Source organism: Allobosea minatitlanensis, from assembly GCF_964020775.1.
This window is the reverse complement of the sequence record NZ_OZ224509.1, coordinates 1,403,536-1,458,469: the sequence shown is the minus strand read 5'-3', so window position 1 is coordinate 1,458,469 and position 54,934 is coordinate 1,403,536. Positions and strand designations below refer to the sequence as shown.

Here is a 54,934-nt window from a genome sequence, read left to right as displayed (position 1 = left end):
GATCGCGGTCAGGATCGCGCCGCCGACGCCGCCGCCGATCAGATTGGTGAGGATGCTGCCCACGCTCAGATTGCCGCCCTGCGCCGCGGCGCTGATCGCCGGAATCACGAGGGGAATCAACTGGCCGAGCACGCCGCCCCCGACCAGGCCGGAAATCGTGTTGCCCAGCGTCCCGAGATCGAAGCTGGGACTGGCCTTGCCGGCCGCATTGCCGCCGATCGCACCGGCGACGAGATTCATCAGGATCTGTTCCAAGGCTGCCCCCGCATCTCACAAGCATCGCCCAGGCTGGCGCGCCGGAGGAAGCGATGCGTTCCGGCCGGCGCGTCGCGAGGATGCGCCCTCTGCCGCGCCACGGCAAGCGGTTGGACCGGCAAGAGCGCGCGTGACCGGCGCGGGGCCGGCCCGATCCGCCTCAGCCGAGCGCGATCGCGGCGATCTGGCGGCCGTAATCCGGCTCGCCGCGATGCGTGGTGCGGCGATAGCTGAAGAAGCGCCTCTCGTCGCCATAGGTGCACAGGCACAGGTCGACGAAGCGGCCGATTCCGGCCTCGCGCGCCTTCAGCGCGATGAAGGCCGGCAGGTCGAACATGGCATGGGCCGGACGCCCGGACGCCGTGAAGAAGCGGGAATAGGTCGCGTTCTCCGCCTTGAAGCGCTCGACGAATTCCGGCCCGACCTCGTAGGCGGCGGCGCTGATGGTCGGCCCCAGCACCGCCAGGATGCGCTCGCGCCTGGCGCCGAGCTTCTCCATCTCCGTCACGGTGGCGCCGAGAACGCCGCCGAAGGCCCCCTTCCAGCCCGCATGCGCCGCGCCGATCACGCGGGCTTCGCTGTCGGCGAAGAGGATCGGCCCGCAATCGGCCGTCGAGACGGCGAGGGCGACGTCCCGGGAAACCGTCACCATCGCGTCGGCCTTCGGCCTGGTGTCCGGCCAGGGGCCGGTGACGAGCGCGACGTCGGGCGAATGGACCTGGTGGACGCTCACGAGCTGGTCCGGCCCGACATGGAGATGCCGCGCCATCCGCGCCCGGTTCTCCCGCACCGCCGCCGGGTCGTCGGCGGAGCCCGGCCCGCCGTTGAGCGAGGCGTAGATGCCGCTCGAGACGCCGCCCTCGCGCGTGAAGAAGGCGTGGCGGATGCCGGGTTCGGCGGCGAGGTCCGGGGAGGTGATGAACATGGCGTGGTCCCGTCTGGCGGGCTCCCGCGCCGGGCGCCCGCGTCTCATCAGGCCTGCTCTGGCACCCGATGAAGGTCAAATCCGGGCAGCGGCGGCAGGGCGGGATGGGATAGCGCCAGAACCTTGAACAAATCGCCCATGCCGGTTTCGCCGGGCGCGACTAGGCGGTCGAAGGCCTCCGAGAGCGCCCGGCGCTGCACCGGATCGGCCTTCCGCGACAGCGCCTGCGCCCGCTGCGCCAGCCCGAGGGCGAGGAGGAAATCGCGCTGCGTCGCCGGCCCGTGCAGCGCCGCGCCGGCCTGCAGCGCCGCCTGCCCGATCCGCTCGAAATCGACATGCACGGTGAGGTCCGCCTCGCCCGGCGCGGCGAGAGGATCGACGAAGGCGTGCCGCTTCATCGCCTGCAGCGTGTCGCCGAAGCCGGAGCGGGTGGAACCGTAATCGATGAACAGCGCGCCGCCGCCTTCGCGCGCGACATGGCGGGCGACCTGCGTGACGATGTCGAGCGCGGCGAAGGGCTGCTCGAAGACGCTGCCGACCGGGGCGGCGATCTTCAGCGAATCCTCCCTGACGAGGGCGAGCCCGAAGGCGAGCCCGCCCTCATCCAGCCCGACGAGCCGCTCATGCCACCCTTCCGCCGTCATGGCGAACTGGTCGAGCGGCAGCGCGTCGAGGAACTCGTTGGCCAGCACGATCGCCGGCCCGTCGAGCGCTGCCGCGAGCGTGTCGTGCCAGATGGCGCCGGCCCCGCGCAGGGCCTGCGCCTGCTTCGCCCGCAGCACCGGGCTGGTCTCGACGAGATGCACCGACAGCGCCGCGTGGAAGCCGGGCACGATCCGCGTCGCGCGCAGCAGATCCGCCATCAGCGTGCCGCGCCCCGGCCCCAGCTCGACGAGCCGGAATCGCGCGGGCGCGCCCATCGCCTGCCAGAGATGCGCGGCCCAGAGCCCGATCAGCTCGCCGAACATCTGGCTGATCTCGGGGGCCGTGGTGAAATCGCCTTCCTGTCCGAAGGGGTCGCGCGTCATGTAGTAGCCGTGGCGGGGATGGCCGAGCGCCAGCGCCATGAAGCGCGAGACGGGCAAGGGCCCCTCGTCGCGGATCAGGCGGACCAGCTCCGCCTCGAGCGGGCTCACGCCGCCGCCTCGCGCCGGCTCCTCAGCACCAGCCAGATGCCGATGAGCAGCACCGGCAGCGAGAGGAGCATGCCCATGGTGATGCCGCCCGAGAGCGCATCGACCGAGGTGCCGAACAGGAAGCCGAGCTGCGGATCGGGCTCGCGGAAGAACTCGCAGACGATCCGCGCCACCGCGTAGCCGATGCCGAAGACGCCCGCGACGAAGCCCGGCCGGCGCAGCCAGCCCGTCCAGACCAGAACGTTCACCAGCGCGAACAGCAGCAGCCCTTCGGAGAAGGCCTCGAAAAGCTGGCTCGGATAGCGCGGCAGCGGCCCGCCGTTCGGGAACATCATCGCCCAGGGGAAATCGGGCGCCGGCCGGCCCCAGAGCTCGCCATTGATGAAGTTCGCGATGCGCCCGAGGAACAGCCCGATCGGCACCACCGCGGCCGCGAGGTCGAACACCGACAGCGCCGGATAACCCCGCCGCCTGGCGAACAGCCACAGGCCGAGCGTCGCGCCGATCAGCCCGCCATGGAAGGACATCCCGCCCTGCCAGATCGCGAGGATGTCCTGCGGCCGCGCGAGATAGCGCGGCAGGTCGTAGAACAGCACGAAGCCGGCGCGGCCGCCGAGCACGACGCCGAAGGCGACGAAGAGCAGCATGTCGTCGAGCTCGACCGGCTGCGGCCGCGGCCGCCCGCTCCAGAGCCGGTCATTGGCCACGAGCAGGCGCGCATACCACCAGCCGCCCAGGAGCCCGACGACATAGGCGAGCCCGTACCATTTGATCGCGAGCGGTCCGAGCTGGACCGCGACGGGGTCGATCATCGGGAACGGAATGGCGAAGACGGGCATAGCTACTCGCGTGCTGAAGTGTGGACGGAGATGGCCACACTCCCGCTATGGGTCAAGCGAAATGGCTCTCCGGCCACCGCGCGGGAAGCAGATCGCGGCCCGCAACGCTTCGGCCACGACCGTAGCGTTCGGCCATGCGCGAGCGTTCTGAGCCGTTACACTGGCCCATGATCATTGCCAGCGCCGTGAGGACCACCATGAAGCGAGAGATCGTCCGTGTCGAACCGCTCTCCGGCTACCTGGAGCACTGGAAGGCGCCGGCCTCCGTCGTCACGCGTCATGGCGGCATGGTCTACGTCTCGGGGCTGCCACCCTTCGATCCCGAAACAGGCGAGGTCGTCGTGGCGCCGATCGAGCGGCAGACCGAGATCGTGCTGGAGCAGTTGAAGCTCTGCCTGGAAACGGCGGGATCGTCGCTCGATGGCGTCCTGAAGTGCAATGTCTACTGCACCTCCGTCGAAGCGTTCGCCCAGGTGAACGCGGTCTATGAGCGCTATTTCCCGAAGGACCCTCCCGCCCGCATTTTCGTCTGCGTCCGCGGCTGGGCAGGACCCATCGATATCGAGATCGACTGCATCGCGACGATGTGAGCGGATCGGCGCGAGCCGGCTTCGTCGAAGCCCGGGCCATTGCGCGTGTCGGAGCCATCGGCAAGTCTTCCTCGCGAGATCGGCATCGGGACAGACGGCCCGGCCAGTTCCCGCGACAGTCCTGACATGACGAAGCCGCCGCGGCATCCTACATGAGCCCCATGAGTCGCGAACGTCAGGACGATCTGCCGCAGGACGAGCTCGAGGACGAGGAGGACACCCTCCCCGCAGCCGAGCCGGCGCTCGATCTCGCGGAGGCGGCGCCGGGCGCGCTCAAGGCCGGCATCGAGGTCATCCAGCAATTCGCCAAGCACCTGCCGAACAGGCCCGGCGTCTACCGGATGTTCGATCGCGCCGGCGAGGTGCTCTATGTCGGCAAGGCCAAGAGCCTGAAGAACCGCGTGACCTCCTATGCCCGCGGCATGGCCCATACCAACGCCGTGGCGCGGATGATCGCCGAGACGGCGAATATGGAGTTCGTCACCACCGGCACCGAGACCGAGGCGCTGCTGCTCGAATCGAACCTGATCAAGCAGCTCAGGCCGCGCTACAACGTGCTGCTGCGCGACGACAAATCGTTCCCCTATATCCTGCTGACCGGCGACCATGACGCCCCCGCGATCCTGAAGCATCGCGGCTCGCGCCAGCGCAAGGGCGATTATTTCGGCCCCTTCGCCTCGGTCTGGGCGGTGAAGCGCACCATCGACGCGCTGCAGAAGGCCTTCCTGATCCGGACCTGCTCGGATTCCTTCTACGAGAACCGCACCCGGCCCTGTCTGCTCTACCAGATCAAGCGCTGCGCCGGCCCCTGCACCGGCGAGATCTCGATCCCCGACTATCAGGCGCTCGCCGGCCAGGCCCGCGACTTCCTCTCCGGCCGCTCCTCGGCGGTGAAGCGGCTGCTCTCCGCCCGGATGCAGGCGGCGGCCGAGGAACTGGAGTTCGAGAAGGCCGCCCGCTATCGCGACCGCCTCGCCGCGCTCTCCGCGGTGCAGGCCGGGCAGGACATCAACACGCAAGGGGTGGAGGAGGCCGACGTCTTCGCCATCGACGAGCAGGCCGGGCATTTCTGCGTTGAGATCTTCTTCTTCCGCAACCACCAGAACTGGGGCAACCGCGCGCTCTTTCCCCGCGCCGACCGCTCGCTGACCCCGGCCGAGGTGCTGGCCTCGGTCGTCGCGCAGTTCTACGACGACAAGCCGCCGCCGCGCCTCGTATTGCTCTCGCATCCGGTCGAGGAGATCGAGCTGATCGGGCAGGCGCTGTCGGCGCGGGCCGGCCGCAAGGTCGAGGTCGCCCATCCCAAGCGCGGCGAGCGCGCCGATTTGATGGCCCATGCCGTCAAGAACGCCCGCGAGGCGCTCGCCCGCAAGCTCGCCGACAATGCCGGCCAGCAATCGCTGCTCGCGGCCCTCGGCGCCGCCTTCGGCATGGAGGCCCCGCCGCGCCGCGTCGAGGTCTACGACAACTCGCATATCATGGGCACGAATGCGGTCGGCGGCATGATCGTCGCGGGGCCGGACGGCTTCGTGAAGAACCAGTACCGCACCTTCAACATCTCGGCCGACACCATCGCCGGCGACGATTTCGGCATGATGCGCGAGGTGCTGACGCGGCGATTCGCGAGGCTGGCGAAGGAGAACGGCCTTTCCTCCGGCCCTCATCCCGAAAGTTCGCCACAAGACTCCAGCCCTCGTCCCGAGCAGGATGAGGGCTCGCTTGGGACAGGCCGCAAAGCGTCGAAGCCGCGGCGGGACGAGGACGGATTCCCCTCCCGTCCCGATCTCGTCATCGTCGACGGCGGCAAGGGCCAGTTCACCGCCGCGCTCAAGATCATGAAGGAGCTCGGCGCCGCCGACATCCCGCTCGTCGCCATCGCCAAGGGGGAGGATCGCAACGCCATGCGCGAGACCTTCCACATGGAGGGCCGCGAGCCCTTCAAGCTGCAGCCGCGCGATCCCGCCCTCTATTTCATCCAGCGCCTGCGCGACGAGGCGCACCGCTTCGCCATCGGCACGCACCGGGCCAGGCGCAAGCGCGAGACCATGAAGAACCCGCTCGACGAGATCCCCGGCATCGGCCCCTCGCGGAAGCGCGCGCTGCTTCTGCATTTCGGCACGGTGAAGGCGATCCAGCGCGCCAAGCTCGACGATCTGATGCGAACGCCCGGCGTGAATGCGGCCACGGCCAAGGCCGTGCACGATTTCTTTCACGATGCCTGATAGTTCTGCCACATTCACGGTCTTGCGTGTTGACGCTGCGGTGACCCGATTGCTTTGGTGCTCGACGTGACGATTCTTCCAGACGCCATCAGGCGGCGCGGCCCCTGGTCGCTGCCGAACCTCCTCACCTACGGCCGGATCCTCGCGATCCCGGCACTGGTGGCGATCCTGTTCTGGCCGCGCGACGACTGGATGCGCTGGATGGCGCTGGCGATCTACACGCTCGCCGCCATCACCGACTATCTCGACGGCTACATCGCCCGGGCCTGGAGCCAGCAATCGGCGATCGGCCGCATGCTCGACCCCATCGCCGACAAGCTCCTGGTCTGCGCCCTGCTGCTGATGCTGGTGGCGGACGGCACCATCCATGGCTGGACGCTCTGGGCGGCGATCGTCATCCTCTGCCGCGAGATCCTGGTCTCGGGCCTGCGCGAGTTCCTGGCCGATCTCAAGGTCAGCGTCCCCGTGAGCAAGGTGGCGAAATGGAAGACGACGGCGCAGCTCTTCGCGCTCGGCTTCCTGCTCGCGGGACCGGCCGGCGACAAGGTCCTGCCCGGCAACACCCAGATCGGCATCGTGCTGCTCTGGGCGGCGGCGGGGCTGACGATCTATACCGGCTGGGACTATTTCAACGCCGGCATCCGCCACCTCGTCGAGCATGACGAGCGCATGCCATGAACGCCGCCGCTCCCATCCCCGCGACCGGAACCCGCCCCGTCAGGCTGGTCTATTTCGCCTGGGTGCGCGAGCGCGTCGGCATGGCCGACGAGACGCTCGACGTCCCGGCGGATCTCGCCACGGTGGCCGATCTGGTGCGCTGGCTGAAGGCACGCGGCGAAAATTACCAGGCCGCCTTCGCCAACGAAGCCGTGGTGCGCGCGGCGCTCGACCAGGTTCACGCCAAGCCGGACAGCCCGCTCGGCAACGCGCGCGAGATCGCCTTCTTCCCGCCGATGACCGGCGGCTGAGGCCGTCATGACTCCGCTCATCCGCATCCAGCGCGAGGATTTCTCGCTTCAGGACGAGATCGACGCGCTGGCGGCCGGCCGCGCCGATATCGGCGCCGTCGTCTCCTTCATCGGCCTCTGCCGCGACGAGGCCGGCACGCTCGCGGCCCTCGAGCTGGAGCATTATCCGGGCATGGCCGAGGCCGAGATCGGCCGCGTCGCCGCCGAGGCGGCCGCGCGCTGGCCGCTCATCGGCCTCGTCGCGATCCATCGCTACGGGCTGATCCGGCCGGGCGAGCAGATCGTGCTGGTGCTGGCAGCCTCCGTCCATCGCCGCGCCGCCTTCGAGGCCGCCGATTTCATGATGGACTATCTCAAGACCCGCGCCCCGTTCTGGAAGCGCGAGCACCGCGCCGACGGCACGCTCGGCGGCTGGGTCGAAGCCAAGGCGGACGATGACGATGCGGCAGAGCGCTGGAACCGCTAGGGCTCCGAACAAGCCGAAGCGCATCCGGATTTTCCTCGCAGCGGGCCTGTGGCTGAGCTTCGCCACGGCGGCGACGGCGGCGAACGAGCCCAGGACCTTCCGTGACTGGATGGCAGGCTGCGACAACATCAGGACCTGTACCGCGATTTCGTTGCCGCCCGAGGCAGCCGAGACCGTCGCCTATCTCCGCCTCGAACGCCCGGCCGGGCCGGAAGGCGCTCCGCAGCTTCTGTTCAGGCTGCGCGGCGATTGGAAGAAGCCGCCCGCGACGCTGCAGTTCAAGCTCGATGGCGCCGCCTTTCCGGCCTCCGGCAAGCCGCTTCCCGTCACCGCCGATGGCGATGTGGTGACATTGACGTTTTCGGCCGAGGATACCGCAACGCTGATCGAGGCTGCCCGCAAGGCGACGAAGCTGACGGCGACCGCGCCCGGTGTTTCCGGAAGCATCTCGCTCGCGGGCTCCGTCGCCGCGATGCTCTGGATCGACGAGCAGCAGGGCCGGCTCGGCACGGGCACGGCGCTGGTCCGCAAAGGCACGGGCACGACCGTGCCGGCCGCTCCGGACCTGCCGGTGGTCGCGGCCACGCCGGTACCGCCCCTGCTCGACATGAAGGCAGCGAAGCAGCAGGCCGAACGCCTGCGGGCCGAGCTGAAGAAGCGAAAGCCGGATTCCTGCGAGGACGATGCGTCCGAGGGCGACGAAGCCTGGGCCCTCGGGGACAAACGGGTGCTCGTCGCGCTCGCCTGCTCGCGCGGGGCCTACAACCTCTCTTCGTCCTTCTTCATCATGCCGGAGAACGAGCCCGCCAAGGCCACGCCGCTGCGCTTCGCGGACGGCGACGGCGACGGCGGCAACGAATTGACCAATGCGAGCTTCGACCCGCGCACCGGCCATCTCGCCTTCTTCGCCAAGGGGCGGGGCATCGGCGACTGCGGCGTCAGCGGCGGCTATGCCTGGAACGGCAGGGAGTTCGTGCGGACGGAGCTCGCCATGATGGGCGAATGCCGGGGCATCGCGCCCGAGGACTGGATCACGCTGTACCGGAGCAGGGCGAAGTAGCCGCGGCGCTCAATTCGAACAGGCGCGTCATCCCGGACAAGCCGCCTCCGGCGGCGCTGATCCGGGATCCATGCCTGAACCGTTCTGGCACGGATCCCGGTCTTCACTTCGTTACGCCGGGATGATCGAGGCGTCGGCTGAAAAATCACGCCGCCTTCGACTGCGGGCGCACCGCCGCCGAATAATCCTCCATGATCACCTTGCCCATATTGCCGGTGACGAAGTTGTACGGGCCGATCTCGGAGACCAGCGTCACCTCGGCGGCCGAGCCGGTGATGAAGCACTCGTTGAAGCCTTCGAGCTCTTCCGGCCGGATGCGCCGCTCCACCACCTCGAAGCCACGCTGCCTGCACTGCTCGATCACCGACTGGCGGGTGATGCCGTTCAGGAAGCGGTCGGCGAGCGGGGTGTGGATCACGCCGTCCTTGATGAAGAAGATGTTGGCACCGGTGCATTCGGCGACGTTGCCTTCCCAGTCCAGCATCATCGCATCGGCATAGCCGGCGCGCTCGGCCTTGTGTTTCGACAGCGAGCAGATCATGTAGAGCCCCGCCGCCTTGGCATGGACCGGCGCGCAGGCCGGGTTCGGCCGGCGGTAATCGGCGACGTCGAGGCGGATGCCCTTCAGCTTGGCCGCCATGTCGAACATGCTCGGCCACTCCCACACCGCGATCGCGGTATGGATCGTGTTGTTGATGCCGGATACCGCCATCATCTCCGAGCCGCGCCAGGCGACCGGACGGATATAGGCGTCCTTGAGCCCGTTCTCCTTCAGGCAGAGATACTTGGCCTCGTCGAGCTCCGCGACCGAATAGGGGATCGTGAAATCCATGATCTCGGCCGATTTGTGGAAGCGCTTCGAGTGCTCGGTGCCCTTGTAGATGACGCCGTCATAGGAGCGCTCGCCCTCGAAGATGCAGGAGCCATAGTGCAACCCATGGGTCAGTACGTGAATCTTCGCGTCCTTCCACGGCACGAGCTTGCCGTCGAACCAGATGACGCCGTCGCGCTGGTCGAAAGGAATGACTGACATGGGACCTTCTCCTGGGTGCTCATCTGCCCCGAACTCCGGCACAGCCGATTCCGGAACGCAAGCCTGGGTCTAAAGCTGCGCCGCCACGACACGCTTTGAAATAATCGTTCGCTCAGCGCGCTTGACTGGTAATCTTTCGTCTGAGATATGTCAATAACGTTGACCTAAATATGGGGAGAGCTTTTTTGACCGGGAGCCTCGCCCGCTCGAAACCGATCGCGCCGGAGACGGCAGCCGCGCCGCCGCCCCCGCCCGTCCCCTACGACCTGATCGAACTGCTCTTCTTCGCCTATCGCGACTTCGTCGGCGACCCCGACCGGATCCTGGCCGATTACGGCTTCGGCCGCGCCCATCACCGTGTGCTGCATTTCGTCCAGCGCCGGCCGGGGCTGACCATCGCCGAACTGCTCGAGATCCTGCAGATCACCAAGCAGAGCCTCAACCGCGTGCTCAAGGAGCTGGTCGAGAAGGGCTATATCGAGCAGCGCACCGGCCGGCAGGACAAGCGCCAGCGCCATCTCCACACCACCCCGTCCGGGCAGGATCTGGCGCTGCGCCTGGTCCAGCTCCAGTCGAGGCGGATCCTGGCCGCGCTCGACAGCGTCGGCCCCGAATCGGCGGAAACGGTCGCGCGCTACCTCGCGGCGCTGATCGATCCCGCGGAGCGGCCGAAGGTGAAGGGATTGCTCGACAAGCCCTGAAAAGCGCCGCCGCAGCGATCGATTGACGACCCTGCCCCTGCCCTGTGCTATGAAGGCGGCCATCGCGCCAGCAGCGCGGCAGAGAGACGCCTGGATGATCGAAACCGAAGCTCCGGCGAAGCCGGTCCGCAAGATCCTGCCGGACGAAGCCCCGCATGTGCTCGTCGTCGACGACGACCGGCGCCTGCGCGAATTGCTGGCCCGCTTCCTCGGCGACAACGGCTACCGCGTCACCACCGCCGCCAACGCCGCCGAAGCCGATACCCGTCTCGGTCATCTCGTCTTCGACGCGATCGTGCTCGACGTGATGATGCCGGGCGAGAACGGCTTCGACTTCGCCCGCCGCTTCCGCAGCGCTTCGGCCGTGCCGATCCTGATGCTGACCGCCCGCGCCGACGGCAAGGACCGCATCAACGGGCTGGAGATCGGCGTCGACGACTATCTCGCCAAGCCGTTCGAGCCGCGCGAATTGCTGCTGCGCCTCGGCAACATCCTGAAGCGCACCGTCGTCGTCGAAACCGCGCAATCCGGCGCGCGGCCCGACTTCGTCCGCTTCGGCCCCTTCCTTTACGGGCTGGCGCGCGGCGAATTGCGCCGGGGCGAGGACACGATCCGCCTGACCGAGCGCGAGCGCGAGATCCTGACGGCGCTGGCCGAGCGCGCCGGCGAGGTGGTGCCGCGCGAGGAGCTGGCGGCGCAGGGCTCGGCCGCCAACGACCGCACGGTCGACGTGCAGATGAACCGGCTGCGCCGCAAGATCGAGCGCGATCCCGCCGATCCGCTCTATCTTCAGACCGTCCGCGGCGTCGGCTACAGGCTGTTGACGGACAGGGCGTGACACCGACCCGTCAGGACGAGAAGACGCCGGCCGCGCTGCGGATCGCCGCGGCTTGGCTCGGGCGCGCGCGCTCCGCTTTGCTCCAGGGCGCCAAACAGGCCAACGGCGTCGTCAAGCCGGTCCTGAAGCGCATCGGCCATCCGCTCCAGATCGTCGCGCGCTACATGCCCAAGGGGCTCTATCCGCGCGCCCTGGTCATCGTCATCGCGCCGGTCGTGCTGCTGCAGTCGGTCATCGCCTATGTCTTCATGGAGCGGCACTGGCAGACGGTGACGCAGCGGCTCTCCGCCGCCGTCTCGGCCGACATCGCCATGCTGATCGACGTCTATGAGAGCTATCCGCAGGACCCCGACATCGCAACGCTCTCGCGCATCGCCGCCGAGCGCCTCGGCATGGATGTCGACATCATCCCCGATTCGGACCTGCCGGCGCCGGGGCCCCGCCCCTTCTTCTCGCTGCTCGACAACGCGCTGTCGACCGAGCTTTCCCAGCAGGTCGCACGGCCGTTCTGGCTCGACACGGTCGGCCGCTCCAGCCTGATCGAGATCCGCATCAAGCTCGGCAAGGACGTGATGCGCATCCTGACCCGGCGCAACGCGGCCTATGCCTCGAACAGCCACATCTTCCTGCTCTGGATGATCGGCACCTCGCTGATCCTGCTGACCATCGCGGTGCTGTTCCTGCGCAACCAGATCCGGCCGATCCTCAAGCTCGCCGACGCGGCCGAGGCCTTCGGCAAGGGCCGCGACGCCGAGTTCCGCCCGCGCGGGGCGCGCGAGGTGCGCCGCGCGGGCAACGCCTTCATCGAGATGAAGCGCCGCGTCGAGCGCTCCATCGGCGAGCGCACGACGATGCTGAACGGCGTCAGCCACGACCTGCGCACCATCCTGACGCGCTTTCGGCTCTCCCTGGCGCTAATGGAGCGCTCCGCCGAGATCGAGGCGCTGGAGAGGGATGTCGACGAGATGGCGCGCATGCTGGAGGACTATCTCGCCTTCGCCCGCGGCGACGCCGGCGAGGCTCCGACCGAGACCGATATCCGCGCCCTGCTCCAGGAGCTGAAGGCCGATGCCGAGCGGCAGGGGCACCAGACCGAGCTGGAGGTGGAGGGCGACCCCGAGGTCGTCGTCCGGCCGGACGCCTTCCGCCGTCTCCTGACCAACCTCGTCTCCAACGCTGCCCGCTACGGCAACCGCATCGCCATCCGCGCCACCCATGACGCGCGCTACCTGATCGTCACCGTCGACGACGACGGCCCGGGCATCCCGGCCGAGCTGCGCGAGGACGTCTTCCGCCCCTTCTTCCGCCTCGACGAGGCGCGCAATGTCGACGGCGGCGGCACCGGCCTCGGCCTCGCCATCGCCCGCGACATCGCCCGCGCCCATGGCGGCGACATCATGCTCGGCGATTCCCCGCTGGGGGGCCTCAGGGCGACGGTGCGATTGCCTGTCTAGGGTCTGCTCAAGGTGGAAAGCTGACCTTCAATCGGCGAGAAATGAGGCTGCGGGAGCCGGAGCATGGGCCATCTACGATGACGATGCGGTGCGAGAGGCCGAGATTCGGCGCGCGCTCGATAACGCCAGCAAAAACTTGCGCGCGGTTACGCTGACCTTTGATGCCATTTGCAGCTTTGATGGCCCGCCGATGGTTCTCTGGGCATCGCCCCGTCCCAGTGCGGTCTTGCGGGCTATCCACGGAGCAATCCATGCCGCCATCAACCCCACCTCTTGTCGGCCACATTACCGGCCAGGGGCATGGAAACCTCATTGCACGCTAGGCACGCAAGTGAGGGACGATCAGCGCGAGGCGGCGCTAGCTTTCGCCCGCCGAGCAAGCAGCGTGTTTGATGTGATCTTCGACTCTCTCGACTAAATCGACTTCCCGCCTGTGGCGCCTTTCGAGCTGAGGAAGCTGCTCTGAGCCAAGCGCGCAAAGCTCACGGGAGCGCCCGAGTTGACGGGTCGAAATCCGACATTCCGACGATGATCCATGGCCCGGAAGGTGCGATCTAAAACAGCCGCCCGCCCTCCGGCACGGCATGGCCGGGGCCGATCAGAACGACCTCGCCATCGGCATCGGGCACGCCGAGCGTCAGCACCTCGGACATGAACTTGCCGATCTGGCGCGGCGGGAAATTGACCACGGCGAGCACCTGCCGGCCCCGCAGATCCTCGGGCCGGTAGTGCCTGGTGATCTGGGCGGAGGATTTCTTCCGGCCGATCGTGCCGCCGAAATCGATGACCAGCTTGATCGCCGGCTTGCGGGCCTCGGGATAGGGCTCGGCCTCGACGATGGTGCCGACGCGGATGTCGACCTTGAGGAAATCGTCGAAGCCGATCGCGGCGGCGATGTCGTGAGATGCGTGCAAGGTTCCTCCCAACCCTGGTGGCGGGTTTCGAGATCGATGAAGATGAGGGCGCGACAGCGTCGCACCCGGCCGGCGCCTTCGCTGGCGCGGCCGGGCGCGATGCGCCGTGCGGATGGGGGGTGGTCGAAAGCTTCAGATCGCCGGCGCGTAATCCTCGTTGTCCTCGCCGCGCTCGGGAGCGCGCTCGCGCCGCCGCGCCTTCAGCGGGCGGCCCGAGCAGAGCGCCCGCGCCAGCCCGCGGAACGGCGCCGTCAGCCGGTGCACGTCCTCGACGCGGGCCATGATCCGCCCGGCCGTCTTCAGCTCGCGGTCGAGCCGCGCCATGGTCTTCGACAGCTCCGGCTCGTCGTCGTCGAGCCAGACCTCGGAGACCCGCGCCATCAGCAGGACCGCGCCCTGCACGCGCAGTCCGCCGAGCGAATCCTCGGTCGGGATGCCGGCGGAAGCCAGCGTGTAGCGCCAGGAATTGACCGCGCCGCGGTTGAGCGCCGCCAGTGCCAGCGGGTCGCGGCGGATCACGGGGACGATCCTGCGCAGGCCCGCCTTGTAGGGCGCCATCGCATCGAGCCGGCGCATCACGAGGTCGAACAGGCGCTCCTTCACCGGCTCGCCGGCGAGATCGTCCGCGCTCCCCGCCAGCACGGCATCGTCGACGATGCGGGTGACGCCGCCGAGCATGGCGAGCTTGGAGGGGAAGAGGCCGCGCAACTGCGCCAGCGTCAGCCCGGCCTCGGCGGCGATGTCCGGCAGCTCGATCTCGTCCCAGGGCCGGGTCGCGGCGAGGCTCATCAGGGCGTCGACCGCCCGCCGGCGCGGGTCTGCCGGCCTGCCGGCCTCGGGCGCGGTCATCCGGGCGGCGGCGGCCTCGGCGGATTCGGCCTTTCCGGAAACGGGTTTGCGGGCCATGGCTGTGCTCCTCATCGCTTCGCAACGGAAGCAAGGTTAGGCCGCTATCGTGGCCGGCGAAAGGCCGTTCAGCCGGAAAGCTCGCCGGCGCGGCGCTTGGCGGCGGCGACGGCCCTGCGCATCAAGGGCTTCATCCCGTCCTCGGCCATCAGCACCGCGAGCGCCGCCGCCGTCGTGCCGCCGGGCGAGGTGACGTTCTGGCGCAGCGTGCCGGGCGGCAGCGGCGACTGGAACAGCAGTTCCCCCGCCCCCTCCACCGTCGCCCGCGCCAGCCTCTCGGCGACATCGGCGGGCAGGCCCGCCTCGACGCCGGCCGCGGCGAGGCATTCGACGAGATGGAAGACATAGGCCGGGCCGGAGCCCGACACCGCGGTCACGGCGTCGATCAGCCCCTCGTCCTCAAGCCATTCGACCTTGCCGATGCTGCCGAGCAGCGCGTCGGCGGTGGCACGCTGGGCGGCGCTGACGCCCTTGCCCGGCGCCGCCGCCGTGGCGCCGCGCTGCACCGAGGCCGGCAGGTTCGGCATGGCGCGGATGATCGCCGTCGCATTGGGCAGGCGGGCGGACAGATCGCCCAGGGTCTTGCCGGCGAGAATCGAGATCAGCAGCGTCTTCGGATGGATGAAGGCCTGCACCGCCGGGGCCGCGGTATCGAGCATCTGCGGCTTCGTCGCCAGCACCAGCACCTTGGCCGGCGCGATCTCCCGGGCGGAGGGGTTGAGCCGCATCCCCTTCTCGGCGGCGAGCTCGGCGATCTCGTCGGAGGGCTTGGGATCGATCAGGCTGATGGCGGCCGGGGCGATGCCCATGCGCAGCCAGCCTTCCAGCATCGCGCCCCCCATCTTGCCCGCGCCGATGAGGACGAGCGATTGCGGCAACGAAGCGGTCATGGCAGGCCCTCGATGGCTGGCGGCGATCCCGGTGCGAGGCCCCGGGGATTCTGGAATGGCGCAGCCTTCCCGCCTCGCCGTCGCGGGTCAAGCCCGCGCGTGAGGTCGGCGCGGCCCTCAGGCTTCGCCCGCCGTCTCCAGCATGGCGCCCTCCAGCCCTTCCTTCGCGGTCTTGCCGGCCCAGACGACGAACTGGAACGCCTGATAATAGCGCTCGCAGGCGTCGATGGCGCTCTTGATCAGGGCGGCGGCCTGCTCGTCGGTCGCCTCGGCCCCGCCGGAGAGCAGCAGCGCGTGGCGGTACATCACCACGCCCTCGCTGCTCCAGAGGTCGAAATGGCCGAGCCAGAGCTGCTCGTTGACCAGGCCGACCAGTTGCAGGACCTCGCCGCGGCGGCGCTCCGGCACCTTGAGGTCGAAGGCGCAGGCGATATGCAGCGCCTCCACCTCGGCAAGCCAGGTGATCGCCACATGGTATTCGGACCAGCCGCCGGTGACCGAGACGGAAAGCTCGTCGTCGCTGTCGCGGTCGAAGGTCCAGTCGTTGAGGGCAGCGAGCCGCTCGAACAGGTCGAGAGGATTGGAAGGCCGATCGAAATCGGCATCCATATCGAGGTCCATCATGCCCTGGGGTCCACCTTCCGGATGCTGGCACATCCGGCGCGTTCGAGAAGAGGAACACGGCGACTGGAAAGCCGAAGGAACGCAACACACCTCCGGAACGCTCCCGGGGAAGCGCTCCCATCCGCCCGGCAAAGCGAATCTGCCAGACGAATCAATTCTTTCCACCGACGATAGCGCAGGTGCTGTGACGCTCCCAACACGGCGACGAAGCTCCCCGGATTCGGGCGCCGGGCTCAATCCCCCGCGGGCGCTGTCCACAGCACTTGGCTGTGGACACGCGGACCTAGGGTCAGGGCCGCCGGATTCAGGACTTGCCGAGCTTCTCCTCGAGCGCGGCGAGACGCGCCGCGAGCCTGTCGTTCTCCTCGCGGGCGAGGAGCGCCATCTCGCGCACGGCCTCGAACTCCTCGCGCGGCACCACGTCGAGCTCGCGCAGCAGCTTCTCGATCTGCATCTTCACCACGGTCTCGACTTCGCGGCGCACACCCTGCGCGGCGCCGGCCGCATCGGTGGCGAGGCGCGCGATGTCGTCGAGGAAGCGGCTGCTGGTGCTGGCCATGAATCGTCTCCCATGCGGAGGAAGCTCCGCTTTCCGGCCTATATGGGAGAAGCCCCTCCGCATCGCAATCGAAAGCCGCGGGGCCGCCGCGGCGCGGCGACGGCCTGCGCGATCTGGACCTCGCCCGGCGATGCGCCTAGAAAGAGCGAACAGGGTAGTTCGTAGCGATCCACAGCCCAAAGGGCGGGAGGCGTCATGTTTCATCGTTTGAGCGGCCTCGCTCTGGGGCCGGCTTTGGCGCTCGCGCTCGCCGGCTGCCAGGAAACCACCCAGACTGCGGCCCGCCCGCGCGTCGACGCGCCCGGCGTCCCCGTCTCGGTCCAGAGCATCTCCGGAGCCCCCGAGGACGTCACCACGAGCTTCGCCGGCCTGCTCGGCGAGGCCGCGGCCGAGCGCAAGATGGAGATCGTCCCCGGCAACAAGCCGGCGCGCTTCCGCGTCAAGGGCTATCTCACCGCCCAGCCGACCGAGGACGGCCAGACCGCGCTCGCCTTCGTCTGGGACGTCTACGATTCGACCAAGCAGCGCGCCCAGCGCGTCCAGGGCGAGAGCATCGGCAAGCGCAGCGACGGCTCCGACCCCTGGGCCGGCATCGACCGGACGGTGGTCGCCAAGGCAGCCTCGGATTCGATGGATGCGATCGCCGGCTTCCTCGTCACCACGCCGGCCGCCGAGGCCGCGCTCGCCCCGGCGCAGGGCAGCGGCAGAAGCAAGGCGAATGGCGGGAAGACCGCCGATGCCCGCACCGCCTCGGCCGGCAGCGGCAAGCGGCTCTGACGGCCGGAAACGCCCCGGCATGGCTCCCGGGGCTGCGCGCGTCGCGGCGCCCGGGACGACTCGCCGTTCCGGGACGCTCCGCCGCCGCGCGCCCCGTTTTGTCATGTGTTTTGCATACTGATATTGCAGCGCAGCGGTCGACTCCATGCGGCGGCACTGTTAAGAGCCCTTCCAATTGAGCCGGCCCGGTCGGCTCGCGCCCCGCCTCCTGCAACGGTACGCCACGGCATGGCCTCTCATTTCAAAGTCGTCGCCGGTAATTCCAACCGGCCGCTCGCCGAATCCATCTGCAATCATCTCAGCATTCCGCTCGCCAAGGCCTCGGTCCGGCGCTTCGCCGACATGGAAGTCTTCGTCGAGATCCAGGAGAACGTGCGCGGGCAGGATGTCTTCGTCATCCAGTCCACCTCCTTCCCCACCAACGACCATCTGATGGAACTGCTCATCATCGTCGATGCGCTGCGCCGCTCCTCGGCCAAGCGCATCACGGCGGTGATCCCCTATTTCGGCTATGCCCGGCAGGACCGGCGCGCCTCGGGCCGCACCCCGATCTCGGCCAAGCTCGTCTCCAACCTGATCACCCATGCCGGCGTCGACCGCGTGCTGACGCTCGACCTCCATGCCGGACAGATCCAGGGCTTCTTCGACATTCCGACCGACAACCTGTTCGGTGCGCCGCTGATGGCGCGCGACATCAAGGACCGGCTGGAGTGGAAGAACGCCATGGTCGTGTCGCCGGATGTCGGCGGCGTGGTCCGGGCCCGCGCGCTGGCCAAGCGCATCGACGCCCCACTCGCCATCGTCGACAAGCGCCGCGACCGGCCGGGCGAGTCGGAGGTCATGAACATCATCGGCTCGGTCGAGGGCCGCTCCTGCATCCTGATCGACGACATCGTCGATTCGGGCGGCACGCTGGTGAACGCCGCCGAGGCGCTGCTCGAGCAGGGCGCCAAGGAGGTCTACGCCTACATCACCCATGGCGTGCTCTCGGGCGGGGCCGTGGCGCGCATCGCCGGCTCCAAGCTCAAGGAGCTCGTCATCACCGACTCGATCATGCCGACCGAGGCGGTCAAGGTCGCCCGCAACATCCGCGTCATCTCGATCGCGGGGCTGATGGGCGAGGCGATCGAGCGCACGGCGAGCGAGACCAGCGTCTCCAGCCTGTTCGACTGAGCATGTCGGGGCAGTCGGCAATGGGCGGTCGGCGGTCGGAAACCCGCGGGGCTGCATTCCGGCTGCCGACGACGAGGTTCCCATGACCTCCCGCGCCCTCGTGCTTTTCTCCGGCGGACAGGATTCGACCACGGCGCTCGCCTGGGCCCTCGACCGCTTCGACGCGGTCGAGACGGTCGGCTTCGACTACGGCCAGCGCCATCGCGTCGAGATGGAGTGCCGGCTGGCGATCCGCGGGAAGCTGCCGGCCCTGTCCTCGACCTATGCCGAGAGGCTCGGCCCCGACCACGTCATCGACCTCGCCGCGCTGGGCGCGCTCTCCGAGACCGCGCTGACGCGCGAGACCGAGATCGTCTTCGCCGAGACCGGCCTGCCCTCGACCTTCGTGCCGGGCCGCAACCTGATCTTCCTGACCTTCGCCGCCGCCCTCGCCTACCGGCGCAACCTGCGCCATATCGTGCTCGGCGTCTGCGAGACCGACTATTCCGGCTACCCCGACTGCCGCGACGACACGATCAAGGCGATGCAGGTGAGCTTAAGCCTCGGCCTCGACCGCAGGCTCGTGCTGCATACGCCGCTGATGTGGCGCGACAAGGCCCAGACCTTCGCGCTCGCCCGCGAACTCGGCGGCCAGGCCCTGCTCGACCTCGTCGTCGCCGAGAGCCATAGCTGCTATCTCGGCGACCGCACGACGCGGCATGGCTGGGGCTATGGCTGCGGCCATTGCCCGGCCTGCGACTTGCGTGCGAAGGGCTATGAGGCCTATCTCGCCTCTCCCGGCAACAGCGGACCGTCCTATGACACATGATCGTCAGCGGCTGACCGAAGGCGTCGTCGCGCTCGTGCTCTTCGGCCTCACCATTCCGGCCGCGAACTGGATGCTCGGCCATGTCGGCACGGTCTGCGTGCCCGGCGGCCCCTGCCTGGTGCCGGTCTGGCCCGGCATCGACGCGCCGAGCGGCGTCCTGATGATCGGCCTCGCCCTCGTGCTGCGCGACATCGTCCAGCGCCGCCTCGGCCCGCTCGCCGGGCTCGCCGCCATCGCGATGGGCACCCTGATCTCGGCGCTGCTGGCGCCGCCCGCCATCGTCCTGGCCTCGGTCGCGGCCTTCACCTTGTCGGAGCTCGCCGATTTCGCCGTCTATACCCCGCTGCAGCGCCGCCGCTTCGTCACCGCGGTGGTCGCCTCCGGCATCGCCGGGCTGGTCGTCGACTCGGTGGTCTTCCTGCATCTCGCCTTCGGCAATCTCGATTTCCTCGCCGGCCAGATCCTCGGCAAGGCCTGGATGATCCTGCTCGCTTTGCCGCTGATGCATCTGCTGCGCCGCCGCGACGAGCGCCTCGGCCTCGTCGCGGCCTGAGGCCCGGGAACGCGGCGAAGAACGGGTCGCCGCGCGCCCGCGGCGACCGCTCAAATTGCGCCTGAACTTCACAAACGGATCTTAACCGGCCTTCGGTATCGTCCCGTCCCTCTTCGACGCAATGGTCGGGAAACGCGTGACGAACCCAACCGCCCGGCTGCAAAGGCTGCAGAACGACATCCTCGAGCTGATCGCGCGCGGCGAGCCGCTCGCCGCCTGCATGGAGCGCCTCTGCCTGCGCGCCGAGGCGGTGGCGCGCGGCGTCGTCTGCTCGGTCGTCACGGTCGACGAGGACGGCCTGCTCCGGCCGCTCAGCTCGCCCAGCCTGCCCGCCTCCTACGCCGCGTCGCTCGACGGCGTCCCGATCGGCCCCGATGTCGGCTCCTGCGGCACGGCGATCTATCGCGGCGAAGCCGTCGAGGTGACCGACATCGCGACCGACCCGCTCTGGGAAGGCCTGACCCATCTGGTGCTGCCGCTCGGCCTGCGCGCGAGCTGGTCGGTGCCGATCAAGGCCCGGGACGGCCGCGTCGTCGGCGCCTTCGCCTTCTACTACCGCAAGCCCGGCCGCCCCCGCCCCATCGAGCGCAGCATCGTGGCGACCTGCGTTCATCTCTGCGCCATCGCGATCGAGCATGAGGAGGTACGGGTCCACAATCACCGGCTCGCCTATTTCGACACGCTGACGAACCTGGCCAACCGCACCCGCTTCAACGAAGCGATCGCGGCGATGTGCGCCGGCGCGCCCGGCCCCCTCGGGCTGATGCTGATCGACATCGACAACCTCAAGGTCGTCAACGACACGCTCGGCCATGCCGCCGGGGACGCGCTGATCGCGGAGATCGGCGGGCGCCTCAGCCGGGTGCTGGCGGGGTGCCTCGCCTGCCGCATCGGCGGCGACGAGTTCGCGGTGCTGGTGCCCGCCTGCGAATCCGCCGGCCGGATGCGGGCGCTCGCCTCGGCGGTCCTCGCCGCGATGTCGCCGCCGATCGAGCATGACGGGCAGAGCATCGTCCCCAGCGTCACCATCGGCGGCGACATCGCCGGGATCGGGACCGACAGCGTCACGCTGCGCCAGAACGCCGACCTCGCGCTCTACCATGCGAAGGAAACCCGGCGCGGCGGCTATGTCCGCTTCCGGCGCGGCCTGCGCACCGCCATGACCCGGCGCCTGCGGGTCCGTCGCCAGGTCGAGGACGCGCTCGCCGAGGAGCGCATCATGCCCTATTACCAGCCGATCATCCGGCTCGACAACGGCGAGATCGTCGGCGTCGAGGCCCTGGCGCGGATGCGCCTCGGCGACGGGCGCATCGTCACGGCCGGCGACTTCCAGGAAGCGCTGCTCGACCCCCATGTCGCCTATCGCATATCGGGCCGGATGCTCGCCGCCATCGCCGCCGACATGGCCGAATGGCAGGAGGCAGGGCTCCAGTTCCAGCATGTCGCGCTCAACGTCACGGCGGCCGATTTCCGGAAAGGCGATCTCGTCGCGCGCATCGGCCGGACCTTCGACAAGGCCGGCGTGCCGCTGCGCCACCTCGTCATCGAGATCACCGAGCAGGTCTTCATGGGCGGGCCGCGCGACGGCGTGGCCCGCACCATGGAGGCCCTGCGCGCCCAGGGCATGTCGGTGGCGCTCGACGATTTCGGCACCGGCTTCGCCTCGCTGACCCATCTGCTCGACTTCCCGATCGACATCATCAAGATCGACCGCTCCTTCGTCGGCGCCATCGACAGCGGCGCGCGCAGCGGCGTCATCGTGGAATCCCTGCAGACCATGGCGAAACGGCTCGGCATGAAGATCATCGCCGAGGGCATCGAGACGCAAGGGCAGGCCCGCCGCCTCGGCGAGATGGGCTGCCTGCTGGGGCAGGGCTTCCTCTATTCCCCGCCCGTGCCGGCGCCGGCGATCCGCGAATTGCTGCTGCGCTTCGGCCAGCGCGAGCCGAGCGCCAGCCTCGCCAACAGCGGCTTCGCCGTGAGCGCGGCCGGAACAGGCTTGAGATCGCGGCGTTTTTCGCCTATGAGCAGCCTCGCGTCCCGCTGACACCCTTGGAGGCTCTGGACGCATCATCCGATGGCCGCCGACTGGCGGCCTTGTCATTTTTGTGAAGTCAAGGACATCAACATGACCGCCGTGAAGCAAATCCAGGCTTCGGCGCGCGCACAGGTCGGCAAGGGGGCCGCCCGTGCAGTTCGCCGCCAGGGCCAGACGCCTGCCGTGATCTATGGTGGGGGCGCCGCTCCCGAGGCCATCGCGCTCGACGCCAACAAGACCCGCCAGCTCATTTTCGGCGGCCACTTCCTGACCACGATCTTCGAGATCGACGTCGCCGGCAAGAAGCAGCGCGTCATCCCGCGCGACTACCAGCTCGACCCGGTCAAGGACTTCCCGCTGCATGTCGACTTCCTGCGCGTCGCCAAGGGCCAGACCGTCACCGTGCTCGTGCCGGTCCATGTCGTCGGCCAGGAGTCGAGCCCCGGCGTCAAGTCCGGCGGCCTCGTCCAGATCGTCGAGCACAGCCTTGAAGTCTCGGTCGAACCGGACAGCATCCCGGCCTCCTTCGAGATCTCGGTCGCCGGCATGAACATCGGCGATTCGCTCCAGGTCGACGCCATCAAGCTGCCGGCCGGCACCAGGCTGACGCTGGGCGCGGACGCCACCGTCGTCACCATCGCCCCGCCGACCGTCGAAGCCGAGCCGGAAGCCGCCGAGGCCGAGGGCGAGGCCGAAGCCAAGGCCTGATGCGCCGGCGCCGGATGGCGCCAGCGCCTCACCCGCGATCGAACGAGACGGCCGGGCTCTCCCGGCCGTCTTGCTTTGGCGCCGGCCCGGAACGGAAAGCCGCTTTCCGGACCGATCCGCCGCCGATCCCCGAGCCTGCCGGAGTCCCGTCATGCTGATCCTTGCCGGCCTCGGCAATCCGGGCGCGCGCTATGCCCGCAACCGCCACAATATCGGCTTCATGGCGGTGGACGAGATCGCCCGCATCCACCGCGCCTCGCCCTGGCGCGCCCGCTTCCAGGCGGAGGCCTGCGAGGCGACGATCGGCGGCGAGAAAGCCATCCTGCTCAAGCCGCAGACCTATATGAACGAATCCGGCCGCTCCATCGGCGAGGCCGCGCGCTTCTTCAAGATCGCCCCCGCCGATGTGATCGTCTTCCATGACGAGCTCGACCTCGCCCCGGCCAAGCTCCGGGTGAAGCTCGGCGGCGGCAATGCCGGCCATAACGGGCTGCGCTCCACCACCGCCGCCATCGGCAACGACTATCGCCGCGTGCGGATGGGCATCGGCCATCCCGGGCTGAAGGAGCTGGTGCACGGCTATGTGCTGAACGATTTCGGCAAGGCCGAGCAGCCCTGGGTCGAGGATCTGTGCACGGCCTGCGCCGACTTCGCTCCCCTCCTCGCCGTCCATGACGATGCCGGCTTCCAGAACAAGGTGCATCTCTTCATGGATGCGCGCGGCCATGCCGCCGTGAAGCGGCTCGGCGAGAAGGCGGCCGACTGAGCGCTACAGCGGCAGCTTCGCCCCGGGCATCGCGACGGTGACGCGGCTGGTGCCGTAGCTGCCGTCGGCCTGCCGGCTCGCCGTCATCGCGACCTGCGCGCCGGGCTTCAGCGCCTCCGCCGCGGCCGGCACTGCCATCAGGATGGTCGCCTCCGGGGTGATCGCGACCTTCTGCTCGCCGCCCGGATAGCTCAGCACCAGATTGGCGCCGTCGATGCGCGAGACGGTCTCGGCCACCGTCGCATTGGTCATGGTCGCGTCGGGCAGCACGCCCCAGGGCCGGTGCCCCTCCCCGGTCCCGCGCATCGCTTCCGGGAAGATCACGACCTGCACGGCCAGCAGGGTCCCGTCCGGCTGCGGCCTGGCGCCGACCCCGATGAAGCTCCCCTTGGCGATATCGCTCGCCTTGGCCGCGACGACGCCGCCGACCGAGAACCCGGGCGCGAGCGCGACCTTGACCTCCCGCCCATCCGCGGCCCTGAGCGCCAGCACCGTGCCGTCGATGCGCTCGACCGTGCCGCGCAGCCGCGTCCCGGCCGTCTGCGCGGCGGCGAGGCCGCCGGCGAGGGCGAGCAGCGGCAAGAGAAGCATCTGCAGGGCGGGCGCGAAGCGGAAACAGCGGAAGCGAAACCGTCGCATGGGAGGCTCCGAACGGCGCGGACGGGTGGCACCGCGCAATCCAGCACCCGCTCCCGCCGCGCCGCCATGCACGTTCGCGTGAGCGGCGCAGCGGCCATCCCGCGCCCGGCACTTGTCTTTATCGCGCAGGCCCCCCAATAAGGCCGCGACTTTCAAAGCTTCACGCCCCCGCAGCGGCCCGGCCGCCGAGGGCAACGGAACAGGCGATCATGGGCTTCAAATGCGGTATCGTCGGCCTGCCGAATGTCGGCAAGTCGACCCTCTTCAACGCGCTGACGCAGACGGCGGCGGCCCAGGCCGCGAACTATCCCTTCTGTACCATCGAGCCGAATGTCGGCGACGTCGCCGTCCCCGACGAGCGGCTGGAGAAGCTCGCCGCCATCGCCGGGTCCAAGGAGATCATCCCGACGCGGCTGACCTTCGTCGACATCGCCGGCCTGGTCCGCGGCGCCTCGCGCGGCGAGGGCCTGGGCAACCAGTTCCTCGCCAATATCCGCGAATGCGACGCCATCGCCCATGTCGTGCGCTGCTTCGAGGACGGCGACATCACCCATGTCGAGGGCAAGGTCTCGCCGGTCGACGACATCGAGACGATCGAGACCGAATTGATGCTGGCCGACCTCGAAAGCCTGGAGAAGCGGGTGATCCCGCTGGAGAAGAAGGCCAAGTCCGGCGACAAGGAGGCCAAGGAGGCGGTCGAGCTGATGAACCGTTGCCTCGTGCTGCTGCGCGACGGCAAGCCGGCCCGCCTCGCCGAGATCCCGGCCGAGCAGAAGCGCGCCTTCGAGCAGCTCGGGCTGCTCTCCTCCAAGCCGGTGCTCTATGTCTGCAATGTCGAGGAGGCGAGCGCCGATCAGGGCAACGCCTTCTCCGAGCTGGTGAAGCGGCGTGCCGCCGAGGAGGGCGCGGTCGCCGTCGTGGTCTCGGCCAAGATCGAGAGCGAGATCGCGGTGCTGCCGCCCGAGGAGCAGACCGAATATCTGGAGGCCGTCGGGCTGGAGGAGCCGGGCCTCAACCGTGTCATCCGCGCCGGCTACGCGCTGCTCAACCTCGTCACCTATTTCACCGTCGGCCCGAAGGAGGCCCGCGCCTGGACGATCGAGAAGGGCACCAAGGGGCCGCAGGCCGCCGGCGTGATCCATACCGATTTCGAGAAGGGCTATATCCGGGCCGAGACCATCGCCTTCGACGACTACGTCGCGCATAAGGGCGAGGCCGGCGCGCGCGAGGCCGGCAAGTTCCGGCTCGAGGGCAAGGACTACGTCGTCGCCGACGGCGACGTCCTGCATTTCCGCTTCGCCAACTGACCCGCGGGCGGGAGGCCGGCCGATGCTGCACTTCGAGGATTTCGTCGCAGGCGCGAGCGTCCGCACACGCAGCATCGCCGTCTCGCAGGAGGACCTCGTCGCCTTCGCCTCGCGCTATGACGCGCAGGATTTCCATGTCGACCCGGATGCGGCGAAGGCGAGCTTCGTCGGCGGCCTGATCGGCTCCGGCTGGCAGAGCTGCTCGCTGCTGATGCGATTGATCGCCGAGGATTTCCTGCTCGACTCGACCGGGATGGGCGCGCCCGGCATCGACGAGGTGAAATGGCTGAAGCCGGTCTTCCCCGGCGACGTGCTGAGCGCCCGCCGCACGGTGCTCGAAACCAAGGAATCGCGCTCGCGCCCCGAGATGGGCCTGGTGCGCTTCCGCTTCGAGCTGCTGAACCAGCGCGACGAGCCTGTACTGGAGCAGACCAACTGGATCATGTTCGGCCGCAAGGGCTCCGGCATCGCGCCGCAGCCCAGGGGCGACTGGCTCGCCCACGGCCCCCGCTACGAGCGCCCCGCCCAAGAGAGCCCGCTGATCGCGCCGGACGAGACGCCCGTCCCGACCCGCTTCTTCGAGGAGCTGGAGATCGGCAGCCGCCACGCCCTCGGCAGCTTCGTCTTCACGCCCGCGGAGATCGTCGCCTTCGCCCGCAGCTTCGATCCCCAGCCCTTCCACATGGATGTCGAGGCGGCGCGCGGCAGCCTGTTCGGCGGCCTCGCAGCCTCGGGCTGGCATACGGCGTCCGTCTGGATGGCGACGATGGTGCTGCACCGCAGGCGCCAGCTCGCCGCCACCACCGGCCGCCCGGCGCGTCTCGGTCCCTCGCCGGGCTTCAGGAACCTGCGCTGGTCCCGCCCGGTCCTCGCCGGCGACCGCATCAGCTATTTCTCGGAAGTGGTCGACAAGCGCGAAAGCGCCTCGCGCCCGCAATGGGGCCTGTTCTTCCACCGCAACACCGGCGTGAATCAGCGCGGCGAAGAGGTCTTCAGCTTCGACGGCTGCGTTTTCATCGAGCGGAAGCCCGCCTGACGGCGGAACGGCCCCTCGCGCCGGCGCTCAGCCGGTCTTGAGCCGGATGAGGTCGACGGGTCCGCGCGCGCCGTCGGGCTGCGGGCGCATCTGGGCCAGGAACGCCTCCTCGTCCGAACTCACCGCGACCCGGTCCCGGCCGCTGCGCTTGGCCGCATAGAGCGCCTTGTCGGCTTCCTGCAGCAGGGCGTGGAAATCGACCCCGTCCTCCCCGCTGCGGGCCACCCCGGCGCTGACCGTGCAGAGGAAGGGTCCGGCGCTTCCGCTGAAGGAGCGCTTGCCCAGCCGCATCCTCACATTCTCGGCCAGGATCGCGGCCGAGACCAGCGAGGCGCCCGGAATCAGCAGCGCGAACTCCTCGCCGCCGAGCCGCGCGGCCAGCACCTGCGCGCGCGACGACAGGACCAGGATCTCCCCAAAGGCCCGCAGCACCTCGTCGCCCGCGAGATGACCATGCACGTCGTTGATCCGCTTGAAGTGGTCGATGTCGAAGATCACCAGGGCGGCCGGCCCCTCGACCTCGCCGGCAATCCGGTCGAGCAGGGCGCGGCGGTTGAGCAGGCCGGTCAGCGCATCGGTTTCCGCGTCGCGCTTGTGCCCGCGCGCCAGCCGCGCCTGGTTGAGCGCCAGCGACAGCGCGCCGATGCCGGCGAGCGTGGTCAGGCAGACGGCGAGATTGAGGTCCTCGGCCCAGTTCGACGGCATGGCGGACAGCACCCAGCGGCCGTCGAGCAGCAGCAGCACGGCGCAGGGCACGAAGGAAAGCCCGGTCAGGATGTAGAGCCCGGTCAGCAGCGTGATCGCCAGCCGCGCCTCCGCCCGCCCGAGCCAGTAATCCCAGGCCGTGACGAACAGGATGACCGTCGCCGCCAGGTTGAGGAGAAGGATCGCGACGCCGTTGTAGCCGGCCAGCATCGGCAGCGCCACGGCCAGGGACGAGGCGGCCGCCATGGCGGCCATGCCGCGCCAGGGCAGGATGCGGGTGCGGAACTGCCGCCCCGCGCCGAAGACGAAGGCGAGGCCGACCAGCAGCACGGCATATCCCGCGGCGCCCAGCACCGGCGACATCGTCCTGACATAGCCGTCATAGACCAGCACGCCGAGCGCCATCAGCGAGACGCCGAGCGTCCAGGCCATCAGGAAGCGTTCTTTCCTGGAGACCAGCCAACTGACGAGGAAGGCCGCCGCCAGCCCGCAACCGGACAGGGTGAAGGCCGTCAGCAGTGAGTGGTAGTCCAGCGGCACGGCAGTCTCTGGAGCGGCGATGACGACGACAGGTTATCACCGTCTTGCCCTTGCGGAAGACTTAAAGAGAGCCCGCGCATTTGCACGGCCCGCGCCGGCACCGGCGAATCTCACGCGCCGTCCCGCCTGCTGGAGCAGGCCGATCTTGCGCGGAACCCGGCCGTCCTTCCGGGCAAGCGGCGCGAACGGTGCCGGTCCGGCATCCAGCGAAGGGCGTCGCGTTCCACGGTCGCTTCCGGGTCCAGCCCGGAAGGACGGCGTGGTTCCGTGGACGGGAAGCGGATTCTACCCCACCTTGCCGTAGCCGGCGAACCGCGCCGCCACCCGCTCCATCTCCTCGCCGTCGAGGATCGCCGGCTCGAGCCCCGCGGCGAGGATGTCGAGATATTGCCCGGCGAGATTCTCGACCTCCGCGACGATCTGGTGTGCCCCGGCGAGCGAGCCGCCGAGCGCGATGACGCCGTGATTGGCGAGCAGCACCGCCTTACGCCCCTCCAGGGCCTTCACCGCGTTCTCGGCCAGCTCCGGCGTGCCGAAGGTGGCGTATTCGGCGCAGCGCACATCGGCCCCGCCGCAGAGCGCGATCATGTAATGGAAGGCCGGGATGCCGCGGCGCGTGCAGGAGAGCGCCGTGGCCCGCGGCGAATGGGTGTGGACGATCGCCTGCGCCTCCGGCCGCGCCCTGTAGATCGCGACATGAAAGGGCCATTCCGAGGACGGCTTGCGCGCGCCCGACAGAACCGCGCCGTCCAGCGACAGATGGATCAGGTCCTCCGGCCGGGTCCGGGCATAGGGCAGGCCCGAGGGCGTGATCAGCAGGCCGCCGGCGAAGCGCGCCGAGACATTGCCGGATTTCGACGGGCAGAACCCGGCCCGGTCGATCGCCTGCGCGACGGCGACGATCTCCGCGCGCAATTCCTGTTCGTTCATGCCCTCACCCCTGCGCCAGATCGGGGAACAGTCCCGCCAGCCCTTCCGAACTCGCGGCGCAGACGCCCCGCTCCGTGATCAATCCGGTCACCAGCCGCGCCGGCGTGACGTCGAAGGCCGGATTCGCCACCGCGCTGCCGGGCGCCGCGACCCTCACCGTCCGGATCTCGCCATCCTCCGCCAGACCGGCGACATGCGAGACCTCCCGGCCAGCCCGCTCCTCGATCGGAATGTCGGCGAGACCGTCCGCGAGGCGCCAGTCGATCGTCGGCGAGGGCAACGCGACATAGAAGGGCACCCCGTTATCATGCGCCGCCAGCGCCTTGAGATAGGTACCGATCTTGTTGGCGACGTCGCCGCGGGCCGTGGTGCGGTCGGTGCCGACGATCACCATGTCGACCTGGCCGCGCTGCATCAGATGGCCGCCGGCATTGTCGACGATCACCGCATGCGGCACGCCATGGGCGCCGAGCTCATAGGCCGTCAGCGCCGCGCCCTGGTTGCGCGGCCGCGTCTCGTCGACCCAGACATGGACCGGAAGGCCGGCGTCATGCGCCAGATAGATCGGCGCCAGCGCCGTGCCCCAGTCCACCGTGGCGATCCAGCCGGCATTGCAATGGGTCAGGATGTTCACCGGCTGCCCGGCCGGCTTGCGCGCCGCGATCTCCCGGATCAGCGGCAGGCCGTGCTCCCCGATGGCGCGGCAGAGCGCGACATCCTCGTCGCAGATCGCCGCCGCCTCGGCATAGGCTGCGGCCGCACGGTCCGGCGGGGGCAGCGGGGCGAGCGCCTGCCGCATCCGCTCCAGCGCCCAGCGCAGGTTGACCGCGGTCGGGCGCGTCGCGGCGAGCAGCGCCAGCGCCGCCTCGAGCGCGGGATCGGCCGCGTCCGCCCGCATCGCCAGCGCCACGCCATAGGCGGCCGTCGCGCCGATCAGCGGGGCGCCGCGCACCACCATGTTGCGGATCGCATCCGCCGCCTGCTCGGCCGAGCCCAGCGTCACCGTCTCGAAGCGGAAGGGCAGCCGCGTCTGGTCGATGACGACGACCCGCCAGCCGTCCTGCGCCAGCCAGATCGTGCGGTAATGCTGCCCGTTGATCTTCATGGCCCGTCTTTCTCCGTCTTCACCAGCGTGGCCGCCCCCGGACCGCGGCGCCGCTCTCGTCCTGGCGGCAGCCTTCGCCCATGGCTCAGTGCCCGGCGAAGGAGACGAGCGTGCGCACCGGCACGCCGAGCCTTCGGATCTTGTCGGCGCCGCCGAGTTCCGGCAGGTCGACGATGAAGCAGGCCGCGACCACCTCGGCGCCGAGCCCCGTCAGCAGGTTGACCGCGCCTTCGGCCGTGCCTCCGGTCGCCACCAGGTCGTCGACCAGCAGGACGCGCTCGCCCGGCTGCACCGCGTCGCGATGCACCTCGATCTCGTCCGTGCCGTATTCCAGCGCATAGGTCACCCGCAGCGTCTCGCGCGGCAGCTTGCCCTTCTTGCGCACGGGGATGAAGCCGGCGGAAAGCTGATGCGCCACCGCCCCGCCGAGGATGAAGCCGCGCGCCTCGATGCCGGCGATCTTGGCGATCTTCAGCCCGGCGAAGGGCTGCACCAGCTCGTCCACGGCGCGGCGGAAGGCGCGCGCATCGCCGAGCAGCGTGGTGATGTCGCGGAAGACGATGCCGGGCCGCGGATAGTCCGGGATGGCGCGGATGGTATCGGCGAGGTTCATGGAGGGCATCCCGGGCGCTTGGTCGAGCGCCTTGGTCGGACGGCGAACCCGCTTCGTCAAGGGCGCCGCCATCAGCCGCGCCCGAGAACGCGCCCGGCGACGGCGTCGAGCTTGGCCAGCAGGGCCGGGTCGCGGAACGCCGGCGCGGTGATCAGCGCATGGTCGAGGGCGTTGTGGGAGCCTGCCGGGCAGGGTTCGCGTTCCGCCGGGAAATCGGCGGCGAGCCGCGCCACCAGCCGGCGCGCCTTGTCGGCGTTCTCGTGCAGCACCGCGACTACCGAAGCGACGTCGACCGCGCCGTGGAGCTCGTGCCAGCAATCGTAATCGGTCACCATCGCGACGGTGGCGTAGGTGATCTCCGCCTCGCGGGCAAGCTTAGCCTCGGGCATCGCCGTCATGCCGATCAGGTCGTAGCCGAGCCCGCGATAGCTGGTCGATTCGGCATAGGTCGAGAATTGCGGCCCTTCCATCGTCACCAGCGTGCCGCCGCGCACGAAGGGCAGCTCCTCGGCCTGGGCCGCCGCGGCGATGCGCTCCTGCAGCTTCGGCCCGACCGGATGCGCGACCGAGACATGGGCGACGCAGCCCTTGCCGAAGAAGGAGCTTTCGCGCCGGGTCGTCCGGTCGACGAACTGGTCGACCAGCACGAACAGCCCCGGATAGAGCTCGGCCTTGTACGAGCCGCAGGCCGAGAGCGAGACGAGATCGGTCACGCCCGCCCGCTTCAGCACGTCGATATTGGCGCGGTAGTTGATGTCGGAGGGCGAGAGCGCGTGGCCGCGCCCGTGCCGCGGCAGGAAGACGATCCGGGTCGCGCCGATCCGGCCGATCCGCAGCGCGTCGGAGGGCTCGCCCCAGGGGCTCGCGATCCGCTCCTCGCGGATGTCGGTCAGTCCGGGAAGATCGTAGATGCCCGATCCGCCGATGATTCCGAGAACGGCTTCGCTCATGGTCGCTTCCCTCAGGCATCGGGCCGAAAGGCGGAAAACCGCCTCGCGGAAGGGGCCGATGCGATAACGAGTCCAAGGATCGCCATGCCCGCATTCGCGCGACTGCGGGGCGATCCGTTGCGGGCGCGGAAAGGACCATCTTTCGATGACGATCGCAACACGGCCGGCGCCGGGCCGCCCTCCTCCCGGCGCAGAAAAGAAAAAGGCCCCGCAAGGCGGGGCCTTTTCCGGAAGGAAAGACTGCGGCGTCAGTGCGCCGGGGAGCCGTCCGGCATCCGCGACCAGATCTTCTTCTTGCTGAAGTAGAGCAGGAAGGCGAGGATCACCAGGAACGGCATGAACCACAGCGCGATGCGCTTGCGCTGCTCCAGATGCGGCTCGGCCATCCAGACCATGAAGGCGGCGACGTCGCGCGCATACTGGTCGACCGTCTCGGGCACCTGCGCCTTGCCGTCGGGCCCCTTCGGATACTCGACCTGGCCGTCCGAGAGCGGCTTCGGCATCGCGATCAGATGGCCGGGCATGTACTCGTTGTAGTTCTGCCCGGGCAGCAGCGCCGGGAACCCGGCCGGCGGGTCCTTGTAGCCGACCATCAGGGCATGGATGTAGTCCGGCCCCTGCTCCTGGTACTGCGTGAAGATGTCGAAGACGAAGGCCGGAAAGCCGCGGACATAGGTGCGCGCCTTGGCCAGGACCGAGAAGTCCGGCGGATAGGCGCCGCCCTGGGCCGCGCGCGCCGCCTGCTCGTTCGGGAAGGGCGAGGGGAAGCGGTCGGCCGGGCGGCCGGGACGCTCGAACATCTCGCCCTGGTCGTTGGGGCCGTCCTTGATCTGGTAGGTGGCGGCGAGCGCCGCGACCTGGCCGGGCGTGAACTCGGGGCCGCCGGGCTCCGAGAGGTTGCGGAAGGCGATCAGGCTGGCGCCGTGGCAGCTCGAGCAGACCTCCTTGAAGACCTTGAAGCCGCGCTGGAGCTGCGCGCGGTCGAACTTTCCGAGCGGGCCGGAGAAGCTCCAGTTCAGCGCCGGCGGCTTGACGCCGCCCTCGGCGGCCCGGGCGGCCGGCTGGGACATCGCCAGCGACAGGCCGGCGGCGAGACCCGTCAGGGCCAGACGAAACGGGGTTCTGCTCATGGTTCCGTCAGCCCTTGACGTTCGGTTCGGCAGCGGTGGCGGTCGCGAGGCGCGCGGCCGAGCCGCCCTTGGCGGATGCCAGCACGGAATCGGCGATCGAGGTCGGCAGCGCCTTCGGCCGCTCGAACAGGCCGACGACGAACAGCGCGACGAAGAAGCCGAAATACAGCACGGTGAAGATCTGCGAGGCGACGACGTAGCCGCCTTCCGCCGGCATCGCGCCGAGATAGCCGAGGCCGATGCAGACGACGAGCCAGGCCCAGAAGAGCTGGCGCGCGATCGGCCGGTAGTTCATCGACCGGACCTTGGAGGTGTCGATCCAGGGCAGGAAGGCGAGGACGACGATGGCCGAACCCATGGCGAGGACGCCGCCGAGCTTGTCGGGGATGGCGCGCAGGATCGCGTAGAACGGCAGGAAGTACCATTCGGGGACGATATGCGCCGGGGTCGCGGCCGGGTTCGCCGGGATGTAGTTGTCGGCGTGGCCCATGAAGTTGGGCTGGTAGAACACGAACCAGCCGAACACGATCATGAACACGACCATGCCGAACAGGTCCTTGATCGTGGCGTAGGGCGTGAACGGAACCGTGTCCTTCTCGACGTTCTTCACCTCGACGCCGGTCGGGTTGTTCTGGCCGACATGGTGCAGCGCCCAGACGTGCAGCACGACGACGCCGAAGATCATGAAGGGCAGCAGGTAGTGCAGCGAGAAGAAGCGGTTCAGCGTCGGGTTGTCGACCGAGTAGCCGCCCCACAGATAGGTCACGATCGTCTCGCCGATCACCGGCAGGGCCGAGAACAGGTTGGTGATGACGGTCGCGCCCCAGAAGGACATCTGGCCCCAGGGCAGCACATAGCCCATGAAGGCCGTCGCCATCATCAGCAGGAAGATCACGACGCCGAGGATCCAGAGCACCTCGCGCGGCGCCTTGTACGAGCCGTAATAGATACCGCGGAAGATATGGACATAGACCGCGATGAAGAACATCGAGGCGCCGTTGGCGTGCAGGTAGCGCAGCAGCCAGCCATAGTTCACGTCGCGCATGATGTGCTCGACGGAGTTGAAGGCCATCGTCGCATGCGGCGTGTAGTGCATCACCAGGATGATGCCGGTGACGATCTGCGCCACCAGCATGAACACCAGGATGCCGCCGAAGGTCCAGAGATAGTTCAGGTTGCGCGGGACCGGATAGGACACCGCCGAATCATGAGCCAGCCGGACGATCGGCAGGCGCGCGTCGAGCCAGCGCTCGATACCGGTCTTCGGAACGTATGAACTGTGACCACTCATGAAGAATGCCTCAAGGCTGTCTCATCTGGCAGAAGGGCGGCGGGCGCGAGGCTCAGCCGATCTTGATCTTGGTGTCCGCCGTGAAGGCATAGGGCGGGACCGGCAGGTTGAGCGGCGCCGGGCCCTTGCGGATGCGCCCCGAGGAATCGTAGTGCGAGCCGTGGCAGGGGCAGAACCAGCCGTCATAGTCGCCCTTCGGGTCGCCGGGCGCGTTGCCGAGCGGCACGCAGCCGAGATGGGTGCAGTTGCCGTAGACGATGAGATACTGCTCGTGGCCCGCCTTGGTGCGCTGCTCGTCGGTCTGCGGGTCGCGCAGCGTCGCGATGTCGACGGCCTTGGCCTCGTCGATCTCCTTCTTGGTGCGGTGGCGCACGAAGATCAGCTTGCCGCGCCAGAACAGCTTGATCGCCTGGCCCTCGGCCACCGGCGCCAGGTCCACGTCGATCGGCGCGCCGGCCGCGACGGTCTGCGCGTCGGGCGCGAGCTGGCTGATCAGCGGGACGACGATGGAGCCGGCGGCGACCGCCCCGGCGGCGCCGGTCGCAAGCAGCATGAAATCGCGGCGGGTGGTTCCGGTCGATGTATCGGTCGCGTGCGCCACGATCCAATCCCTCATACGTCTTGCGAGCTGGAACAGCTCGCATTTATCGCTTCTCGCCCTCATAGGGGCGCGCCGCCGCCTCCGCAATGCGGTGGTGCGTCGCCTTGGGCTCTTTGACATGCAGATTGGACGAAGTCTACTGTCGCGAGCGCCTTGGCCATGCATGGCACACAGGCGGCAGGCGTAGGCTCAGACCGCGAGCTTTTCCGGATCGGAGGCGGCGAGGAATCCGCCCGACTGCCGCGCCCAGAGCCGGGCATAGAGCCCGCCCCGCGCGATCAGCTCCTCATGGCTGCCGATATCGGCGATCCGGCCCTTGTCGAGCACGATCAGCCGGTCCATTTCCGCGATGGTCGACAGCCGGTGCGCGATGGCGATCACCGTCTTGCCCTGCATCAGCGCGGCGAGCTGCTGCTGGATCGCCGCCTCGGCCTCCGAATCGAGCGCCGAGGTCGCCTCGTCGAGGATCAGGATCGGCGCGTCCTTCAGCAGCACGCGGGCGATGGCGATGCGCTGGCGCTGGCCGCCCGAAAGCTTCACCCCGCGCTCGCCGACGCGCGAATCGAAGCCCTGGCGCCCGTCCTGGTCGCCGAGGCCGAGGATGAAGTCGTGCGCCGCCGCCTGCCGCGCGGCTTCCGCGATCTCGGCCTCGCTCGCGCCGATGCGGCCATAGGCGATGTTGTCGCCGATCGAGCGGTGCAGCAGCGAATTGTCCTGCGTCACCATGCCGATCTGCGCCCGGAGCGAATCCTGCGTGACCTGGGCGATGTCCTGCCCGTCGATCAGGATGCGGCCGCCCTCCAGCGGATAGAGCCGCAGCAGCAGGTTCACCAGCGTCGACTTGCCCGCGCCGGAGGGGCCGACCAGCCCGACCCGCTCGCCCGGCGCGATGGCGAGGTCGAGCCCCTCGAACAGCCCCTGCGCCTTGCCGTAGTTGAAGCGGATCTTCTCGAAGCGGATCGCCCCCTCGCGCACCGCCAGCGGCCGGGCGCCGGGCGCGTCCGGCAGGTCGTGCGGCTTGGCGATCGTCTCCATGCTCTCCTGCACCGAGCCGATATTCTCGAAGATGCCGCGCACGAGATGGATCAGCCAGCCCGACATCTGCACCAGCCGAAGCACGAGGCCGATCGCGGCGGCGACGGCGCCGGGCGTCATCTCGCCCTGGCTCCACAGCCAGAGCGCGAGCCAGGCGGTCGCGACCACGAGCAGGCTGTTCATCGTCTGCAGGATGACGCTGACGCCGGTGATCAATCGCGACAGGTTCAGGAACGAGTCGTTCCACCAGCCCAGCGATTCCCGCACCGCCGAGCGCTCGGCGTCGCCGCGCGCGAACAGCTTCACGGTCAGGATGTTGGTGTAGGAATCGACGATCCGCCCGGTCGTGCTCGAGCGGCCGAGCGAGTTCGCCTCCGAGCGCTGCTTGGCGCGCGGCACGAAATAGATCAGCAGGGCGACATAGGCCGAGAGCCAGCCGACCACCGGCAGCGCCAGCCACAGGCTGGTCTTGCCGAAGAAGCCGATCGCCACCGAGGCGAAGACCAGCGCGTACCAGAGGTCGTCGATCACCTCGATGGTGGCGCCGCGGATCGACTGCCCGGCCTGGATGACGCGGGCCGAAAGCCGCCCGGCGAAGTCGTTCTGGAAATAGGAGAGCGCGTGGCCGAGCGTGTAGACATGGTTGCGCCAGCGGATCTGGTTGGTGATCTGCGGCACCACCACCTGGTCGACGATGGCGTGGTTGGCGAAATAGACCAGCGGCCTGACCACGACGAGCAGGAAGGCGGCGCCCGCCAGCAGCCAGCCATGGTCGCGGAAGATCGTCTCCGGCGACTGGGTCGAGAGCAGGTCGACGAACCAGCCGACCATCAGATACATCGCCGCCTCGATGCCGCTGAAGCCGAGGCCGGTGAGCATGATCAGGGCCATCCAGCCCTTCACGCCCTTGATGTGGTGCCACATGAAGGGCCAGACGCCGCGTGGCGGCGTCTCCCGCTCGTCGAAGGGAGCGAAGACGTCGATGCGGCTCTCGAGCCAGCGGAACAGCGGTGCGAACATGGGCCGCCCTCCTCTGGGTCGGGATCACGACGGAATTGAGACCGCGATATGGGGGCGATTCGCGCGCGCGGCCAGCGCGCTTGACGCATGTCCGCCCGCCACCGCATGACAGCAGCCGGATGACGCCTCTTTCCCCTCGCCCTGCACCGCGCCTCGCCCTGTTCCAGCCGGACATCCCGCAGAACGCCGGCACGATGATCCGCATGGCGGCCTGCCTCGGCATCGCGGTGGACATCGTCGAGCCCGCCGCCTTCGACGTCTCGGACCGGCATTTCCGCCGTTCGGGCATGGATTATCTCGAGCGCGCCGCGGTGACGCGCCATGATTCCTTCGCCGCCTTCGAGGACTGGCGCCGCGCCGCGGGGCGCCGGCTGGTGCTGGCCGAGACGGACGGCGCCGTCGCCCTGCCCGACTTCGCCTTCCGGCCCGGCGATATCGTGCTGGTCGGGCGCGAATCCGCCGGCGTCACGCCGCAGGTGCGGGCGGCGGCCGAGGCGAGCCTGCACATTCCCATGCGGCCCGGTTTGCGCTCGATCAATGTGGCGCTCGCCGCGGCGATGGTAATGGGCGAGGCATTGCGACAGACAGGCGGCTTTCCCGGCCGCCGGGAAGCCGACCGGACAGACCATGAGCACACGCCGCCCCGCTGAACTCACCGCCCCCGTCGATCCGGCCGTCGTCGCCGCGCTGAAGCCGCGCGCGGCCGCCTGGTTCGAAAGCCTGCGCGACCGGATCTGCGCCGCCTTCGAGCAGGTCGAGGAGGAGGCCGCCGGCCCCTTCGCGCCCGAGGCCGGCGCCGAGCCGGGCCGCTTCGTCCGCACGCCCTGGCAGCGCGCCAACCATGACGGGGCGCCCGGCGGCGGCGGCGTGATGTCGATCATGAAGGGCCGGGTCTTCGAGAAGGTCGGCGTCCATGTCTCGACCGTCCATGGCAGCTTCCACCCCGATTTCGCGGCGCAGATCCCCGGCGCCGCGCAGGACCCGCGCTTCCATGCCACGGGCATCTCGCTGATCGCCCATCCCTGGAATCCGAACGCCCCCACCGTCCACATGAACACGCGCTTCGTGGTGACGACGCGGCCCTGGTTCGGCGGCGGCGCCGACCTGACGCCGGTGCTCGATGCCCGCCGCATCCAGGAGGACCCGGATGCGCGCGACTTCCACGCGGCGATGCGCCGGCCCTGCGAGCGCTTCCCCGCCGTCGCCGATTACCGGGACCTGAAGGAATGGTGCGACGAGTACTTCTTCCTGAAGCACCGCAACGAGCCGCGCGGCATCGGCGGCATCTTCTACGATTATCTCTGGAGCGGGGACGCCGAAGCGGATTTCGCCTTCACCCGCGCCGTCGGCGAGGCCTTCCTCGACATCTATCCCAACATCCTGTGCCGCAATATCGGCAAGCCCTGGAGCGCGGCGCAGCGCGAGGAGCAGCAGGTCCGCCGCGGCCGCTATGTCGAGTTCAACCTGCTCTACGACCGCGGCACGATCTTCGGGCTGAAGACCGGCGGCAACGTCGATTCGATCCTGTCCTCGATGCCGCCGACGGTGCGGTGGCCGTGAGGCCCTTCGCCATCCGATCGGAATTCAGGGGGCTGCCGCCACAGCCGCCCTGACGAACGCCATCTGCTCGTCCGCCCCGGCCGGGCAACCGGCCTCGATCCAGCCCCGCCGCGCCGCTTCCAGCGCCTGCCTGACACGCGGCCCGGGCGAGATACCCAGCCTGATGACGTCCTTGCCGGTCGGCAGGAAAGCCGGTGTCAGAACCAGCTCGCCGATAAGCTCCTGCACGACGCCCCGGCCCTTGCCTTCTGCCGATACGGTCTGCAGGACGAGCGCGGCTGCCGCCGCATCGCTTCCCGCCTCATGGGCGACATGGCGCAGCGTGGCGATGGCGGGCAGCCCCGCCCGCCCGCGCAGCCTTTCCATCGCCCGCGCGATCCGCTCGATACGGTCGAACTCCTCGTTCGAGAGCCTGAGCCGCTCGCGCAGCCTGAGCGCATCCTCCCGCACGGCCACGGCCAGCGCCGCCAGCCTGAACGCCGGATAGACGTTTTCGCCGCTGTCCCGCGCCACCGCAGCGAAACGCGAGAGATGCGGCACGCCTCCGATCACCGGGACGAGCAACCCCGCCCCGGCCATGGCCTGCAGGGTCGCGGCGGCGCCCGGAGCGATCAGGAGCTTCATCACCTCCGCCCGCACCCGCTCGCGCGACAGCCCGGGAAGCCCGCCGCGACCGGCGATGCAGGCGGCCAGCCCTTCGGCATCCGGCGCGCCCGCGCCGTAGCGGGCATGGAAGCGGAAGAAGCGCAGGATGCGCAGATAATCCTCGCGGATCCGGCTCGCCGCATCGCCGATGAAGCGCACGCGCCGCGCCGCGAGATCGGCGAGCCCGCCGCAATAGTCGTGGACGGCGCCCTCCGGGTCGAGCCCGAGCGCGTTGATCGTGAAGTCGCGCCGCGTCGCGTCGGCGGCGAAGTCGCGGCCGAACACCACCCGGGCCCGGCGGCCGTCGGTCTCGACATCCTGCCTGAGCGTCGTCACCTCGAAGCTCGTCCCCCCGGCCACGAGCGTCACCGTGCCGTGGTCGATGCCGGTCGGAACCGCCTTGAAGCCCGCCGCCCGTCCGCGCCGGATCGTCTCCTGCGGCAGGGCGGTGGTGGCGAGGTCGATGTCGCTCGCCGCCTCGCCGAGCAGGAGGTTGCGGACGGCGCCGCCGACGACGCGCGTCGCCTCGCCCCCGCCGTTCAGCGCGGCGAGCAGACGCGCCAGGGCCGGCTGGGCGAGAAAGGCCGCTATCCGCGCCCGGGCCGCTTCGTTCATCGGAAGCGACCGGGAACCAGCACGCCGTTCTCCATATGGGGCGGCTCGTAGGCGCCCCGATTGCGCTTGGTCATGAAGCCCTCGACGGCGAGGATGCCGATGACCAGCGCCAGCCCGGCCACGGCCAGCCGGAAGGCGTGGCGGCTCCAGTGCTCGACATCGAAAGGATTGCGCCGCTTGATGACGAGATAGCCCGCGAACAGGCAGAAGGGCAGGACGAAGAGCAGGACCTCTTCGATGATCGCGCGCAACATGCCCTTGTCCGTTTCCCCAAGGCGCGCGCCGGGCGCCTCCATTGATCTTCAATCCGCCAGCCGCTCGTAGAGATTGCGGATCATGCCGGCCGTCGCGCCCCAGATATAGCGACCCTCGAAGGGCATCGCATAGTAGGTGCGGAAATGCCCCTTCCATTCGCGCCCCTCGCGCCGGTGATTGGCCGGGTCGAGCAGGAAGGAGAGCGGGGTCTCGAAGGCCTCGTCGACCTCGTGACGGTTGAGATTGAGCGAGAAGGGCGGCTCGACCAGCGCCACCACCGGCACGATGCGGTAGCCGGTGCCGGTGAGATAGGCGTCGAGGAAGCCGAGGGTGCGGATGCGCTCGCGGGCGAGCCCGATCTCCTCCTCGGTCTCGCGCAGCGCCGTCACCACCGGCGAGCCGTCGACCGCGTCGACCCGCCCGCCCGGAAAGGCGACCTGCGCCGAATGGTTGCGCAGGCTCGCCGCCCGCTGGGTGAGCAGGACGGTCGGCCCCTCCAGCCGCGGCACGATGCCGATCAGCACCGCGGCGGGAATGGCGCGCTTCTCGTCGGGAACCGGCACCGGCTGCGGCTGATTCTCATGGTCGCCGCGCGGCCGCGCGATCACGTCGCCGAGCTGCGGCGGCTCGGGGCGCAGCCTTTGCCGCGCCAGCGCCGCGAAGGCTTCGGCGCTGAGATGGAGGGCCTTGCCGGACGTCATGGATTCTCCAGGCCCTCGATCTCATCTGCCGGCAAGGCCGGATGGAACTGCCCCGCGGCCGCGATGCCGAACATCGCCCGGCCTCCGACGTCGCGCACCTCGCCCAGCGCCAGCAGGTCGTAGGTCAGGGCGCGCGTCAGCCGGGCCCAGAGCCCGCGGCGGACATGCACATAGGGTTTCAGACCGTCCTTGGCAGCCCGCTCGAAGCGCAGGGCATGCCCCGGCCCGACGCAGAGCAGATCGTCGACCTGCGTCCGGAAGGCGATGCTGCGGCCGTCGCCGGCGCCGTCGACCTGCATCTCGACCGCCTGGAAGGGCGCGTCCTCGACCCGGATGAGGACCTTCTCCACCGGGGTCACGAGGAAATAGGCGTCGCCCTCGCGCTTCAGCACCGAGGAGAACAGCCTGACCAGCGCCGGCCGCCCGATCGGCGTGCCGAGATAGAACCAGGTCCCGTCGGCGGCGATGCGGATGTCGAGCTCGCCGCAGAAGGGCGGGTCCCAGCGCTCCACCGGCGGCAGGCCGCGTGCCTTGCCCGGCCCGCCGCCGCCGAGCGCCGCCATCAGCCGTTCCATCGCATTGCCCGGCGCGGTCATCGCTGAATCGAATCCTTTCGGCTGCGGCATATCGGTTTCATCGCGTTTCTGCCTTGAACTCCACATAATCGTGAAGCCGAGTTTATGTGTACCGCCGCAATCGGCGCTTGAGCCCGCCAGACCGCCCGGCCACATTCGGCGGTGGAACATGGCGGCCGGTTCGCGTTCTGCTATGCACCGGCGCGGGCCCGCGCCAAGCGAGGGCGCCGAAGCTGCCCTGGACAAGGGTGAAGGAGATCGACATGGCCGCGCAAGCCCGCGCAAGTGAGAGCAACCCGCCGATCGACCTCGACGGCGGCGTCGTCGAGGCGGCCGAGGCCGCGCTCGGCGCCATCGGCGCGGCCCGCCGGGAGATCGGCCAGGTCATCTTCGGCCAGCAGAAGGTGGTCGACCTCTCGCTGATCACGCTTCTGGCCGGCGGCCACGGCCTGCTCGTCGGCGTTCCCGGCCTCGCCAAGACCAAGCTGGTCGAGGCGATGGGCACCGTGCTCGGCCTCGCGGCGCGGCGCGTCCAGTTCACGCCGGACCTGATGCCCTCCGACATCCTCGGCTCGGAGGTCCTCGACGAATCGAGCGACGGCAAGCGCCATTTCCGCTTCATCAAGGGTCCGGTCTTCGCCCAGCTCCTGATGGCGGACGAGATCAACCGCGCCAGCCCCCGCACCCAGTCGGCGCTGCTGCAGGCGATGCAGGAGCACCATGTCACCATCGCCGGCGAGCGCTACGACCTGCCCGCCCCCTTCCATGTGCTGGCGACCCAGAACCCGATCGAGCAGGAGGGCACCTATCCGCTGCCGGAAGCCCAGCTCGACCGCTTCCTGCTCGAGATCGACATCGACTATCCCGACCGCGACGCCGAACGGCGCATCCTGCTGGAGACCACCGGCGCCGCCGAGCACAAGGTCGCGCAGGCGATGACGGCCGAGACGCTGATGTCGATCCAGCGCCTCGTGCGCCGCCTGCCGGTCGGCGATGCGGTGATCGACGCCATCCTCGACCTGGTCCGCTCCGCCCGGCCCGGCGAGGGCGATGCCGCGCTCACCGACAAGCTCGCCTGGGGCCCCGGCCCGCGCGCCAGCCAGTCGCTGACGCTCGCCGCCCGCGCCCGCGCGCTGGTCGAGGGGCGCCTCGCCCCCTCTGTCGACGACGTCGCCGCGCTCGCCGCCCCCGTCCTCAAGCACCGCATCGCGCTGACCTTCGCCGCCCGCGCCGACGGCGAGACCGTCGAGGGCGTGATCGGCCGGCTGGTCGAGCGGCTGGGATAGGCCGATGTTGCGCACGCGCGTCCTGAGCCGGACCGAGCGGCAGCCGGCGAGGCCCGTCCTCACCGCTTCGCTCGACCTCGCGGCGCGCCTGCCCCGCCTCATCCTCGAGGCGCGCCGCGTCTCGGCCAGCGTCCACGGCATCCATGGCCGCAGGCGGGCCGGGCCGGGCGAGACCTTCTGGCAGTACCGGCCGCTGGTCGCCGGCGAATCCGCCGCGCGCATCGACTGGCGCCGCTCCGCCCGCGACGGCCATCTCTTCGTGCGCGAGCGCGAATGGGAGGCCTCGCATACCGTCTGGCTCTGGATCGACCGCTCCGCCTCGATGGGCTTCGCCTCCTCGCTGGCCCAGGCCTCCAAGATCGACCGCGCTTTGGTCGCCGGCTTCGCGCTGGCCGAAACGCTCGTCGAGGGCGGCGAGCGCGTCGGCCATCTCGGGCTCACCCGCCCCCTTGCCTCGCGCAACATCGTCGAATTGCTGGCGCAGGCCATCGTCGCCGACCGCAAGGGCGCCGAGGACGACCTGCCCCCGGCCGCGGCCCTGCCGCGCCTCGCCGATGCGATCATCGTCAGCGACGGACTCTCGCCTTCCGACTCGCTGGCGAGGCGCATCGCCGCGATGTCGTCGAGCGGCGCGCGCGGCCATGTCCTGCTCATCGCCGACCCGATCGAGGAGACCTTCCCCTTCACCGGCCAGGCCGAGCTTTTCGACCTGGAGGACGGGCTGACGCTGCGCGTCGGCGATGCCCTGTCCTGGGGCGAGGAATACCGCCAGCGCCTCGCCGCCCATCGCGAGGCGATCCGGGAAGCCTGCCGCAAGGCCGGCTGGACCCTGACCCTCCACCGCACCGACCGGCCGGCGAGCGAGGCCGTGCTGCGGATCGCCAGCCTCGTCGCCGCCTCGCGCGGCGCTTCGGGTTTTTAGGGAGGGCACGGAATGTTCGGCGCCCTGCCCCTCACCTTCTCCGCCCCGCTGGCGCTGGCCGCGCTGGCTCTGCTGCCGGCGCTGTGGCTGCTGCTGCGGGTGACGCCGCCGCGCCCGCGCCGGATCGACTTCCCGCCGCTGAAGATCATGGCCGACCTGATCCCCAAGCGGGAGACGCCGGCCCATACGCCCTGGTGGCTTCTCGCCATCCGCATGGCCGTTGCGGCGCTCGCCATCCTCGCCGTGGCCGGCCCCGTCTGGAATCCGCCGCGCGACGCCGGACCGGCGCGCGGCCCGGTGCTGCTCCTCGTCGACAACGGCTTCGGCGCCGCCACCGACTGGGCCGACCGCATCGCCGTCGCCGAATCCCGCATCGCCGCCGCAACGCGCGAAGGCCGGACCGTCGCCGTGGTCGGGCTGGCCGAGAACCCGGCCGAGATCGCGCTGCTCGACCCGCGCACCGCGCTCGAGCGGCTGCGGGCGCTGACGCTCGAGCCGCATGCGCCGGACCGCGCCGCCCATCTGGCGCGGATCGACGGCTTCCTGCGCGCCTCGCCACAGGCCGAGATCGTCTGGGTCTCGGACGGGCTCGCCATCGGCGACGAAAGCCCGTTCCTTTCCCGGCTGAAGCAGATCGCCGGCGAGCGGCGTCTCGCCATCCATGCCGGCCCGGCGACCCAGCTCGCCTTGGCCGCGCCCGAGAACCAGGCCGGCGCGCTCACCGTGAAGGTGCTGCGCCCGAACGCCGCCGCGCCGGCGACCGGCACGGTCCGCGCGCTCGACCTCAAGGGTCTGCCGCTCGGCGACGCGCCCTTCATTTTCGAGGGCTCGGCGCTGGAAACGGCCGCGCGCCTCGCCTTGCCGATCGAGGTGCGCAACGCCGCCTCGCGGCTGGAGATCGCAGGCACCCGTAGCGCCGGCTCGGTCGCCCTGCTCGACGAGAGCGCCAAGCGCCGCCGCGTCGGCGTCGTCTCGGGCACCACCGCCGACACCGCCCAGCCGCTGCTCTCGCCGACCTATTACGTCTCGCGCGCGCTCCAGCCCTTCGCCGAGATCCGCGAGCCGCGCCAGGGATCCAACGACCCGATCGGCGAATTGCTGGCGCAGAACCTCTCCGTGCTGATCCTGGCCGATATCGGCACGCTCGACCGCGAGACGGCGGCGAAGATCGCCGATTTCGTCCAGCGCGGCGGCGTGCTGCTGCGCTTCGCCGGGCCGCGGCTGGCCGCCAGCGCCGACGAACTCACCCCCGTCAAGCTGCGCCGCGGCGGACGCACGCTCGGCGGCGGCCTCTCCTGGGACACGCCGCGCAAGCTCGCCGCCTTCACCCGCGAGAGCCCCTTCTTCGGCCTGAGCATTGGCGACGATGTCCGCGTCAACCGCCAGATCCTGGCCGAGCCCGAGCCGAACCTGTCGCGAAAAACCTGGGCGGCGCTGGAGGACGGCACGCCGGTCGTCACCGGCGAGCGCCGCGGCGACGGGCTGATCGCCATGTTCCACGTCACCGCCGACACCACCTGGTCGAACCTGCCGCTCTCCGGCCTTTTCGTCGAGATGCTGCGCAAGGTCGTCAACCTCGCCGCCACCGGCACCGCTCCCGAGACGCAAGGCGACGAGGTCAGGGTCGAGACGCTGTCGCCGACCCGCGTGCTCGACGGGCTCGGCCAGTTCCGCAGCCCGCCGGCGACGAGCCAGCCCGTCCCCCGCAATTTCACCGGCCGCGCGACCCTGCTGCATCCGCCCGGCCTCTACGGCCCCACCGAAGGCTCCCTCGCCGTGAACGCGCTCAGCCCCGGCGACCGGCTCGCCGCGCTCGATCTCGCCGGGCTCGGCGCGCCGATCCTGCCGATCGACGAGCCGATCGCGCGCGACATCCGCCCGCTGCTGCTTGTCCTCGCCTTGCTGCTGCTTATCGCCGACACGCTCGCGACGCTCTGGCTCGGCGGGCGTCTCGGGTTCGGGCGCGCCCGCCGCGCCGCCTCGCCGGCCGCGATCCTGCTCGCGCTCGGCCTCGCCGGCGGCCTCGTCCCCGACCATGCGCAGGCCCAGCCGGCGCCGCCGGCCGCGCAGCCCGACAAACTCCCGCCCATCCCGCGCGAGCTCATCGCCAATGGCGCGATGACCCGGCTCGCCTATGTCGTCACCGGCGACAAGGCCGTCGACGACATGTCGAAGGCGGGGCTGACCGGCCTCAACAGCGTGCTCGGCGCCCGCACCGCCCTGGAGCCGGGCGACGCCATCGGCGTCAATGTTGAGCGCGACGAGCTCGCCTTCTTCCCGGTGCTGTACTGGCCGATCGTCGCCGGGCGCCCGATTCCCGCGGCCGAGACGCTGCGCAAGCTCGAAGCCTATATGAAGGGCGGCGGGCTCGTGATCTTCGACACCCGCGACGCGATGAGCGCCCGGCCGGGCGGCGGCACCACCCCGGAGGGCGACCAGCTCAAGCGCATGCTGCAGACGCTCGACATCCCCGAGCTCGAGCCGCTGCCGGCCGACCACGTCCTGACCAAGACCTTCTATATCCTCGACGGGCTCGTGGGCCGCTACGATACCGGCACGACCTGGGTCGAGACCCTGCCTCCCGCCGACAATGAAGGCCGCCGTCCGGCGCGGGCCGGCGACAACGTCTCGCCCATCGTCATCACCTCGAACGACCTCGCCTCCGCCTGGGCGATCGACCGGCGCGGCGAGGGCCTGGTCCCGCTCTCCGGCTCCGATCCGCGCCAGCGCGAGCTCGCCCTGCGCGGCGGCATCAACCTCGTGATGTATGCGCTGACCGGCAACTACAAGGCCGACCAGGTCCATGTCCCGGCCCTGCTCGAAAGGCTGGGGCAATGATGGTGATGCCATACCCTGGCCGTCATTCCGGGGCGACGCGAAGCGTCGAGCCCGGAACCCATGAACACGACCTCGCCGAGACGGTCGTAGGCCGATGGACGCGGCCAATGATCGCCTTCCGTGTTCATGGGTTCCGGGCCCAGGCCTACGGCCTGTCCCGGAATGACGGGACCGGATCCACGCAAATCGGGGGGCCCCGCTGATGTGGAGCCTCTCCTTCGCCCCGCTCGTCCCGCTGCCGCTGCTGATCGGCCTCGCCGTATTGGCGGCGCTCGCTGCCGGCGCGGCCATCGTCCTCTCCGGCCGCAGCGCCATCCTGCGGGCGCTGGCGCTGGCCGTCCTGACGGTCGCGCTCGCCGACCCCTCGCTGGTCTTCGAGGATCGCGAGCCGGTGAAGGACGTCGTCTCGGTCGTGGTCGACCGCTCGGCCTCGAACCGCCTCGCCGACCGCACGGCCCAGACCGACGCCGCCCTGGCCGAGGTCGAGCGGCAGTTGCGCGGGATCCCCGGCATCGAGCCCCGCATCGCCGAGGTCCGCGACGCGCAGGGAACCGGCGACGGCACGCGCCTGTTCGAGGCGCTGACCGACAGCCTCGCCGACGTGCCCTCCGAGCGCGTCGCCGGCGCCATCGCCATCACCGACGGCCTCGCCCATGACGCACCGCCCAATGCCGAAGTGCTCGGCCTGCGGGCGCCGCTCCACATCCTGACCACCGGGCGCAATGCCGAGACCGACCGCAGGATCGTGCTGGTCGATTCGCCGCGCTTCGGCATCGTCGGCAAGGACCAGATCATCCGGCTGCGCGTCGTCGACAAGAACGGCCCCGGTCGCGCCGGCCTCACCATCCGCCGCGACGGCGAGATCGTCGCCCGCCGCGAGGTCGCGACCGGGCAGGTCGTGCAGGTGCCGGTGCGGATCGACCGCGGCGGCCCGAACGTCGTCGAGATCGAGGCCTCCCCGCTCGACAAGGAACTGACCCTCGCCAACAACCGCGCGGTCATCACCATCGAGGGCGTCAGGGACAAGCTGCGCGTGCTGCTGGTCTCGGGCGAGCCGCATCCGGGCGAGCGCACCTGGCGCAACCTGCTCAAGGCCGACGCCAATGTCGACCTCGTGCATTTCACCATCCTGCGCCCGCCGGAGAAGCAGGACGGCACGCCGATCAACGAATTGTCGCTGATCGCCTTCCCGACGCGCGAGCTGTTCCAGGTCAAGATCAAGGAATTCGACCTGATCATCTTCGACCGCTACGCCAACCAGTCGATCCTGCCGCTGGTCTATTTCGACAATATCGTCCGCTATGTCCGCGCCGGCGGGGCCCTGCTCGTCGCCGCCGGCCCCGAATATGCCGGCTCGCAGACGCTCTCGCGCACCCCGCTCGGCCAGATCCTGCCGGCGGTGCCGGATGGGAGCGTCATCGACGAGGCCTACAAGGCCCGCGTCAGCGACCTCGGCAAGCGCCATCCCGTCACCCGCGACCTGCCGGGCTCGGAGGTCGATCCGCCGCGCTGGGGCGAATGGCTGCGCATGGTCGGCGCCCAGGCGCGGGCCGGCGCCGCGCCGGTCATGACCGGCCCCGGCGACAAGCCCCTGCTGATGCTCTCGCGCGAGCAGAAGGGCCGCGTCGCGCTCTTCCTCTCCGACCATGAATGGCTCTGGGCTCGCGGCTTCCGCAATGGCGGGCCTTATCTCGACCTGCTCCGGCGCCTCAGCCACTGGCTGATGAAGGAGCCGGAGCTGGAGGAGGAGGCGCTGCGCGCCACCGCCCGCAACGGCACGATCGAGGTCGAACGCCAGACGCTGGGCGACAACCCCGCCCCCGTCACCATCACCGGCCCCAATGGCGAATCCCGGCAGGTCGCGCTCGAAGCCGGACAGCCCGGCCTCTTCACCGCCCGCATCCCGACGACCGAGCAGGGCCTCTACCGCCTCACGGCCGACAACCTCACCGCCTTCGCCAGCGTCGGGCCGGAGAATCCGCGCGAACTGATGGACGTGGTCAGCGACCCCAGCGCCCTGCAGGCGCTGGCGCAATCGACCGGCGGCTCCTCGCGCCGCATCGGCCATGAGGGTGATTCCGGCGTCGCTATTCCGCGCATCGTGCCGGTGCGCTCCGGCAGCCAGTTCGCCGGCGCCGACTGGATCGGCTTGAGGATCAGCGATTCCGGCGTCGTGCGCGGCGTGCAGATCTCGCCGCTCTTCGTCGGGCTGATCGGGCTCGCGGTGCTGTTCGGCGCCCTCGTCGCCGGCTGGCTCGGCGAAAGCGGCCGGCGTTTCAGGCGGGACTCGTGAAGGGCGGTGGAGCTCTTCAGCCCGCGCGCGCCGAGGTTACCTCGCCGCGACGCTGCGCCAGCACCCCCGCGACCAGCTCGAGCGCCAGGAAGCGCGCCGGATCGGCCGGGCCGGGCAGGACGAGCTGCCCCGGCGGGACCACCTTGAAGCCGAAGCGGGCGTAATAGGGCGCGTCCCCCACCAGCATGATCAGGTCGTGCCCCGCCGCGCGCGCCGCCTCGATCGAGCGGTTCATCAGCGCAGCCCCGATGCCCCGGCCCTCGAAGGCGGGGTCGACCGTCAGCGGCCCCAGCATCAGCGCCGGATGGCCGCCGGCGCCGACCGGCGTCACCTTGACCGAGCCGACCAGGAAGGTGCCGACATGCGCGGCGAAGGAAAGCTGCGGGTCGGGCGGCACGCCCTCGCGCAGGCGGAAGGCGGTGCGCGCGAAGCGGCCGGGGCCGAAGGCGCGTTCATGCAGCCGCTCGATCGCGGCGTTGTCCACGGGCAGCTCGTGGCGGATGGTCAGGGGCAGGGATGTCATGGCGACCGGGAAAGGCAGCGGGAGAGCGATCGGTGAAGGCGAGGCGCGCGAGCGCACAGGCCGGTATGGCGCGCTTCAGCGCGCCGGTCGTCGCAGGTCTCGCAGGCTCGTGCCGTCGGTCATGGCGGCGCTCTAGCAGAGTCCGCGGCGCGCGTCCATCCGGCCGCTTACGCTACCAGTCGGCCGCCGGCGGCAGGTCCCCGGCGATCTCGTCCAGCCGGCGAAGCGTCGCGGGCGTCACGCCCTCCGGCAGGGCGTCGAGCCGGAAGAAGCCGGCTTCGGCGATCTCGCGGTCCGGCTGCTTCACCCGCTCGACCCGGAAATCGCGCAGCACATAGAGCGCGACATGGTCCCGCCGGGAGATGCGCCGGTTGAAATAGAGGCCATGCAGCCGGGGAGCCCCCGTCGGCACGATGCAGGCCTCCTCCGCCAGCTCCCGCGCCAGCGCCTCCTCGGCCGTCTCCCCGACCTCGACCCCGCCGCCGGGGAGCTGCCAGCCCGGCACATAGGTGTGCCGGACCAGGAAGACCTCGCCCTTCTCAGTGAGAACGGCCGCCCGCACGCCGAAGGTGACGCCGCGGACGAGCCGGAAATAGAGGTGCAGCAGGCGCAGCATCGGCCGGCGCCAGCCCGAAAGGCCGGGGTCCCCGCCGCCGCCATTCGCGGAGGTTCGTCGCTCCATCGGCTCGATTCTCACCATCGGGTTAATTGTCTATGCAAAAAGCGCATGGCGGACGCGCCGGAACCAAGCTGGCTCCGACACAAACGCGCCCCAAATAGCGGCGAAAGACACGCCGTTCACTGGAACCCGAACCATGCTCCTCTCCTTCATCATCTCCCGCTTCAGGGCCAAGCCGGCCTATGTCTGGAAGCCCGCCGTCACCCTCACCGATTCGCGCATCGTCTCCGAGCTCACCGGCGCCGCCAACTGAGATCGCCTGCCGGCCCGTCGACCGCGCCGAATTGCGCGCTTGACGGGCGGCCCGCGGCGAGGGCAAGCGCTGGAGCGTGTTCAAGCTCGCGCACCTGTCCGATCCGCATCTCGGCCCGCTGGCCGAATTCTCGCTGCATCAGCTCATCGGCAAGCGCGCGACGGGTTACGTCAACTGGCGCCGCAAGCGTCGGCACGCGCATGACATGGACATCCTGGCGCGGATCGTCGCCGATATCCATGCGCAGGCGCCGGATCACATCGCCTGCACCGGCGACGTCTCGCATATCGGCCTGCCGAACGAGTTCCGGACGGCCGTCGCCTTCCTCGATACGCTGGGGCCGCGCGAGACGGTCAGCTTCGTGCCCGGCAACCACGACGCCTATGCCCGCTCCTCGCTGAAGGCGCTCGCGGCGCTGCTGGCGCCCTGGAGCGGCAGCGACGACGGCGCCGGCGGCTATCCCTGGTATCGCCGGCGCGGCCCCCTCGCCCTGATCGGCGTCAGCAGCGCCGTGCCCACCCTGCCCCTGATGGCGACCGGCCGGGTCGGCCCCGAGCAGACCGGGCGCACCGGGGCGCTGCTCCAGCGCGCCCGCGACGAGGGGCTGATCCGCGTCGTCCTGATCCACCATCCGCCCTATGTCGGCGGGGCGCGGCGCTCGCGCGAGCTGGTCGATGCCACCGCGTTCGAGGCGATGCTGAAGCGCGAGGGCGCCGATCTCGTCCTGCACGGGCACAATCACAGCTTCTCGCTGGCCTGGCGGCCGGGGCCGCAGCGCGACGTCCCGATCGTCGGCGTGCCCTCCGCCTCGCTCGGTCCGCGCGGCCATGGCGAGCTCGGCACCTGGCATCTCTTCCGCATCGGCGGCGACGCGAAAGCCCCGCGCATCACGCTGGAGCAGCGAGGCTTCGAGCCCGACGGCACGGTGGTGCGCCGTCAGGAGATCGCGCTGCTCGGGGAATTGATCTGACGCGGGCCGTCATTCCCGGGCGAAGCCTGGAGCATCGACCCCACAGGACGTAAAGGCGCCGCTCCGGAGCGGGATGCCCGGGCGGGGCCCGGGCATGACGGACCTTCAGACGCAGCGCCCGCCATCGACGGCGAGCACCGAGCCCGTCACCATGTCGGCCTCGTCCGAGCACAGGAACAGCGCCGCATTGGCGATGTCCTGCGGCGTCGAGAAGCGGCCCCACGGAATCGTCGAGGTGAAAGCCTTGCGCCGCTCGGGCGTGTCCTCGCCCATGAAGGTGGCGAGCAGCGGCGTCTCGCCGGCCACCGGCGCGATGGCGTTGACGCGGATCCTGTCGGGGGCGAGCTCGACGGCCATCGACTGCGAGATCAGGTTGGCCGCGCCCTTCGAGCCATTGTACCAGGTCAGGCCCGGCCGGGGCCGCAGGCCCGCCGTCGAGCCGATATTGAGGATGACGCCGCCGCCGTGCTGCCGGAAGTGCGGAACGGTCGCCCGCGCCATCAGGTAGATCGACTTGACGTTGACCGCGAAGATCCGGTCGAACTCCTCCTCGGTCACCTCGGTCATCGGCTTGTTGCGATGGGTGGTGCCGGCATTGTTCACGACGATGTCGAGCCGCCCGACCTTGGCGATGATCTTCTCGACCGCCTTGTCGACGCTTCTGGCCTTGCCGACATCGCAGGTCACGGCGAAGGCCTTGCGGCCGATCGCCTTGGCGGCCTCCTTGGCCTTGTCGCCGTTGATGTCGAGCACCGCCACGCGCGCCCCCTCGCGCACGAAGGTCTCGGCGATGCCGAAACCGAATCCCTGCGCCGCGCCGGTCACCAGCGCCGTCTTGCCCTTCAGTCTCATGCTCGTTCCTCGTGATCTTGATGCCGCGATGTTTGAAACGATTGAGCGAGTCGGTAAATGCGGTTTCGCGCGCAGGCGGGTGCGAAAATGGGATGACTCGCCGTCATTCCCGGACGAAGCGTAGCGGGATCCGGGAATCTCTCCCGGACCGAACCCCGGAACATCCCGTCATTGCAGGGCGTGCGCCCTTCATCCGCCTGCTGACCCGCTCTCCGCAGAGGCAGAAGGAGGCTACGCCCCGATCTCCTCGCGCAGCATCTCCAGCTCCAGCCAGCGCTCCTCCGCCTCGCCGATCTCGCGCGCCAGCTCTTCCAGCCGCGCCGTCGCCCTGGCGAAGAGCTTCGGGTCACGGCTGTAGAGATCGCCGGCCACGGCGGCGTTGAGCTTCTCCGCCTCGGCCTGCAGCGCCTCGATCTTCTGCGGCAGGGTTTCGAGCGCGTGCTTCTCGTTGAAGGAGAGCTTGCGCCTCGCCGCCGGCGCGGCCGATGCCGGGGCCGGCTTCGGCGCGGCGGCGGACGGCTTCTCCGTCACCCTCGCCTTGGCGCCGACGCCGCGCCCGCGCTGCGCCAGCATGTCGGAATAGCCGCCGGCGAACTCGGTCCAGACGCCGTCGCCATCCGAGATCAGAACCGCCGAGACGACCCGGTCGAGGAAGTCGCGGTCATGGCTGACCAGCAGCACCGTGCCCTGGTAGTCGGCGAGCAGTTCCTGCAGCAGGTCGAGCGTTTCGAGGTCGAGATCGTTGGTCGGCTCGTCGAGCACCAGCAGATTCGAGGGCTTCGCCAGCGCCCGGGCCAGCATCAGGCGCCCGCGCTCGCCGCCCGAGAGGGCGCCTACGGGCGTGCCGCGCTGCAAGGGCTGGAACAGGAAGTCCTTCATATAGGAGACGACATGGCGCGGCTGGCCGCCGACCATGACCTGGTCCGAGCCGCCGCCGGTCAGCGCGTCGCCGAGCGGCGTCGCGGGATCGAGGCTTTCGCGGCGCTGGTCGAGCGTCACCATCTCCAGCGCCGTGCCGAGCTTCACCGTGCCGGAATCGGGCGCGAACCCGCCGGTCAGCAGGTTGATCAGCGTGGTCTTGCCGGCGCCGTTCGGCCCGACGATGCCGATCCGGTCGCCGCGCGCGACCCGGAGCGACAGGTTCCGGACCACGGCGTTGTCGCCATAGGCCTTGGAGACGTTCACCGCCTCGATGACCAGCTTGCCGGAGGTCTGCGCCTCGCTGGCCTCCAGCCTGACGTTTCCGGTTGCGGCGCGGGCGGTGCGGCGCTGCTCGCGCAAGGCGTGGAGTTCGCCGAGGCGGCGCTGGTTGCGCGTGCGCCTTGCGCTGACGCCGTAGCGCAGCCAGTCCTCCTCGCGCGCGATCTTGCGGTCGAGCTTGTGCCGGTCGAGCTCCTCCTGCGCCAGCACCTCGTCGCGCCAGAGCTCGAAATCCCCGAACCCCTTCTCCATCCGCCGCGTCACGCCGCGGTCGAGCCAGACCGTGGCGCGCGACAGCGCGGTCAGGAAGCGCCGGTCGTGGCTGATCAGCACCATCGCCGAGCGCAGCGACTTCAGCTCCTGCTCCAGCCATTCGATCACCGGCAGGTCGAGATGGTTGGTCGGCTCGTCGAGCAGCAGGATATCCGGCTCCGGCGCCAGCACCCGCGCCAGGGCGGCGCGGCGGGATTCGCCGCCGGACATGGTCGCCGGATCCTCCTGCCCCGTGAGGCCGAGCTCGGTCAGCAGATATTGCGCGCGATAGGCGTCGTCGCCCGGCCCTAGCCCCGCCTCGACATAGGCGAGCGCGGTCCTGTAGCCCGCGAAGTCCGGCTCCTGCGGCAGATAGCGGATGGTCGCGCCGGGCTGGACGAAGCGCTCGGCATGGTCGGGCTCGACGAGGCCGGCCGCGATCTTGAGCAGGGTCGACTTGCCCGAGCCGTTGCGGCCGACGAGGCAGACCCGCTCCCCGGCCGAGACCGCGATCTCGGCCGCTTCGAGCAGCGGCTGTCCGCCGAAGGTGAGCGCGACGTCGCGCAGATGCAGCAAGGGGGCCATGGCTCGTCCTGTCAACTGGCGCGTTGGATAGTCCGCGCAGGCATCCCTGTCACGCCCGCCGCCTCAATTCCCGAGCCAGCGCCGCATCAGCCGCGTCGCCGGCCTTTCGAGGCCGCGGTGAAGCAGGAGCGCGGCCAGGACCGCGCCCGCGAGCGCCAGCGTGACATAAAGATGCGGCCAGGCCAGGCCGGCCCGCAGCATCGCCTCGCGCAGGCCGCGGATCACGAAGGGGTGGACGAGATAGAGGGCATAGGAGGCATCCCCGACCGCCGCCAGCGCCCGGACCGGCCGGACCGGCACGATGCCCTCCCGCCCGCAGGCCGCCGCCAGTACCAGCAGCACGGCCGCGCCGCCGCGCCAGAGCACGAGGCTCCAGCCATCCGCGCCCTCGCCGCCCCGCGCGGCGGCGAGCAGCACGGCGATCCCGGCGGCCGCGATGGCGACCCGCGACAGCCCGTGCAGGCGCAGGCCCCGCTGCCGCAGCACGGCGATGCCCATGCCGGCCGCGAATTCGAGTACGATCGGCTGCCCCCAGAAGCCGAAGGGCAGCGGCAGCGGCCCCGTCAGCCCCTCCGCCCCGACCAGCACCGCCAGCACCAGCGCGACCGCCGGCAGGGTCCAGCGCCCGGGGAGCATGAGCCCCGCCGCAAACAGCCCGTAGAACAGCATCTCGTAATTCAGCGTCCAGCCCAGCGAATAGACCGGCTGGACCACCCCTTGCGTCGAGACCGCCGGCCAGAACAGGTAGGACGCCAGGATCTGGCCGAGGCCCGGCACCCCGGAGTTCAGCGCCGCCGGCATCGCGAGGCCGGCGAGCAGGAACAGCGAGGTCATGGCCCAGTAGAGCGGCACGATGCGCGCGAGTCGCCGTTTCAGGAAGGTCGGCGCCGCGCCCTGCCGCCCGAACAGCTCCCGCGAGGCATGCACCATGATGAAGCCGGAGACGACGAAGAAGATGTCGACGCCGGCCATCCAGGGCAGCAGGTCGCTGCGCGCAAAGGGCAGCCCCGCCCGCGCCGCGACGATGGCGGCGTCGGGCTGGACATGGTGCACGGCGACCATGAAGGCCGCGAGCGCACGCAGGACCTGGATGGAGTGGATGGGCTGCACGCGGTCGCGTCGATCTGCGGAAGGTTGGGGCTGCGGGTCGCGCTCAGCCAAACCACAACCGCTTCGGATCGTCGAGGCCGAACCGCGCCGGCCCTGCCGCGATGGCCGCGAGCCCCTGCTCGGCGGCGTCCTGCGCCGTGACCAGATGCAGGGCGAAGCGCGCCGCCAGCGCCTCCATCGGCGGCTTGCGGGCAAAGACCGCCCCGATCGTCGGGCGGTCCGCCAGCGCGAGCAGCTTCGGCGCGATGCCGCCGGCGATGAAGACGCCGCCCGTGGCCTTGAAGACTAGCGCGAGATCGCCGGCGACCCGCGCCAGCAGGCGCCAGAAGCAGACCACCGTCATCAGCGCGGCCGGGTTGCCGTCGAGCGCGAGATGCGTGATGTCGGCGGCGCTGATGTCGGCCTCCGCCACGCCGGAGGTCGCGGCGACGGCCCTGTGGATGCGCACCAGCCCGTCGCCGCTGAGCAGGTGCTCGACCGTGACGCGCGGCAGCCCGGCCGCCAGCGCCGGCCAGATCCGGTGCTCGGCCGGATCCTCGGGGCCGATGCCGATATGCCCGGCCTCGGTCGGGATCAGCGAGCCGCGCTCGCCCCGCGTCAGCAGGGCCGCGGCGCCGAAGCCGGTGCCGGGACCGAGCACGAGCCTGATCCCCTCCGGCTCGGGGTCGCCCGCGACGAGCGTGTCGAGATCGGCCGGCGCCAGCACCGCGAGCGA

At 69.9% G+C, this 54,934-nt stretch carries 56 protein-coding genes (2 of these 56 running past the window's edge); 26 read left to right on the top strand and 30 right to left on the bottom strand.

Going from position 1 to position 54,934, the window contains the following annotated elements:
- The 4 genes from ACWH43_RS07170 to lgt all read right to left on the bottom strand — a co-directional run.
- On the bottom strand, nt 1-240 hold the 5' portion of the coding sequence (locus ACWH43_RS07170; RefSeq protein ID WP_260347700.1) for a hypothetical protein. Its footprint begins 30 nt before the window's first position; 240 of the gene's 270 nt are visible here — the first part of the coding sequence; its start codon is at nt 238-240; its stop codon lies off the left edge, out of view.
- A gap of 175 nt (nt 241-415) precedes the next feature.
- On the bottom strand, nt 416-1,180 hold the full coding sequence (pgeF, locus tag ACWH43_RS07165) for a peptidoglycan editing factor PgeF (RefSeq protein ID WP_158444933.1): 765 nt from the start codon (nt 1,178-1,180) through the stop codon (nt 416-418).
- 47 nt (nt 1,181-1,227) lie between these two features.
- Entirely contained in the window at nt 1,228-2,316 is a 1,089-nt protein-coding gene (locus tag ACWH43_RS07160) for a class I SAM-dependent methyltransferase (RefSeq protein WP_260347699.1), read from the bottom strand.
- Entirely contained in the window at nt 2,313-3,155 is an 843-nt protein-coding gene (lgt, locus tag ACWH43_RS07155) for a prolipoprotein diacylglyceryl transferase (protein ID WP_158444934.1), read from the bottom strand. Before lgt ends, ACWH43_RS07160 begins: the two co-directional genes overlap by 4 nt.
- 197 nt (nt 3,156-3,352) lie before the next feature.
- Between lgt and ACWH43_RS07150 the strand changes: the two genes are divergently transcribed.
- The 6 genes from ACWH43_RS07150 to ACWH43_RS07125 all read left to right on the top strand — a co-directional run bounded on the left by ACWH43_RS07150 (nt 3,353) and on the right by ACWH43_RS07125 (nt 8,461).
- Complete coding sequence (locus tag ACWH43_RS07150; RefSeq protein WP_158444935.1) at nt 3,353-3,745, top strand: RidA family protein; 393 nt, start codon at nt 3,353-3,355, stop codon at nt 3,743-3,745.
- 161 nt (nt 3,746-3,906) lie between these two features.
- On the top strand, nt 3,907-5,967 hold the full coding sequence (gene uvrC / locus ACWH43_RS07145) for an excinuclease ABC subunit UvrC (RefSeq protein ID WP_158444936.1): 2,061 nt from the start codon (nt 3,907-3,909) through the stop codon (nt 5,965-5,967).
- A 57-nt stretch (nt 5,968-6,024) separates the two neighbouring features.
- Nucleotides 6,025-6,645 (top strand): CDP-diacylglycerol--glycerol-3-phosphate 3-phosphatidyltransferase, encoded by a 621-nt coding sequence (gene pgsA, locus ACWH43_RS07140; RefSeq protein ID WP_158444937.1) that lies wholly within the window; start codon nt 6,025-6,027, stop codon nt 6,643-6,645.
- Nucleotides 6,642-6,935, top strand: a complete 294-nt coding sequence (gene moaD, locus ACWH43_RS07135; RefSeq protein ID WP_158444938.1) for a molybdopterin converting factor subunit 1 — start codon at nt 6,642-6,644, stop codon at nt 6,933-6,935. The genes pgsA and moaD overlap by 4 nt, the downstream gene beginning before the upstream one ends.
- Nucleotides 6,936-6,942: 7 nt before the next feature.
- On the top strand, nt 6,943-7,401 hold the full coding sequence (locus ACWH43_RS07130; RefSeq protein ID WP_158444939.1) for a molybdenum cofactor biosynthesis protein MoaE: 459 nt from the start codon (nt 6,943-6,945) through the stop codon (nt 7,399-7,401).
- Nucleotides 7,370-8,461 carry a DUF1176 domain-containing protein gene (locus ACWH43_RS07125; protein WP_158444940.1) on the top strand — a complete coding sequence of 364 codons (1,092 nt, stop codon included), beginning with the start codon at nt 7,370-7,372 and terminating at the stop codon, nt 8,459-8,461. Before ACWH43_RS07130 ends, ACWH43_RS07125 begins: the two co-directional genes overlap by 32 nt.
- A 145-nt stretch (nt 8,462-8,606) precedes the next feature.
- Here the strand turns inward: ACWH43_RS07125 and ACWH43_RS07120 are convergent, their stop codons facing one another.
- Entirely contained in the window at nt 8,607-9,494 is an 888-nt protein-coding gene (locus ACWH43_RS07120; protein WP_158444941.1) for a branched-chain amino acid aminotransferase, read from the bottom strand.
- A gap of 170 nt (nt 9,495-9,664) precedes the next feature.
- Here ACWH43_RS07120 and ACWH43_RS07115 point away from each other — a divergent pair, with 170 nt between their 5' ends.
- The 4 genes from ACWH43_RS07115 to ACWH43_RS07100 all read left to right on the top strand — a co-directional run bounded on the left by ACWH43_RS07115 (nt 9,665) and on the right by ACWH43_RS07100 (nt 12,905).
- Nucleotides 9,665-10,195 (top strand): MarR family winged helix-turn-helix transcriptional regulator, encoded by a 531-nt coding sequence (locus ACWH43_RS07115; protein WP_158444942.1) that lies wholly within the window; start codon nt 9,665-9,667, stop codon nt 10,193-10,195.
- 94 nt (nt 10,196-10,289) lie between these two features.
- On the top strand, nt 10,290-11,033 hold the full coding sequence (locus ACWH43_RS07110; RefSeq protein WP_158444943.1) for a response regulator: 744 nt from the start codon (nt 10,290-10,292) through the stop codon (nt 11,031-11,033).
- Nucleotides 11,034-11,068: 35 nt separating this feature from the next.
- Entirely contained in the window at nt 11,069-12,487 is a 1,419-nt protein-coding gene (locus ACWH43_RS07105) for an ATP-binding protein (RefSeq protein ID WP_375796980.1), read from the top strand.
- On the top strand, nt 12,417-12,905 hold the full coding sequence (locus ACWH43_RS07100; RefSeq protein WP_158444944.1) for a 2'-5' RNA ligase family protein: 489 nt from the start codon (nt 12,417-12,419) through the stop codon (nt 12,903-12,905). Before ACWH43_RS07105 ends, ACWH43_RS07100 begins: the two co-directional genes overlap by 71 nt.
- Before the next feature lie 136 nt (nt 12,906-13,041).
- Here ACWH43_RS07100 and ACWH43_RS07095 read toward each other — a convergent pair whose 3' ends face one another.
- The 5 genes from ACWH43_RS07095 to ACWH43_RS07075 form a co-directional block, all read right to left on the bottom strand.
- Complete coding sequence (locus tag ACWH43_RS07095; RefSeq protein ID WP_158444945.1) at nt 13,042-13,401, bottom strand: tRNA-binding protein; 360 nt, start codon at nt 13,399-13,401, stop codon at nt 13,042-13,044.
- Nucleotides 13,402-13,533: 132 nt separating this feature from the next.
- Nucleotides 13,534-14,307: a TetR/AcrR family transcriptional regulator gene (locus ACWH43_RS07090; protein ID WP_158444946.1), complete on the bottom strand. Its 774-nt coding sequence runs from the start codon at nt 14,305-14,307 to the stop codon at nt 13,534-13,536.
- Between the two features lie 68 nt (nt 14,308-14,375).
- The gene (gene proC / locus ACWH43_RS07085) at nt 14,376-15,197 is read right to left on the bottom strand and encodes a pyrroline-5-carboxylate reductase (RefSeq protein ID WP_448153426.1); all 822 of its coding nucleotides are present in this window, start codon (nt 15,195-15,197) and stop codon (nt 14,376-14,378) included.
- 117 nt (nt 15,198-15,314) lie between these two features.
- Complete coding sequence (locus tag ACWH43_RS07080) at nt 15,315-15,821, bottom strand: type III secretion system chaperone family protein (RefSeq protein ID WP_158444948.1); 507 nt, start codon at nt 15,819-15,821, stop codon at nt 15,315-15,317.
- A 304-nt stretch (nt 15,822-16,125) separates the two neighbouring features.
- Nucleotides 16,126-16,380, bottom strand: coding sequence for an accessory factor UbiK family protein (locus ACWH43_RS07075; RefSeq protein WP_158444949.1), 255 nt, complete (start codon nt 16,378-16,380; stop codon nt 16,126-16,128).
- 195 nt (nt 16,381-16,575) lie between these two features.
- Between ACWH43_RS07075 and ACWH43_RS07070 the strand changes: the two genes are divergently transcribed.
- From ACWH43_RS07070 to pth, 7 genes are all read left to right on the top strand, one after another.
- Nucleotides 16,576-17,157: a hypothetical protein gene (locus ACWH43_RS07070; protein WP_158444950.1), complete on the top strand. Its 582-nt coding sequence runs from the start codon at nt 16,576-16,578 to the stop codon at nt 17,155-17,157.
- A gap of 228 nt (nt 17,158-17,385) precedes the next feature.
- On the top strand, nt 17,386-18,330 hold the full coding sequence (locus tag ACWH43_RS07065) for a ribose-phosphate pyrophosphokinase (RefSeq protein WP_158444951.1): 945 nt from the start codon (nt 17,386-17,388) through the stop codon (nt 18,328-18,330).
- An 82-nt stretch (nt 18,331-18,412) separates the two neighbouring features.
- The gene (gene queC / locus ACWH43_RS07060) at nt 18,413-19,138 is read left to right on the top strand and encodes a 7-cyano-7-deazaguanine synthase QueC (RefSeq protein ID WP_158444952.1); all 726 of its coding nucleotides are present in this window, start codon (nt 18,413-18,415) and stop codon (nt 19,136-19,138) included.
- Complete coding sequence (locus ACWH43_RS07055; protein WP_158444953.1) at nt 19,128-19,691, top strand: VUT family protein; 564 nt, start codon at nt 19,128-19,130, stop codon at nt 19,689-19,691. The genes queC and ACWH43_RS07055 overlap by 11 nt, the downstream gene beginning before the upstream one ends.
- A 136-nt stretch (nt 19,692-19,827) precedes the next feature.
- Nucleotides 19,828-21,738 (top strand): putative bifunctional diguanylate cyclase/phosphodiesterase, encoded by a 1,911-nt coding sequence (locus ACWH43_RS07050; protein WP_260347695.1) that lies wholly within the window; start codon nt 19,828-19,830, stop codon nt 21,736-21,738.
- 81 nt (nt 21,739-21,819) lie between these two features.
- Nucleotides 21,820-22,437 carry a 50S ribosomal protein L25/general stress protein Ctc gene (locus ACWH43_RS07045; protein ID WP_158444955.1) on the top strand — a complete coding sequence of 206 codons (618 nt, stop codon included), beginning with the start codon at nt 21,820-21,822 and terminating at the stop codon, nt 22,435-22,437.
- A 151-nt stretch (nt 22,438-22,588) separates the two neighbouring features.
- Nucleotides 22,589-23,203, top strand: a complete 615-nt coding sequence (gene pth / locus ACWH43_RS07040; RefSeq protein ID WP_158444956.1) for an aminoacyl-tRNA hydrolase — start codon at nt 22,589-22,591, stop codon at nt 23,201-23,203.
- 3 nt (nt 23,204-23,206) lie between these two features.
- Here pth and ACWH43_RS07035 read toward each other — a convergent pair whose 3' ends face one another.
- Nucleotides 23,207-23,842, bottom strand: a complete 636-nt coding sequence (locus ACWH43_RS07035; protein ID WP_158444957.1) for a hypothetical protein — start codon at nt 23,840-23,842, stop codon at nt 23,207-23,209.
- Nucleotides 23,843-24,051: 209 nt separating this feature from the next.
- Between ACWH43_RS07035 and ychF the strand changes: the two genes are divergently transcribed.
- Both ychF and ACWH43_RS07025 read left to right on the top strand, forming a co-directional pair.
- Complete coding sequence (ychF, locus tag ACWH43_RS07030) at nt 24,052-25,149, top strand: redox-regulated ATPase YchF (protein WP_158444958.1); 1,098 nt, start codon at nt 24,052-24,054, stop codon at nt 25,147-25,149.
- 22 nt (nt 25,150-25,171) lie between these two features.
- Nucleotides 25,172-26,185, top strand: coding sequence for a MaoC family dehydratase (locus tag ACWH43_RS07025; protein WP_158444959.1), 1,014 nt, complete (start codon nt 25,172-25,174; stop codon nt 26,183-26,185).
- 27 nt (nt 26,186-26,212) lie between these two features.
- Here the strand turns inward: ACWH43_RS07025 and ACWH43_RS07020 are convergent, their stop codons facing one another.
- The 9 genes from ACWH43_RS07020 to ACWH43_RS06980 all read right to left on the bottom strand — a co-directional run bounded on the left by ACWH43_RS07020 (nt 26,213) and on the right by ACWH43_RS06980 (nt 36,105).
- Entirely contained in the window at nt 26,213-27,430 is a 1,218-nt protein-coding gene (locus ACWH43_RS07020; RefSeq protein WP_158444960.1) for a GGDEF domain-containing protein, read from the bottom strand.
- A gap of 285 nt (nt 27,431-27,715) precedes the next feature.
- The gene (locus ACWH43_RS07015) at nt 27,716-28,360 is read right to left on the bottom strand and encodes a class II aldolase/adducin family protein (protein WP_158444961.1); all 645 of its coding nucleotides are present in this window, start codon (nt 28,358-28,360) and stop codon (nt 27,716-27,718) included.
- Nucleotides 28,361-28,364: 4 nt separating this feature from the next.
- Nucleotides 28,365-29,465, bottom strand: a complete 1,101-nt coding sequence (gene mtnA, locus ACWH43_RS07010; protein WP_158444962.1) for an S-methyl-5-thioribose-1-phosphate isomerase — start codon at nt 29,463-29,465, stop codon at nt 28,365-28,367.
- An 85-nt stretch (nt 29,466-29,550) separates the two neighbouring features.
- Nucleotides 29,551-30,087: an adenine phosphoribosyltransferase gene (locus ACWH43_RS07005; RefSeq protein ID WP_260347859.1), complete on the bottom strand. Its 537-nt coding sequence runs from the start codon at nt 30,085-30,087 to the stop codon at nt 29,551-29,553.
- A gap of 62 nt (nt 30,088-30,149) precedes the next feature.
- Complete coding sequence (locus tag ACWH43_RS07000) at nt 30,150-31,028, bottom strand: S-methyl-5'-thioadenosine phosphorylase (RefSeq protein WP_158444964.1); 879 nt, start codon at nt 31,026-31,028, stop codon at nt 30,150-30,152.
- A gap of 248 nt (nt 31,029-31,276) precedes the next feature.
- Complete coding sequence (locus tag ACWH43_RS06995) at nt 31,277-32,158, bottom strand: cytochrome c1 (protein ID WP_158444965.1); 882 nt, start codon at nt 32,156-32,158, stop codon at nt 31,277-31,279.
- A 7-nt stretch (nt 32,159-32,165) separates the two neighbouring features.
- Nucleotides 32,166-33,449, bottom strand: coding sequence for a cytochrome b (locus tag ACWH43_RS06990; protein WP_158444966.1), 1,284 nt, complete (start codon nt 33,447-33,449; stop codon nt 32,166-32,168).
- Nucleotides 33,450-33,501: 52 nt separating this feature from the next.
- Nucleotides 33,502-34,065 (bottom strand): ubiquinol-cytochrome c reductase iron-sulfur subunit, encoded by a 564-nt coding sequence (gene petA / locus ACWH43_RS06985; RefSeq protein WP_158444967.1) that lies wholly within the window; start codon nt 34,063-34,065, stop codon nt 33,502-33,504.
- Nucleotides 34,066-34,239: 174 nt separating this feature from the next.
- Entirely contained in the window at nt 34,240-36,105 is a 1,866-nt protein-coding gene (locus tag ACWH43_RS06980) for an ABC transporter ATP-binding protein (protein ID WP_158444968.1), read from the bottom strand.
- A 119-nt stretch (nt 36,106-36,224) separates the two neighbouring features.
- On the opposite strand from ACWH43_RS06980, the gene ACWH43_RS06975 reads away from it, so the two are divergent.
- Both ACWH43_RS06975 and hemF read left to right on the top strand, forming a co-directional pair.
- Entirely contained in the window at nt 36,225-36,755 is a 531-nt protein-coding gene (locus tag ACWH43_RS06975) for a tRNA (cytidine(34)-2'-O)-methyltransferase (RefSeq protein ID WP_158444969.1), read from the top strand.
- A complete protein-coding gene (hemF, locus tag ACWH43_RS06970; RefSeq protein WP_158444970.1) occupies nt 36,733-37,665 on the top strand; it encodes an oxygen-dependent coproporphyrinogen oxidase in 933 nt (310 codons plus the stop codon). The genes ACWH43_RS06975 and hemF overlap by 23 nt, the downstream gene beginning before the upstream one ends.
- A 24-nt stretch (nt 37,666-37,689) precedes the next feature.
- Here hemF and ACWH43_RS06965 read toward each other — a convergent pair whose 3' ends face one another.
- Genes ACWH43_RS06965 through ACWH43_RS06950 form a run of 4 tightly spaced genes read right to left on the bottom strand, consistent with a single transcriptional unit; the run spans nt 37,690 to nt 40,477 of the window.
- Nucleotides 37,690-38,925 carry a CCA tRNA nucleotidyltransferase gene (locus ACWH43_RS06965; RefSeq protein WP_158444971.1) on the bottom strand — a complete coding sequence of 412 codons (1,236 nt, stop codon included), beginning with the start codon at nt 38,923-38,925 and terminating at the stop codon, nt 37,690-37,692.
- The gene (locus ACWH43_RS06960; protein ID WP_158444972.1) at nt 38,922-39,179 is read right to left on the bottom strand and encodes a DUF6111 family protein; all 258 of its coding nucleotides are present in this window, start codon (nt 39,177-39,179) and stop codon (nt 38,922-38,924) included. Before ACWH43_RS06960 ends, ACWH43_RS06965 begins: the two co-directional genes overlap by 4 nt.
- Nucleotides 39,180-39,227: 48 nt before the next feature.
- A complete protein-coding gene (locus ACWH43_RS06955) occupies nt 39,228-39,881 on the bottom strand; it encodes a CoA pyrophosphatase (protein WP_158444973.1) in 654 nt (217 codons plus the stop codon).
- Nucleotides 39,878-40,477, bottom strand: coding sequence for a DUF1285 domain-containing protein (locus ACWH43_RS06950; RefSeq protein ID WP_158444974.1), 600 nt, complete (start codon nt 40,475-40,477; stop codon nt 39,878-39,880). Before ACWH43_RS06950 ends, ACWH43_RS06955 begins: the two co-directional genes overlap by 4 nt.
- 242 nt (nt 40,478-40,719) lie before the next feature.
- Between ACWH43_RS06950 and ACWH43_RS06945 the strand changes: the two genes are divergently transcribed.
- The 4 genes from ACWH43_RS06945 (at nt 40,720) to ACWH43_RS06930 (ending at nt 47,795) form a co-directional block, all read left to right on the top strand.
- Entirely contained in the window at nt 40,720-41,742 is a 1,023-nt protein-coding gene (locus ACWH43_RS06945; RefSeq protein WP_158448077.1) for an AAA family ATPase, read from the top strand.
- Between the two features lie 4 nt (nt 41,743-41,746).
- Nucleotides 41,747-42,664 carry a DUF58 domain-containing protein gene (locus ACWH43_RS06940; RefSeq protein WP_158448078.1) on the top strand — a complete coding sequence of 306 codons (918 nt, stop codon included), beginning with the start codon at nt 41,747-41,749 and terminating at the stop codon, nt 42,662-42,664.
- Between the two features lie 12 nt (nt 42,665-42,676).
- Nucleotides 42,677-45,502: a DUF4159 domain-containing protein gene (locus ACWH43_RS06935; protein ID WP_158446033.1), complete on the top strand. Its 2,826-nt coding sequence runs from the start codon at nt 42,677-42,679 to the stop codon at nt 45,500-45,502.
- Between the two features lie 202 nt (nt 45,503-45,704).
- Complete coding sequence (locus ACWH43_RS06930) at nt 45,705-47,795, top strand: hypothetical protein (protein WP_158446034.1); 2,091 nt, start codon at nt 45,705-45,707, stop codon at nt 47,793-47,795.
- Nucleotides 47,796-47,811: 16 nt separating this feature from the next.
- Here ACWH43_RS06930 and ACWH43_RS06925 read toward each other — a convergent pair whose 3' ends face one another.
- Nucleotides 47,812-48,318, bottom strand: a complete 507-nt coding sequence (locus tag ACWH43_RS06925) for a GNAT family N-acetyltransferase (protein WP_158446035.1) — start codon at nt 48,316-48,318, stop codon at nt 47,812-47,814.
- A 172-nt stretch (nt 48,319-48,490) separates the two neighbouring features.
- Complete coding sequence (locus ACWH43_RS06920) at nt 48,491-49,000, bottom strand: NUDIX domain-containing protein (protein WP_260347692.1); 510 nt, start codon at nt 48,998-49,000, stop codon at nt 48,491-48,493.
- Between the two features lie 326 nt (nt 49,001-49,326).
- On the opposite strand from ACWH43_RS06920, the gene ACWH43_RS06915 reads away from it, so the two are divergent.
- Nucleotides 49,327-50,220: a metallophosphoesterase family protein gene (locus ACWH43_RS06915; RefSeq protein WP_158446037.1), complete on the top strand. Its 894-nt coding sequence runs from the start codon at nt 49,327-49,329 to the stop codon at nt 50,218-50,220.
- Nucleotides 50,221-50,325: 105 nt separating this feature from the next.
- On the opposite strand, the gene ACWH43_RS06910 is transcribed toward ACWH43_RS06915, so the two are convergent.
- From ACWH43_RS06910 to ACWH43_RS06895, 4 genes are all read right to left on the bottom strand, one after another.
- The gene (locus ACWH43_RS06910; RefSeq protein ID WP_158446038.1) at nt 50,326-51,072 is read right to left on the bottom strand and encodes a glucose 1-dehydrogenase; all 747 of its coding nucleotides are present in this window, start codon (nt 51,070-51,072) and stop codon (nt 50,326-50,328) included.
- A gap of 231 nt (nt 51,073-51,303) precedes the next feature.
- A complete protein-coding gene (locus ACWH43_RS06905) occupies nt 51,304-53,109 on the bottom strand; it encodes an ABC-F family ATP-binding cassette domain-containing protein (protein ID WP_158446039.1) in 1,806 nt (601 codons plus the stop codon).
- Nucleotides 53,110-53,172: 63 nt separating this feature from the next.
- Nucleotides 53,173-54,219 (bottom strand): acyltransferase family protein, encoded by a 1,047-nt coding sequence (locus tag ACWH43_RS06900; RefSeq protein ID WP_260347691.1) that lies wholly within the window; start codon nt 54,217-54,219, stop codon nt 53,173-53,175.
- Nucleotides 54,220-54,262: 43 nt separating this feature from the next.
- Nucleotides 54,263-54,934, bottom strand: the 3' portion of a protein-coding gene (locus ACWH43_RS06895; protein ID WP_158448276.1) for a glucokinase. 333 nt of this gene lie beyond the right edge of the window; the window shows 672 of its 1,005 coding nt (coding positions 334-1,005); its start codon lies beyond the right edge, outside the window — the gene reads right to left on this strand; its stop codon occupies nt 54,263-54,265.

Excerpts from the sequence above, each read along its gene's own strand:
- pgeF (WP_158444933.1), bottom strand. The coding sequence starts at position 1,180 with ATGTTCATCACCTCCCCGGACCTCGCCGCCGAACCCGGCATCCGCCAC.
- lgt (WP_158444934.1), bottom strand. The coding sequence starts at position 3,155 with ATGCCCGTCTTCGCCATTCCGTTCCCGATGATCGACCCCGTCGCGGTC.
- ACWH43_RS07150 (WP_158444935.1), top strand. The coding sequence starts at position 3,353 with ATGAAGCGAGAGATCGTCCGTGTCGAACCGCTCTCCGGCTACCTGGAG.
- uvrC (WP_158444936.1), top strand. The coding sequence starts at position 3,907 with ATGAGTCGCGAACGTCAGGACGATCTGCCGCAGGACGAGCTCGAGGAC.
- moaD (WP_158444938.1), top strand. The coding sequence starts at position 6,642 with ATGAACGCCGCCGCTCCCATCCCCGCGACCGGAACCCGCCCCGTCAGG.
- ACWH43_RS07130 (WP_158444939.1), top strand. The coding sequence starts at position 6,943 with ATGACTCCGCTCATCCGCATCCAGCGCGAGGATTTCTCGCTTCAGGAC.
- ACWH43_RS07125 (WP_158444940.1), top strand. The coding sequence starts at position 7,370 with ATGACGATGCGGCAGAGCGCTGGAACCGCTAGGGCTCCGAACAAGCCG.
- ACWH43_RS07120 (WP_158444941.1), bottom strand. The coding sequence starts at position 9,494 with ATGTCAGTCATTCCTTTCGACCAGCGCGACGGCGTCATCTGGTTCGAC.
- ACWH43_RS07115 (WP_158444942.1), top strand. The coding sequence starts at position 9,665 with ATGGGGAGAGCTTTTTTGACCGGGAGCCTCGCCCGCTCGAAACCGATC.
- ACWH43_RS07110 (WP_158444943.1), top strand. The coding sequence starts at position 10,290 with ATGATCGAAACCGAAGCTCCGGCGAAGCCGGTCCGCAAGATCCTGCCG.
- ACWH43_RS07100 (WP_158444944.1), top strand. The coding sequence starts at position 12,417 with ATGGCGGCGACATCATGCTCGGCGATTCCCCGCTGGGGGGCCTCAGGG.
- ACWH43_RS07090 (WP_158444946.1), bottom strand. The coding sequence starts at position 14,307 with ATGGCCCGCAAACCCGTTTCCGGAAAGGCCGAATCCGCCGAGGCCGCC.
- proC (WP_448153426.1), bottom strand. The coding sequence starts at position 15,197 with ATGACCGCTTCGTTGCCGCAATCGCTCGTCCTCATCGGCGCGGGCAAG.
- ACWH43_RS07080 (WP_158444948.1), bottom strand. The coding sequence starts at position 15,821 with ATGATGGACCTCGATATGGATGCCGATTTCGATCGGCCTTCCAATCCT.
- ACWH43_RS07075 (WP_158444949.1), bottom strand. The coding sequence starts at position 16,380 with ATGGCCAGCACCAGCAGCCGCTTCCTCGACGACATCGCGCGCCTCGCC.
- ACWH43_RS07070 (WP_158444950.1), top strand. The coding sequence starts at position 16,576 with ATGTTTCATCGTTTGAGCGGCCTCGCTCTGGGGCCGGCTTTGGCGCTC.
- ACWH43_RS07065 (WP_158444951.1), top strand. The coding sequence starts at position 17,386 with ATGGCCTCTCATTTCAAAGTCGTCGCCGGTAATTCCAACCGGCCGCTC.
- queC (WP_158444952.1), top strand. The coding sequence starts at position 18,413 with ATGACCTCCCGCGCCCTCGTGCTTTTCTCCGGCGGACAGGATTCGACC.
- ACWH43_RS07055 (WP_158444953.1), top strand. The coding sequence starts at position 19,128 with ATGACACATGATCGTCAGCGGCTGACCGAAGGCGTCGTCGCGCTCGTG.
- ACWH43_RS07045 (WP_158444955.1), top strand. The coding sequence starts at position 21,820 with ATGACCGCCGTGAAGCAAATCCAGGCTTCGGCGCGCGCACAGGTCGGC.
- pth (WP_158444956.1), top strand. The coding sequence starts at position 22,589 with ATGCTGATCCTTGCCGGCCTCGGCAATCCGGGCGCGCGCTATGCCCGC.
- ACWH43_RS07035 (WP_158444957.1), bottom strand. The coding sequence starts at position 23,842 with ATGCGACGGTTTCGCTTCCGCTGTTTCCGCTTCGCGCCCGCCCTGCAG.
- ychF (WP_158444958.1), top strand. The coding sequence starts at position 24,052 with ATGGGCTTCAAATGCGGTATCGTCGGCCTGCCGAATGTCGGCAAGTCG.
- ACWH43_RS07025 (WP_158444959.1), top strand. The coding sequence starts at position 25,172 with ATGCTGCACTTCGAGGATTTCGTCGCAGGCGCGAGCGTCCGCACACGC.
- ACWH43_RS07015 (WP_158444961.1), bottom strand. The coding sequence starts at position 28,360 with ATGAACGAACAGGAATTGCGCGCGGAGATCGTCGCCGTCGCGCAGGCG.
- mtnA (WP_158444962.1), bottom strand. The coding sequence starts at position 29,465 with ATGAAGATCAACGGGCAGCATTACCGCACGATCTGGCTGGCGCAGGAC.
- ACWH43_RS07005 (WP_260347859.1), bottom strand. The coding sequence starts at position 30,087 with ATGCCCTCCATGAACCTCGCCGATACCATCCGCGCCATCCCGGACTAT.
- ACWH43_RS07000 (WP_158444964.1), bottom strand. The coding sequence starts at position 31,028 with ATGAGCGAAGCCGTTCTCGGAATCATCGGCGGATCGGGCATCTACGAT.
- ACWH43_RS06995 (WP_158444965.1), bottom strand. The coding sequence starts at position 32,158 with ATGAGCAGAACCCCGTTTCGTCTGGCCCTGACGGGTCTCGCCGCCGGC.
- ACWH43_RS06990 (WP_158444966.1), bottom strand. The coding sequence starts at position 33,449 with ATGAGTGGTCACAGTTCATACGTTCCGAAGACCGGTATCGAGCGCTGG.
- petA (WP_158444967.1), bottom strand. The coding sequence starts at position 34,065 with ATGAGGGATTGGATCGTGGCGCACGCGACCGATACATCGACCGGAACC.
- ACWH43_RS06980 (WP_158444968.1), bottom strand. The coding sequence starts at position 36,105 with ATGTTCGCACCGCTGTTCCGCTGGCTCGAGAGCCGCATCGACGTCTTC.
- ACWH43_RS06975 (WP_158444969.1), top strand. The coding sequence starts at position 36,225 with ATGACGCCTCTTTCCCCTCGCCCTGCACCGCGCCTCGCCCTGTTCCAG.
- hemF (WP_158444970.1), top strand. The coding sequence starts at position 36,733 with ATGAGCACACGCCGCCCCGCTGAACTCACCGCCCCCGTCGATCCGGCC.
- ACWH43_RS06965 (WP_158444971.1), bottom strand. The coding sequence starts at position 38,925 with ATGAACGAAGCGGCCCGGGCGCGGATAGCGGCCTTTCTCGCCCAGCCG.
- ACWH43_RS06960 (WP_158444972.1), bottom strand. The coding sequence starts at position 39,179 with ATGTTGCGCGCGATCATCGAAGAGGTCCTGCTCTTCGTCCTGCCCTTC.
- ACWH43_RS06955 (WP_158444973.1), bottom strand. The coding sequence starts at position 39,881 with ATGACGTCCGGCAAGGCCCTCCATCTCAGCGCCGAAGCCTTCGCGGCG.
- ACWH43_RS06950 (WP_158444974.1), bottom strand. The coding sequence starts at position 40,477 with ATGACCGCGCCGGGCAATGCGATGGAACGGCTGATGGCGGCGCTCGGC.
- ACWH43_RS06945 (WP_158448077.1), top strand. The coding sequence starts at position 40,720 with ATGGCCGCGCAAGCCCGCGCAAGTGAGAGCAACCCGCCGATCGACCTC.
- ACWH43_RS06940 (WP_158448078.1), top strand. The coding sequence starts at position 41,747 with ATGTTGCGCACGCGCGTCCTGAGCCGGACCGAGCGGCAGCCGGCGAGG.
- ACWH43_RS06935 (WP_158446033.1), top strand. The coding sequence starts at position 42,677 with ATGTTCGGCGCCCTGCCCCTCACCTTCTCCGCCCCGCTGGCGCTGGCC.
- ACWH43_RS06930 (WP_158446034.1), top strand. The coding sequence starts at position 45,705 with ATGTGGAGCCTCTCCTTCGCCCCGCTCGTCCCGCTGCCGCTGCTGATC.
- ACWH43_RS06925 (WP_158446035.1), bottom strand. The coding sequence starts at position 48,318 with ATGACATCCCTGCCCCTGACCATCCGCCACGAGCTGCCCGTGGACAAC.
- ACWH43_RS06920 (WP_260347692.1), bottom strand. The coding sequence starts at position 49,000 with ATGGAGCGACGAACCTCCGCGAATGGCGGCGGCGGGGACCCCGGCCTT.
- ACWH43_RS06910 (WP_158446038.1), bottom strand. The coding sequence starts at position 51,072 with ATGAGACTGAAGGGCAAGACGGCGCTGGTGACCGGCGCGGCGCAGGGA.
- ACWH43_RS06905 (WP_158446039.1), bottom strand. The coding sequence starts at position 53,109 with ATGGCCCCCTTGCTGCATCTGCGCGACGTCGCGCTCACCTTCGGCGGA.